General features: G+C 62.7%; 55 protein-coding genes and 1 tRNA gene (1 of these 56 cut by a window edge). 28 read left to right on the plus strand and 28 right to left on the minus strand.

Features of this window, described 5'->3' with window-relative positions; translation table 11 throughout:
- Positions 1-168: 168 nt before the first annotated feature.
- Both BCY88_RS19170 and dprA read right to left on the minus strand, forming a co-directional pair.
- Positions 169-546 carry a thioredoxin family protein gene (locus tag BCY88_RS19170; RefSeq protein ID WP_028197703.1) on the minus strand — a complete coding sequence of 126 codons (378 nt, stop codon included), beginning with the start codon at positions 544-546 and terminating at the stop codon, positions 169-171.
- A gap of 89 nt (positions 547-635) precedes the next feature.
- Entirely contained in the window at positions 636-1,895 is a 1,260-nt protein-coding gene (dprA, locus tag BCY88_RS19175; RefSeq protein ID WP_120345831.1) for a DNA-processing protein DprA, read from the minus strand.
- A gap of 244 nt (positions 1,896-2,139) precedes the next feature.
- Between dprA and def the strand changes: the two genes are divergently transcribed.
- From def to BCY88_RS19245, 14 genes are all read left to right on the plus strand, one after another.
- On the plus strand, positions 2,140-2,643 hold the full coding sequence (def, locus tag BCY88_RS19180) for a peptide deformylase (protein WP_120345785.1): 504 nt from the start codon (positions 2,140-2,142) through the stop codon (positions 2,641-2,643).
- Between the two features lie 31 nt (positions 2,644-2,674).
- Positions 2,675-3,661 carry a methionyl-tRNA formyltransferase gene (fmt, locus tag BCY88_RS19185; protein WP_120345786.1) on the plus strand — a complete coding sequence of 329 codons (987 nt, stop codon included), beginning with the start codon at positions 2,675-2,677 and terminating at the stop codon, positions 3,659-3,661.
- A gap of 112 nt (positions 3,662-3,773) precedes the next feature.
- Positions 3,774-4,415 (plus strand): LysE family translocator, encoded by a 642-nt coding sequence (locus BCY88_RS19190; RefSeq protein ID WP_120345787.1) that lies wholly within the window; start codon positions 3,774-3,776, stop codon positions 4,413-4,415.
- A 103-nt stretch (positions 4,416-4,518) separates the two neighbouring features.
- Positions 4,519-5,376 carry a zinc metalloprotease HtpX gene (gene htpX / locus BCY88_RS19195; RefSeq protein WP_074285754.1) on the plus strand — a complete coding sequence of 286 codons (858 nt, stop codon included), beginning with the start codon at positions 4,519-4,521 and terminating at the stop codon, positions 5,374-5,376.
- 159 nt (positions 5,377-5,535) lie between these two features.
- Positions 5,536-6,975, plus strand: coding sequence for a 16S rRNA (cytosine(967)-C(5))-methyltransferase RsmB (gene rsmB, locus BCY88_RS19200; RefSeq protein WP_120345788.1), 1,440 nt, complete (start codon positions 5,536-5,538; stop codon positions 6,973-6,975).
- Complete coding sequence (locus tag BCY88_RS19205) at positions 6,972-7,571, plus strand: DUF4390 domain-containing protein (protein WP_120345832.1); 600 nt, start codon at positions 6,972-6,974, stop codon at positions 7,569-7,571. The genes rsmB and BCY88_RS19205 overlap by 4 nt, the downstream gene beginning before the upstream one ends.
- Complete coding sequence (locus BCY88_RS19210; RefSeq protein ID WP_120345789.1) at positions 7,561-9,975, plus strand: sensor histidine kinase; 2,415 nt, start codon at positions 7,561-7,563, stop codon at positions 9,973-9,975. Before BCY88_RS19205 ends, BCY88_RS19210 begins: the two co-directional genes overlap by 11 nt.
- Entirely contained in the window at positions 9,976-10,665 is a 690-nt protein-coding gene (gene esaR, locus BCY88_RS19215) for a response regulator transcription factor EsaR (RefSeq protein ID WP_120345790.1), read from the plus strand.
- A 116-nt stretch (positions 10,666-10,781) separates the two neighbouring features.
- A tRNA-Phe gene (locus BCY88_RS19220) sits at positions 10,782-10,857 on the plus strand.
- Positions 10,858-11,304: 447 nt separating this feature from the next.
- A complete protein-coding gene (queC, locus tag BCY88_RS19225; protein ID WP_120345791.1) occupies positions 11,305-12,036 on the plus strand; it encodes a 7-cyano-7-deazaguanine synthase QueC in 732 nt (243 codons plus the stop codon).
- A gap of 91 nt (positions 12,037-12,127) precedes the next feature.
- Positions 12,128-12,760, plus strand: a complete 633-nt coding sequence (gene queE, locus BCY88_RS19230) for a 7-carboxy-7-deazaguanine synthase (RefSeq protein ID WP_120345833.1) — start codon at positions 12,128-12,130, stop codon at positions 12,758-12,760.
- A 9-nt stretch (positions 12,761-12,769) separates the two neighbouring features.
- The gene (gene queD / locus BCY88_RS19235; RefSeq protein ID WP_093634683.1) at positions 12,770-13,213 is read left to right on the plus strand and encodes a 6-carboxytetrahydropterin synthase QueD; all 444 of its coding nucleotides are present in this window, start codon (positions 12,770-12,772) and stop codon (positions 13,211-13,213) included.
- A gap of 215 nt (positions 13,214-13,428) precedes the next feature.
- Positions 13,429-14,211, plus strand: coding sequence for an HpcH/HpaI aldolase family protein (locus BCY88_RS19240; protein ID WP_120345792.1), 783 nt, complete (start codon positions 13,429-13,431; stop codon positions 14,209-14,211).
- Positions 14,208-14,912 carry a tetratricopeptide repeat protein gene (locus BCY88_RS19245; RefSeq protein ID WP_120345793.1) on the plus strand — a complete coding sequence of 235 codons (705 nt, stop codon included), beginning with the start codon at positions 14,208-14,210 and terminating at the stop codon, positions 14,910-14,912. Before BCY88_RS19240 ends, BCY88_RS19245 begins: the two co-directional genes overlap by 4 nt.
- A gap of 122 nt (positions 14,913-15,034) precedes the next feature.
- On the opposite strand, the gene rodA is transcribed toward BCY88_RS19245, so the two are convergent.
- The 5 genes from rodA to BCY88_RS19270 form a co-directional block, all read right to left on the minus strand.
- Positions 15,035-16,183: a rod shape-determining protein RodA gene (gene rodA / locus BCY88_RS19250; protein WP_120345794.1), complete on the minus strand. Its 1,149-nt coding sequence runs from the start codon at positions 16,181-16,183 to the stop codon at positions 15,035-15,037.
- Between the two features lie 10 nt (positions 16,184-16,193).
- Entirely contained in the window at positions 16,194-18,509 is a 2,316-nt protein-coding gene (gene mrdA, locus BCY88_RS19255; protein ID WP_120345795.1) for a penicillin-binding protein 2, read from the minus strand.
- 141 nt (positions 18,510-18,650) lie between these two features.
- Positions 18,651-19,163 (minus strand): rod shape-determining protein MreD, encoded by a 513-nt coding sequence (gene mreD, locus BCY88_RS19260; RefSeq protein WP_097390898.1) that lies wholly within the window; start codon positions 19,161-19,163, stop codon positions 18,651-18,653.
- Entirely contained in the window at positions 19,160-20,260 is a 1,101-nt protein-coding gene (gene mreC / locus BCY88_RS19265) for a rod shape-determining protein MreC (protein WP_120345796.1), read from the minus strand. The genes mreD and mreC overlap by 4 nt, the downstream gene beginning before the upstream one ends.
- Positions 20,261-20,413: 153 nt before the next feature.
- Positions 20,414-21,457, minus strand: coding sequence for a rod shape-determining protein (locus BCY88_RS19270; protein WP_004189550.1), 1,044 nt, complete (start codon positions 21,455-21,457; stop codon positions 20,414-20,416).
- 380 nt (positions 21,458-21,837) lie between these two features.
- On the opposite strand from BCY88_RS19270, the gene gatC reads away from it, so the two are divergent.
- From gatC to BCY88_RS19295, 5 genes are all read left to right on the plus strand, one after another.
- Entirely contained in the window at positions 21,838-22,137 is a 300-nt protein-coding gene (gene gatC, locus BCY88_RS19275; protein WP_120345797.1) for an Asp-tRNA(Asn)/Glu-tRNA(Gln) amidotransferase subunit GatC, read from the plus strand.
- A gap of 43 nt (positions 22,138-22,180) precedes the next feature.
- Positions 22,181-23,668 carry an Asp-tRNA(Asn)/Glu-tRNA(Gln) amidotransferase subunit GatA gene (gene gatA, locus BCY88_RS19280; RefSeq protein WP_120345798.1) on the plus strand — a complete coding sequence of 496 codons (1,488 nt, stop codon included), beginning with the start codon at positions 22,181-22,183 and terminating at the stop codon, positions 23,666-23,668.
- Positions 23,669-23,673: 5 nt separating this feature from the next.
- Positions 23,674-25,149, plus strand: a complete 1,476-nt coding sequence (gene gatB, locus BCY88_RS19285; RefSeq protein ID WP_120345799.1) for an Asp-tRNA(Asn)/Glu-tRNA(Gln) amidotransferase subunit GatB — start codon at positions 23,674-23,676, stop codon at positions 25,147-25,149.
- A gap of 123 nt (positions 25,150-25,272) precedes the next feature.
- Positions 25,273-26,112 carry a PPK2 family polyphosphate kinase gene (locus tag BCY88_RS19290; protein ID WP_120345800.1) on the plus strand — a complete coding sequence of 280 codons (840 nt, stop codon included), beginning with the start codon at positions 25,273-25,275 and terminating at the stop codon, positions 26,110-26,112.
- A 64-nt stretch (positions 26,113-26,176) separates the two neighbouring features.
- Positions 26,177-26,956 carry an exodeoxyribonuclease III gene (locus BCY88_RS19295; RefSeq protein ID WP_120345801.1) on the plus strand — a complete coding sequence of 260 codons (780 nt, stop codon included), beginning with the start codon at positions 26,177-26,179 and terminating at the stop codon, positions 26,954-26,956.
- Between the two features lie 3 nt (positions 26,957-26,959).
- On the opposite strand, the gene BCY88_RS19300 is transcribed toward BCY88_RS19295, so the two are convergent.
- The 7 genes from BCY88_RS19300 to argB all read right to left on the minus strand — a co-directional run bounded on the left by BCY88_RS19300 (position 26,960) and on the right by argB (position 34,294).
- A complete protein-coding gene (locus tag BCY88_RS19300) occupies positions 26,960-28,159 on the minus strand; it encodes a M48 family metallopeptidase (protein WP_259461452.1) in 1,200 nt (399 codons plus the stop codon).
- Positions 28,160-28,245: 86 nt separating this feature from the next.
- On the minus strand, positions 28,246-29,640 hold the full coding sequence (locus BCY88_RS19310) for an AmpG family muropeptide MFS transporter (protein ID WP_120345804.1): 1,395 nt from the start codon (positions 29,638-29,640) through the stop codon (positions 28,246-28,248).
- A 14-nt stretch (positions 29,641-29,654) separates the two neighbouring features.
- Positions 29,655-30,263 carry a methionine biosynthesis protein MetW gene (metW, locus tag BCY88_RS19315; protein WP_028197728.1) on the minus strand — a complete coding sequence of 203 codons (609 nt, stop codon included), beginning with the start codon at positions 30,261-30,263 and terminating at the stop codon, positions 29,655-29,657.
- A complete protein-coding gene (metX, locus tag BCY88_RS19320) occupies positions 30,260-31,405 on the minus strand; it encodes a homoserine O-succinyltransferase MetX (RefSeq protein WP_120345805.1) in 1,146 nt (381 codons plus the stop codon). The genes metW and metX overlap by 4 nt, the downstream gene beginning before the upstream one ends.
- A 308-nt stretch (positions 31,406-31,713) precedes the next feature.
- Positions 31,714-32,412, minus strand: coding sequence for a nucleoid occlusion factor SlmA (gene slmA, locus BCY88_RS19325; protein WP_120345806.1), 699 nt, complete (start codon positions 32,410-32,412; stop codon positions 31,714-31,716).
- Positions 32,379-33,182, minus strand: coding sequence for a pyrimidine 5'-nucleotidase (locus BCY88_RS19330; RefSeq protein WP_120345834.1), 804 nt, complete (start codon positions 33,180-33,182; stop codon positions 32,379-32,381). Before BCY88_RS19330 ends, slmA begins: the two co-directional genes overlap by 34 nt.
- 212 nt (positions 33,183-33,394) lie before the next feature.
- On the minus strand, positions 33,395-34,294 hold the full coding sequence (argB, locus tag BCY88_RS19335) for an acetylglutamate kinase (RefSeq protein ID WP_028197732.1): 900 nt from the start codon (positions 34,292-34,294) through the stop codon (positions 33,395-33,397).
- 263 nt (positions 34,295-34,557) lie between these two features.
- Between argB and BCY88_RS19340 the strand changes: the two genes are divergently transcribed.
- Entirely contained in the window at positions 34,558-34,782 is a 225-nt protein-coding gene (locus tag BCY88_RS19340) for a cysteine-rich CWC family protein (RefSeq protein ID WP_120345807.1), read from the plus strand.
- A 38-nt stretch (positions 34,783-34,820) separates the two neighbouring features.
- Here BCY88_RS19340 and BCY88_RS19345 read toward each other — a convergent pair whose 3' ends face one another.
- Positions 34,821-36,458, minus strand: coding sequence for a tetratricopeptide repeat protein (locus BCY88_RS19345; RefSeq protein WP_120345808.1), 1,638 nt, complete (start codon positions 36,456-36,458; stop codon positions 34,821-34,823).
- A gap of 129 nt (positions 36,459-36,587) precedes the next feature.
- On the opposite strand from BCY88_RS19345, the gene BCY88_RS19350 reads away from it, so the two are divergent.
- On the plus strand, positions 36,588-37,898 hold the full coding sequence (locus BCY88_RS19350; RefSeq protein WP_120345809.1) for an ATP-binding protein: 1,311 nt from the start codon (positions 36,588-36,590) through the stop codon (positions 37,896-37,898).
- Positions 37,895-38,437 (plus strand): response regulator transcription factor, encoded by a 543-nt coding sequence (locus BCY88_RS19355; RefSeq protein ID WP_028197735.1) that lies wholly within the window; start codon positions 37,895-37,897, stop codon positions 38,435-38,437. Before BCY88_RS19350 ends, BCY88_RS19355 begins: the two co-directional genes overlap by 4 nt.
- 158 nt (positions 38,438-38,595) lie before the next feature.
- On the opposite strand, the gene hslU is transcribed toward BCY88_RS19355, so the two are convergent.
- From hslU to BCY88_RS19400, 9 genes are all read right to left on the minus strand, one after another.
- Positions 38,596-39,942 (minus strand): ATP-dependent protease ATPase subunit HslU, encoded by a 1,347-nt coding sequence (gene hslU / locus BCY88_RS19360; protein ID WP_120345810.1) that lies wholly within the window; start codon positions 39,940-39,942, stop codon positions 38,596-38,598.
- A gap of 11 nt (positions 39,943-39,953) precedes the next feature.
- On the minus strand, positions 39,954-40,490 hold the full coding sequence (gene hslV / locus BCY88_RS19365; protein ID WP_028197737.1) for an ATP-dependent protease subunit HslV: 537 nt from the start codon (positions 40,488-40,490) through the stop codon (positions 39,954-39,956).
- Between the two features lie 316 nt (positions 40,491-40,806).
- Positions 40,807-41,226 carry an RNA polymerase-binding protein DksA gene (dksA, locus tag BCY88_RS19370; RefSeq protein WP_054037155.1) on the minus strand — a complete coding sequence of 140 codons (420 nt, stop codon included), beginning with the start codon at positions 41,224-41,226 and terminating at the stop codon, positions 40,807-40,809.
- A gap of 655 nt (positions 41,227-41,881) precedes the next feature.
- The gene (locus BCY88_RS19375; RefSeq protein ID WP_120345811.1) at positions 41,882-42,985 is read right to left on the minus strand and encodes a CobW family GTP-binding protein; all 1,104 of its coding nucleotides are present in this window, start codon (positions 42,983-42,985) and stop codon (positions 41,882-41,884) included.
- Positions 42,986-43,255: 270 nt separating this feature from the next.
- Positions 43,256-44,458, minus strand: coding sequence for a class I SAM-dependent rRNA methyltransferase (locus tag BCY88_RS19380; RefSeq protein WP_120345812.1), 1,203 nt, complete (start codon positions 44,456-44,458; stop codon positions 43,256-43,258).
- 98 nt (positions 44,459-44,556) lie between these two features.
- Positions 44,557-45,480 carry a tyrosine recombinase XerC gene (xerC, locus tag BCY88_RS19385; RefSeq protein WP_120345813.1) on the minus strand — a complete coding sequence of 308 codons (924 nt, stop codon included), beginning with the start codon at positions 45,478-45,480 and terminating at the stop codon, positions 44,557-44,559.
- Between the two features lie 25 nt (positions 45,481-45,505).
- The gene (locus tag BCY88_RS19390) at positions 45,506-46,231 is read right to left on the minus strand and encodes a DUF484 family protein (protein ID WP_120345814.1); all 726 of its coding nucleotides are present in this window, start codon (positions 46,229-46,231) and stop codon (positions 45,506-45,508) included.
- Positions 46,232-46,430: 199 nt separating this feature from the next.
- Positions 46,431-47,294 (minus strand): diaminopimelate epimerase, encoded by an 864-nt coding sequence (gene dapF / locus BCY88_RS19395; RefSeq protein WP_120345815.1) that lies wholly within the window; start codon positions 47,292-47,294, stop codon positions 46,431-46,433.
- Positions 47,295-47,419: 125 nt separating this feature from the next.
- Complete coding sequence (locus BCY88_RS19400) at positions 47,420-48,304, minus strand: lipid A biosynthesis lauroyl acyltransferase (protein ID WP_120345816.1); 885 nt, start codon at positions 48,302-48,304, stop codon at positions 47,420-47,422.
- A 277-nt stretch (positions 48,305-48,581) separates the two neighbouring features.
- Between BCY88_RS19400 and metK the strand changes: the two genes are divergently transcribed.
- Positions 48,582-49,769: a methionine adenosyltransferase gene (gene metK / locus BCY88_RS19405; RefSeq protein WP_120345817.1), complete on the plus strand. Its 1,188-nt coding sequence runs from the start codon at positions 48,582-48,584 to the stop codon at positions 49,767-49,769.
- Between the two features lie 122 nt (positions 49,770-49,891).
- Here the strand turns inward: metK and BCY88_RS19410 are convergent, their stop codons facing one another.
- Complete coding sequence (locus BCY88_RS19410) at positions 49,892-50,260, minus strand: hypothetical protein (RefSeq protein WP_120345835.1); 369 nt, start codon at positions 50,258-50,260, stop codon at positions 49,892-49,894.
- Positions 50,261-50,755: 495 nt separating this feature from the next.
- Here BCY88_RS19410 and BCY88_RS19415 point away from each other — a divergent pair, with 495 nt between their 5' ends.
- Entirely contained in the window at positions 50,756-51,517 is a 762-nt protein-coding gene (locus tag BCY88_RS19415) for a phytanoyl-CoA dioxygenase family protein (RefSeq protein ID WP_120345818.1), read from the plus strand.
- Positions 51,518-51,577: 60 nt separating this feature from the next.
- On the opposite strand, the gene BCY88_RS19420 is transcribed toward BCY88_RS19415, so the two are convergent.
- The gene (locus BCY88_RS19420; RefSeq protein WP_120345819.1) at positions 51,578-51,784 is read right to left on the minus strand and encodes a DUF3185 family protein; all 207 of its coding nucleotides are present in this window, start codon (positions 51,782-51,784) and stop codon (positions 51,578-51,580) included.
- Between the two features lie 223 nt (positions 51,785-52,007).
- Between BCY88_RS19420 and mgrA the strand changes: the two genes are divergently transcribed.
- Positions 52,008-53,051: an L-glyceraldehyde 3-phosphate reductase gene (gene mgrA / locus BCY88_RS19425; RefSeq protein ID WP_120345820.1), complete on the plus strand. Its 1,044-nt coding sequence runs from the start codon at positions 52,008-52,010 to the stop codon at positions 53,049-53,051.
- Between the two features lie 160 nt (positions 53,052-53,211).
- Here the strand turns inward: mgrA and BCY88_RS19430 are convergent, their stop codons facing one another.
- Positions 53,212-53,397 (minus strand): hypothetical protein, encoded by a 186-nt coding sequence (locus BCY88_RS19430; RefSeq protein ID WP_006050504.1) that lies wholly within the window; start codon positions 53,395-53,397, stop codon positions 53,212-53,214.
- A gap of 360 nt (positions 53,398-53,757) precedes the next feature.
- The gene (locus tag BCY88_RS19435; protein WP_259461449.1) at positions 53,758-54,969 is read right to left on the minus strand and encodes an MFS transporter; all 1,212 of its coding nucleotides are present in this window, start codon (positions 54,967-54,969) and stop codon (positions 53,758-53,760) included.
- A 20-nt stretch (positions 54,970-54,989) separates the two neighbouring features.
- Between BCY88_RS19435 and BCY88_RS39870 the strand changes: the two genes are divergently transcribed.
- The 3 genes from BCY88_RS39870 to BCY88_RS19445 form a co-directional block, all read left to right on the plus strand.
- Entirely contained in the window at positions 54,990-55,187 is a 198-nt protein-coding gene (locus tag BCY88_RS39870) for a hypothetical protein (protein WP_183081402.1), read from the plus strand.
- A gap of 290 nt (positions 55,188-55,477) precedes the next feature.
- Positions 55,478-55,690 (plus strand): hypothetical protein, encoded by a 213-nt coding sequence (locus BCY88_RS19440; protein ID WP_063494501.1) that lies wholly within the window; start codon positions 55,478-55,480, stop codon positions 55,688-55,690.
- A 110-nt stretch (positions 55,691-55,800) separates the two neighbouring features.
- On the plus strand, positions 55,801-55,935 hold the beginning of the coding sequence (locus BCY88_RS19445; protein WP_120345822.1) for a serine/threonine protein kinase. Its footprint extends 894 nt past the window's final position; the window shows 135 of its 1,029 coding nt (coding positions 1-135); its start codon is at positions 55,801-55,803; its stop codon lies beyond the right edge, outside the window.

Here is a 55,935-nt window from a genome sequence, read left to right on the forward strand (position 1 = left end):
GACCCAATAACGACCGCTTTATAGCACACGGCGCGAGAGCGGCGTGTCAAGTGCCATAAAAAGCGCGCCATGATAATTGCGCGCTCAGTAGCTGGGCACGCGGCGCAAAACGCGCCGTGTGCTGCTCGCAACGCCCGTGCCGCAAGGTTTAGCGGCCGGTAGCCACATTCACGCGACGGTCAGCGCGGGCCGCAGTTTGGGCGCGCCGCTGATGCCAGGCACCGCCGTCAGGTCAGACAACATCCGTTCCACAATCGCTGCTTGCGGCAAAACCGTGCCAAAGAAACGTGTCGTTACTGAGTCTTCGATCAGGATGGTCGGGAAATTCTCTACATCCAGATCGTCGAAGCGGTCCGCATGGGTTTCGATGTCGATCCATGCGAAACAGATATCCGGATGTTTATCCGCCAGGCGGTTGAAGGCCTCCCGGTAGTCACGGCAGGTCCCGCACCACTCCGCGCACAGGCAGGCTACGAACAGCGTGTCGGGTTCGTTGACGCGCTCGGCAATCCGGTCTTGGTCGGTGTCGAGATTCAGCGCGGGCATGGTGGTTCCTTGCGTACTTTTATCAGGTGCTTTGGCGCGAATGTAGCATGGCCGATCCCAAATCGCGGTCAACCCTGGTCAATGCGGGGTCAGCCACGGGTCGCCCGTGTGAAGCGGCCGCCGGGCAGCGCGGTAACCTGGCCGGCGAGTTCGAGTTGCAGCAGCGTGTTTTGCAATGCCGCGTCCCCCATCTCGGTGCGGCTGGCAAGAATTTCAAGCGTAGCGGGCGCGTGACCGAGCGCGTCGAGGAGCTGCAGCGCTTCGGGACTCGTGGCCGGTTGCGGCTCCGCTGATAACGTGGATGCCGTGCCTGAGTCCCGCTGGACCGCCGCGGCGTGCATCGTCGGCAGTTCCTGCCGAACGTTTTCCGACGCAGGAGTTTCAGGCGATTCCGGCGTACCCGCGCTATCCGGAAAAATCGTCTGCTGGCCGGCGGCCTTCGCGGCGACAGGCTTGCCGAAGCCCAGTTCTTCCAGCACTTCATCGGGCGTTTCAACCAGTTTGGCGCCCTGCTTGATGATTCGATGGCAGCCGCGCGACAAGGGTGCGTGGATCGAGCCGGGCAAGGCGAAGATATCGCGCCCCATTTCATTGGCGAGCCGAGCCGTGATCAACGAACCCGAGCGCATGGCGGCTTCGACGATCACAACCCCGCTGACGAGGCCGGCGATCAGGCGGTTACGCTGCGGGAAATTGGCGGCGCGCGCCGGCGTGCCCAGAGGCCATTCCGAAAGGATTGCACCTTGCGCTGCGATCTGCCGTGCCAGCGCGTGATGCGCGGCCGGGTAGACGAGGTCGGCGCCGGTGCCGATCACCGCCACCGTGCCGCCGACACCTTCCAGGCCGCCGCGATGAGCGGCGCCGTCGATGCCCAGCGCCAGCCCCGACACGACGGTGACGCCCGCTTGCGAAAGCTCGCGTGCGAAACGCTCGGCATCTTCAGCGCCTTGTGGCGTCGCGCTGCGGCTGCCCACCAGCGCCACCGCTCTCGTGTGCAGCAGATTCAGCCGACCCTTTATATAGAGTAGCGGCGGCGGATCGGTCATGGTGAGTAACGCGGGCGGATAGGCGGGATCGTCGAGGGTTACCACATGGTTGCCAGGTAGCTCGCGCCATGCGATGACTGCGTCGAGTTGCGCATCAAAGTTTGCGATGGGCGGTGCCAGTACAGCGCGCGCTGCAGTTTCGCCCGCAATCCCGGCAAGTGCCTCGAGCGATTGATTGAAAATCGCTTCCGGCAGTCCGAAAGCGCTCAGCAGTAAACGCAGCGCGGCGGGTTTCAGCCCCGGCGCGAGCGCAAGCCGCAGCCAGGCGGCGAGTTCAATATGGGTTGCGGGCAAGGTACGCATTGAGAGTCGATCCTCCTGCAGGGCCAGCGGGCAGGCGGGCGCCATGCTAAAATTTTCATCATCCGAAATAACTGCAGCGCCGCGCCCACCCGCGCGGGCCCTTCGCTTAGCGCACATGGCGCGTTGAATCGAACCGGTTCGACACCGTCTATCGTCTGCGTAACGCGATGCGCCCACAACCTGGCCGAATGGCCAACGCTAGCCCTACACCGGTCAGCGGCGCCTATAAAACACACTCAAGATCATGGCTTTACTGAACATCCTCAATTACCCGGACAAGCGGCTGCACAAGATTGCGAAGCCGGTCGAAGTGGTCAACGACCGTATTCGCCGGCTGGTCGCCGACATGGCCGAAACGATGTACGCCGCACCCGGCGTCGGCCTCGCGGCGACCCAGGTGGACGTGCATGAACGCGTGGTTGTGATCGACGTGTCGGAAACGCACGACGAACTGCTCGCTTTCATCAACCCGGAAATCGTCTGGTCGAGCGACGAAAAGAAGCTCTCTGAAGAGGGCTGCCTCTCGGTGCCGGGCATTTACGACAACGTCGAGCGCGCCGAGAAGGTGCGCGTGCGGGCGCTGAACGAGAAGGGCGAAACCTTCGAGATGGATTGCGAAGGGCTGCTGGCCGTGTGCATCCAGCACGAGATGGATCATCTGATGGGCCGCGTGTTCGTCGAGTACCTGTCGTCGCTGAAACAGACGCGCATCAAGAGCAAGATGAAGAAGCTCGCCCACGCGATGTAATGCGCGCCCACCTCGTCTACCGCACCCGTTCATGAGTCATTCGTTGCGCGTCATCTTTGCCGGTACGCCGGAGTTCGCCGCGGCCGCGCTGGCCGCGATCCACAGCGCCGGTTTTCCGGTGCCGCTCGTGCTGACCCGGCAAGATCAACCCGCCGGGCGCGGAATGAAATTGCAGGCGAGCCCGGTCAAGCGCTACGCGCAGGAACACGGCATTGCCGTCGCGCAGCCGCCTTCGCTGCGCCGCGCCGGCAAATACCCGGCTGAAGCCGCCGCCGCGATCGATCAATTGCATGCCACACCGCACGACGTGATGGTGGTGGCCGCCTATGGTCTGATCCTGCCGCAGGAAGTGCTCGATATTCCGCCGCTGGGTTGCATCAACATTCACGCATCCTTGTTACCGCGCTGGCGCGGCGCCGCGCCGATCCACCGCTCGATCGAGGCGGGCGACGCTGAAACCGGCATCACGCTCATGCAAATGGACGCGGGCCTCGACACGGGCGCGATGATCTCGGTCGCGCGCACGCCCATTTCCGGCGACGACACCACGGCGATCCTCCACGACCGTCTCGCGCAAGACGGCGCGAAGCTGATCGTCGAAGCCCTGATCGAGCTCGAGCGCAGCGGCAAGCTGGCTGCAACGCCGCAACCGGCGGACGGCGTGACATATGCGGAAAAAATCGGCAAGCACGAGGCTGCGCTCGACTGGCGTAAGCCGGCCGTGGTTCTGGCGCGTCAGGTGCGTGCATTCGACCCGTTCCCCGGTGGCGTAGGCACGCTGGAAGACGGCACGTCGATCAAGATCTGGGCGGCGGTTCCGGTCGAGGTGCAAGGCAGCAGCGCGCCCGGAACGATCGTTGACATCTCTTCCGAAGGTGTTGTGATTGCCTGTGGTGAAGGCGCCCTGCGTCTCACGCAACTGCAAAAACCCGGCGGCAAGCGTTTGCCGGTGCGCGAATTCCTGGCCGGCGCGACGCTAACGGCCGGTCAGCGTTTCCAGCTCCCCGAAGCAAAATAAACGGCTTGCACTACCTTGAACATCGTCCATTCGGCCGATGTTCAGGAGCGCCGCCACGAGCCCGCAGCGCGTTAGAATCCTCTATGCAGCAGCCCGTGTTTAGAGGATCCCCATGTTTGGCATCACCCATTTCGAGTTTTTCGTCGCCGCGGTCTTTCTGCTGAACGTGACGCCCGGTCCCGATACGGCTTACATCGTCGGGCGCAGTGTCGCCCAGGGCCGTGGCGCAGGCCTGATGTCCGCGCTTGGCATCTCCGCCGGTTGTTGCGTTCATTCGCTTGCCTGTGCGTTCGGCTTGACGGCGCTGCTTGCCGCGTCGGCCACCGCGTTCACGGTCATCAAGTTCGTCGGCGCTATTTATCTGATCTATCTCGGCGTGCGCCTGATTTTCGCCAAGCCGGCGGCTGACGAGGCGGCGGGCGAAGCGCGTGCGGCCGGCGCGCCGAAATCGCTGCGTCAATTGTTCCTGCAGGGTTTCTGGACCAATGTGCTGAATCCCAAGGTCGTACTGTTCTTCGTGTCGTTTTTTCCGCAATTCGTCACAACGGGCAGCGACCATAAGGCACTGGCGTTTCTCACGCTTGGCGTGGTCTTCGTCATGATGAGCATGGTCTGGAACAGCTTTGTCGCGTGGATTGCCGGTAGTGTGACCCGCCGCTTCTCCGGCAAGCCGTCGGTGAAGAGGTGGCTGGACCGGGGCGTCGGCAGCGCGTTCGTCGGCTTGGGCCTCAAGCTCGCCACCGCATCAAGATGATTGAATTTTCCTCGCGCGCCCATATCTAACATTTAGCTTACAATCAGTCGCTGCGATCATGCGGCGCAGATATGAAACCGCGTTAGGGCAAGGAGTTGCAGACATGTTCAATTGGGTCAAAACCGCGATGTTGATGGCCGCGATCACGGCCCTTTTCATCGTGATCGGCGGGATGATCGGCGGGTCGCGCGGCATGATGATCGCGCTCGTGATCGCCCTTGGGATGAATTTCTTTTCTTACTGGTTCTCGGACAAGATGGTTCTGCGCATGTACAACGCGCAGGAAGTCGACGAAAACAGTGCGCCGCAGTTTTACCGCATGGTGCGTGAGCTCGCCACCCGCGCGAATTTGCCCATGCCGCGCGTCTATCTGATCAATGAAGACGCGCCGAACGCATTCGCCACCGGCCGCAATCCGGAGCATGCGGCCGTTGCCGCCACCACCGGCATTTTGCGCGTGCTGTCCGAGCGCGAAATGCGCGGCGTGATGGCGCACGAACTGGCGCACGTGAAGCACCGCGACATTCTGATCTCCACGGTTTCGGCAACCATGGCGGGTGCCATTTCCGCGCTGGCGAACTTTGCGATGTTCTTTGGCAGCCGCGACGAAAACGGCCGTCCGACGAACCCGATCGCCGGCATCGCCGTTGCGTTGCTCGCGCCGATCGCTGGCGCGTTGATTCAGATGGCGATTTCGCGTGCACGCGAATTCGAGGCGGACCGCGGCGGCGCGCAGATTTCCGGCGATCCGCAGGCGCTCGCCTCGGCGCTCGACAAGATCCATCGCTACGCGAGCGGTATTCCGTTCCCCACGGCCGAGCAGCATCCGGCCACCGCGCAGATGATGATCATGAATCCGCTGGCGGGCGGGGGCATTGCGAATCTGTTCTCCACGCACCCGGCCACGGAGGAGCGCATCGCGCGTTTGATGGAGATGGCGCGTACGGGGCGCTTCGAGTAACGGGCTCACTGACCGGGTGTAACGAAAGGCGAGTCTGCGGGCTCGCCTTTTCTGTTCGGGCATCGCCCCGGTCCGCGCCCGGCGGTCCTCTTCCCGCACCACGCTACAATGTATGTTGTTTGCGTTGCGCGCACCGCGCGGCCTGCCTTTGCCTCTTTCATGACTCCAAAGCCTTCTTCGCGTTCCGCTACTCCATCGGCGCGTCCGCGCGAATCCCGTCTGTCGATGCTGCACCTCGCGCCTGAATCGCTTGGCTTTGCGCTCGACTGCGCGGGCCAGGCTGTCGGCGCCGTGCGCTCCGGTGCGGCTTTGCCCGCCGCGCTGCAGTCCGTATTCGTCGGCGCGCCTGAAGGCAGTGCCGCCGCTGCGCGCGGGGCCGTGCAGGATATCGCGTACCGCACCATGCGCCGCCTCGCGATTGCCGAGTGGCTGATCGCGAAGCTGGTGAAGAAGGCGCCGCCGCCGCACGTCGGCCATGTGCTTGCCTGCGCGCTCGCCTTGCTGGTTGACGATGAAGCAGACGCCGCCTATGCGCCGTTCACGGTGGTCGATCAGGCGGTCAGCGCAATCGCCGCGCGCCGTGAGTTCTCGTTCGCAAAGGGTCTCGTCAATGCCGTGCTGCGCAATTTCCTGCGTGAGCGCGAGGCGCTGCTGAGCGCGGCGCAAGCCGACGAAGTCGCGCGCTGGAACTACCCGGCGTGGTGGATCGATGCGGTGAGGGCCGCGTGGCCCGAGGCGTGGCAAGCGGTGCTTGCGTCTGGCAATACACACGGTCCGCTGACCTTGCGCGTGAACGCACGCCGTTCGACAGTCGACGCTTATCTGCAGATGCTGCACGACCATCACATCGCGGCGAGCAGAGCCGGCGAGTACGCCGTCAAGCTCGCGACGCCGATGCCGGTCGACCGCATCCCCGGCTTTAACGACGGCGTGGTGTCCGTGCAGGACGCCGGCGCGCAGCTCGCCGCGCAACTGCTGGGCGTGCGTGACGGTATGCGTGTGCTCGACGCGTGCGCGGCGCCTGGTGGCAAAACCGGTCATTTGCTCGAACTCGCCAACCTGCAGCTTGTGGCGCTCGAAAGCGATGCGTCGCGCGCGCGCCGTATCGGTGAAAACTTGCTGCGGCTCAAGCTCGAAGCGGAAGTGCGTATCGGCGACGCGGGCACGCCCGCAAAATGGCACGACGACATCGACCAGCCGTTCGACCGCATTCTGGCGGACGTCCCGTGTTCGGCTTCGGGCATCGTGCGGCGCCACCCGGATATTCGCTGGCTGCGCCGCGCGTCGGATATTCCCGCGCTGGTCGCCGAGCAGCGCCGCATCCTCGACGCACTCTGGCCGCTCGTTAAACCAGGCGGCGAGTTGCTCTACGTTACGTGTTCGATCTTCCCCGAAGAAGGCGAGTTGCAGGCACAGTGGTTTGGAAACAAGCATCAGGATGCGGTACGATTGGACGCGCCGGGGCAACTTTTACCTTCAGTTGCCCGCGCGCCCGCCGGCACATCGGCCGGGTCCCCTGCCGGAGATGCCGCTGAAGATAGCACCGGCTCGAACTCAGACCACGACGGATTTTTCTACGCGCGCTTTCAGAAACGGTGACCATCAAACGCTTCTTCCCGCTTCGGCTCGCTGCCGTGCTCTGGATCGCGCTGGCCGTATGGCTCGCCGCACCGGGCGCGGCGTATGCCGATTCGATTGCGGTCCAGCGCGCCTCGCTGCAATCGGACAACACCGGCTGGAACCTCGACGCGCGTTTCGACTTCGACCTGAACAGCAATCTCGAAGACGCCGTCAACAAAGGGATTCCGCTCTATTTCACGACCGACTTCGAGCTGAGCCGGCCACGCTGGTACTGGTTCGACGAGCAGCCGGTCAGCGTGTCGCAGAGCATTCGCCTGTCGTTCCAGCCGCTCACGCGTGAGTATCGGGTGTCGAGCGTGTCGTCGGGCGGATTGCAGCTCGGTTTCACCACGCTCAAGGACGCGCTCGCCGTGATCAAGCACGTCACGTCGTGGCACGTGATCGATCGCACGCAGGTGCGTACCGGGGAGACGTACAACGCGTCGGTACGCATGCAACTCGACATCGCGTTGATGCCCAAGCCGTTCCAGATCGACGCGGTGAACAACCGCGACTGGAGCCTTTCGTCGGATTGGAAGCGCTTTACCTTCACGGTGACCGAACGTGCTAAATAAAGTGCGCCGCGCCACCAGTGTCAGCAGCATCGTCGTACGCGTGCTGGTGACCACGGTCGCCGTAACGGCCGTGCTGCTGCTCGTGCTGCTTGCAGCCGCGAGCGCGAATACCGAATTTTTCGACCGCTATTACCAGTGGCTGTACGCGGCGAACCTCGTGGTCGCGATGATCTTTTTGCTGGTGGTGGCGACGCTCGTCATCATCATCATTGCGCGGCTCAAAAAAGGTAAGTTCGGCACGCGGCTGTTAGCGAAACTCGCGTTCTTCATGGCGCTGGTCGGCGTGGTGCCGGGCGGCATCATTTACGTCGTGTCGTACCAGTTCGTGTCGCGCAGTATCGAGTCATGGTTCGACGTGAACGTCGAAACCGCATTGACCTCTGGCCTGAATCTCGGCCGCGGCATGCTCGACGCGTCGCTGTCCGATCTGCAGACCAAGGGCCGCCTGATGTCCGAGCAGCTGGCGAGTGCGGACGCCGCCGGCACCACGCTGACGCTGCTGCGCTTGCGCGACCAGTTCGGCGTGCAGGACGCGACGATCGTCGAACCCACGCGCAGCATGTCGGGCGCGACACCGGACATGCACGTGGTCGCGCAGGCGTCCGGCAATTACGCAACGCTCGTGTCGAATGATTTGCCCACACCCTTGATGATCGATCAGGCGCGTGGCCGCGGCTACGCGGCGATCGAAGGTGAAGTGGACGGCGATCCGAACGCGCATGGCGGCAAGGGCGCGTTGCGGCTGCGTGTCGTGCAGCGTATTCCCGATTCGAACGCGTCGCTGCTGCAGCCTACCGAGCGCTTCCTGCAACTCACGCAGCCGGTGTCGCCCACGCTCGCGCGCAATGCCGATGCGGTGCAGCGCGCGTATCGCGAGTATCAGGAAAAGGCGCTGGGCCGCACCGGCTTGCGCAAGATGTACATCGGCACGCTGACGCTCGCGCTGTTCCTCGCCACGTTCATCGCGATGATGCTGGCGCTTGCGCTCGGCAATCAGCTGGCGCGGCCGTTGTTCCTGCTCGCGCAGGGCACCAAGGAAGTGACCGAGGGCGACTACACGCCGAAGCGCGAAATCAAATCGCGCGACGAACTGGGCTTTCTCACGCAGTCGTTCAACGCGATGACGCGGCAACTGTCCGAGGCGCGCGCAGCGGTCGAGAACAACCGCATCGCGCTCGAGCATTCCAAGGCCTATCTGGAAAGCATTCTCGCGAATCTGACCGCAGGCGTGTTCGTGTTCGACCGGCAGTTCCGTCTCACCACGGCGAACCGCGGCGCCGAGCGGATTTTCCGTCAGCAGTTCCAGGAAGTGCTGGGTTCGGCGCTCGAGCAAATCGGCGTGTTGAGCGAATTCGGCGGAATGGTGCGCAAGGCGTTTGCCGATCGCGAAGCGGCAAGCGGCGACGGTCACGACGACCGTGGCCACTGGCAGCAGCAATTTTCGGTGCAGGTGCCGGGCGAAACCGAGCCGCTCACCTTGCTGGTGCGCGGCGCGCGTCTTGTGTCCGCCACGGATCGTGACGCGGAAGACATGCAGACGTCCGGCTACGTAGTCGTGTTCGACGATATTTCGGACGTGATCTCCGCGCAGCGTTCGATTGCCTGGGGCGAAGTGGCGCGGCGTCTCGCGCATGAGATCAAGAATCCGCTCACGCCGATCCAGCTTTCCGCCGAGCGTTTGCAGATGAAGCTCGCCGACAAGCTCTCGCCATCCGATGCCGATGTGCTCAAGCGCGGCGCAACCACCATCGTCAACCAGGTCGCGGCGATGAAGCAGATGGTCGACAATTTCCGCGACTATGCGCGCACGCCGCCGGCGGTGCTTGCGCATCTGCAACTGAACGAACTGGTCAGCGAGGTGCTGACGCTGTACGGTATCGAAGAAGGCAAGGGCGCGATTCAGGTGGAGCTCGCGGAGTTGCCGGCGATTCGCGGCGACGCGACGCAATTGCGTCAGGTGATTCACAACCTGCTGCAGAATGCGCAGGATGCCGTGGCCGACGTCGCGCAGTCGCATGTGTTGCTCGAGACGAGGACAGTAGAATACGGAGACCCCGACGCGGAAGGCAAGGTACGTGTCGCGGTGCGTCTGACAGTATCGGACAACGGACCGGGCTTCCCGGCGCGTATCCTCACACGTGCATTCGAACCTTACGTGACAACCAAGGCCAAAGGTACAGGCCTCGGTCTTGCGATGGTCAAGAAGATCGTCGACGAACACGGCGCGCGCATCGATATCCGCAACCGCATGAAAGCGGGCGATGTGATCGAAGGCGCGCAGATATCGATCCTCTTCCTTCAACTGGCGGACGATGCCGCGGCACCTGGAGCAGGGCTGCGGCCGGCGCATGGCAATGCGTCGCAGGGAATGACAAAAGCAACAGTGCAGACAAGGGCAGCGTAAATGGCAACCATCCTGGTGGTAGATGATGAAATGGGCATCCGGGAATTGCTCTCGGAGATCCTGAGCGACGAGGGGCATGTCGTGGAAGCAGCGGAAAACGCGCAGGAAGCGCGCGAGTTCCGTTTGCGCCAGGCGCCGGACCTGGTGCTGCTCGACATCTGGATGCCCGATACCGACGGTGTGACCTTGCTCAAAGAATGGGCCGCGCAAGGGCAACTGACCATGCCGGTGATCATGATGTCCGGTCATGCAACCATCGATACGGCAGTTGAAGCGACCAAGATCGGCGCGCTCAACTTCCTCGAGAAGCCGATTGCGTTGCAGAAGCTGCTGAAGGCGGTCGAGCAAGGCCTCGCGCGCGGCAATGCGGCAAGTGCACCGGGCGGCGCGGTCGCCAAGCAGGTGTTGCCGGTCAGTGCGTCGGCTGTGGCATCCGCGGCCGCGTTGCCGATGCTGTCGTCGGATGGCATGGGCAGCGGCGCGTTGGCTGCGCAAACGGCGTCGATTTCGTTCGACATCCCGTTGCGCGACGCGCGTGATGCGTTCGAGCGCGCTTACTTCGAATATCACCTCGCGCGCGAGAATGGCAGCATGACGCGCGTCGCGGAGAAGACCGGCCTTGAGCGTACGCACCTGTATCGCAAGCTCAAGCAACTCGGCGTCGATCTCGGCAAGAACAAAGGAGAGTGAGGGGCACCGCGACCCGCGTGCCCCGCCGCGCATGCGCGCAGGTTCGGCCGCAGCGGATTTTTTCGACAAGGGGCTTGCCGTGCTGCTGACCCTTTGATATCATTTCGTTCTTCGTTGGCCCGGTAGCTCAGTTGGTAGAGCAGCGGATTGAAAATCCGCGTGTCGATGGTTCGATTCCGTCCCAGGCCACCAGGATTCAGCCCCAGGAAATCGCAAGATTCCTGGGGCTTTTCCTTTTGTGTGCGTTCGCAGGCGCTCCCTGGCGTTTTCGCAGCGGCATTGCTTGTTTGCTGCCGCACCAGAGCGTGCTCGGCGGCATTGGGCGTCGCGTGATAAAATCGCGCCAGTTCAAGGACTTGCATGCGGGCGCGCGATGGGTGCGGCACCGCATCAGACAGGTCTTTTCGTATCCCGAAGCTGGGCCTTTTGCGCACTCTGCCGCAACACGGCGAGGCCGCAACAGGTGCCAGATTCTTCGCCCGACGATTAACGGTATAAGCGCCCAGCGACTCTGCATGCGGAAGGCGCGGCCTATACTGCTTTGGGCCGGCAGCAGTGCCGGCACGCGTCGCGCCGCGTTGCTTGCATGGCGCACCTCGTGTAGCGCGACGTGGCACTCATCATTCACGGAGTTTCACGGTGATCCGCAAAGACGCTAAACGTAGCGCTCTGGTGCTGTTTTCCGGCGGCCAGGATTCCGCCACGTGCCTCGCCTGGGCGCTTGAACGTTATGAAACGGTTGAGACGCTAGGCTTCGATTATGGCCAGCGGCACCGAGTCGAACTCGAATGCCGCGAGGGGTTCCGCAACGGTGTGGTGCGTGCCTTTCCGGCGTGGGCCGACCGCCTCGGCGAAGATCACATGATCGACCTGTCGGTGCTCGGTTCGATCAGCGATACCGCGATGACGCGCGAGATCGAGATTCACGCCACGGCCAACGGTTTGCCGAATACGTTCGTGCCGGGCCGCAATCTGATGTTCATGACGATTGCAGGCGCCATTGCTTATCGGCGTGGTTTGCAGGTGCTGGTTGGCGGCATGTGCGAGACGGACTTCTCGGGCTACCCCGATTGCCGCGACGACACGATGAAGGCCTTGCAGGTCGCGCTGAACCTCGGCATGGACACGCGCTTCCTGCTCGAAACGCCGCTGATGTGGCTCGACAAGGCTGACACGTGGCGTCTCGCGCACGAGCTGGGCGGCGAAGAACTGGTCGAACTGGTACGTGTCGAGACGCACACCTGTTATGTCGGCGAGCGCGCCGAACTGCACGAGTGGGGTTTCGGCTGCGGCGAATGCCCGGCGTGCCGCTTGCGCAAGCGCGGTTATGAAGCGTACCTGGCCGGCGAGAAGGTGGCTGAGCCGGTCTGACGCTTTCACGCCTGTTTTACGCTCGCGTGCCGTGCGAACGAACGGGCGCAGCGCACGCAACTATTTTCAGGAACACAAGGCAGGCAGCAGCATGACTTACGCGGTCAAGGAAATCTTCTACACGTTGCAGGGCGAGGGCGCGAATGCCGGGCGTCCGGCTGTGTTCTGCCGGTTCGCCGGCTGCAATCTGTGGTCGGGCCGCGAAGAAGATCGTGCGGATGCGGTGTGCCGCTTCTGCGATACGGACTTTGTCGGCACTGATGGCGAGAACGGCGGCAAGTACCGCACCGCCGAAGAGCTGGTGCGGATGATCGCGTCGCAATGGCCGCAAGGCGAGGGCGAGCGCTTCGTGGTCTGCACGGGCGGTGAGCCGATGTTGCAGATCGATCAGCCGTTGGTCGATGCGTTGCATGCCGCCGGCTTCGAAATCGCCATCGAAACCAACGGCTCACTGCCGGTGCTCGAGACGATCGACTGGATCTGCGTGAGCCCGAAGGCCGATGCGCCGCTCGTCGTCACGAAGGGCAACGAATTGAAGGTCGTGATTCCGCAGGACAACCAGCGCTTGTCCGAGTATGCGAAGCTCGACTTCGAGTATTTCCTCGTCCAGCCGATGGACGGCCCGTCGCGCGACCTCAACACGAAGCTCGCGATCGACTGGTGCAAACGCCATCCGCAATGGCGCCTGTCGATGCAGACCCACAAGTATCTGAACATTCCCTGATTTGCCGTGCTGACGATTACACGAAAACTCGAATTCGACGCGGGTCACCGCATCCCCGATCACCGCAGCCAGTGCCGTAATCTGCATGGCCATCGCTATGTGCTCGAAATCACGCTGCAAGGCGACCTGGTCGACACCGAAGGCGCGCCGGATCGCGGCATGGTGATGGACTTCGCCGACGTGAAGTCGCTCGCGGTCGAGCATCTGGTCGACAAGTGGGACCATGCGTTCCTCGTCTACGAAGGCGATACGCAGGTACGCGGTTTTCTCGAAACCATGGCGGGGCACAAAACCGTTGTGCTCGATCGCATTCCTACCGTCGAAAATCTTGCCGCCGTCGCGTTCGACATCCTCGCGAACGTCTACGACGCGCATTACGGCGTGAATCTGCGTTTGCATAAGGTGCGTCTGTTCGAGACGCCGAATTGTTGGGCCGACGTGGTCCGCGATTGATCCCGGGGCCGCGCGAGTCGACTTCGCGGCCCAACCTCCGCGTTATTGTCACGGTATGATCGCTCCGATAACCACACGGAGCGAGACATGCCGGTCACCGCATTGCGTCGCAGCAGGCACTCAGGCCGCCCAGGATCAGGCCTTGGCCGGTTCCGCCACGCCAGCATCCTCAACCGCGCTTCAGGCGACGTGCCCCGTCGCCAGGGAGCGCGGCAATGAGCACCTTCACAAACCCCCTCAAACAACGGTTGAAAGAAGCCGATCCGCTGTTCGGCCTGTGGCTTTCGCTCGGCAGCGATACCGCGGCTGAGGCGCTCGCGCACGCCGGTTTCGACTGGCTGCTGATCGACATGGAGCATGCGCCAAACGATAGTGGCGACGTGACGTCGCAACTGCGCGCGATCGCCGCCGCGCATCTGCCGAGCGAGCCCGTCGTGCGCGTGCCGGCCAGCGAGGCGTGGCTCGTCAAGCGCGTCCTGGATGCGGGCGCGCGCACGCTGATGTTCCCGAATATCGAATCCGCGGAAGAGGCGGCACACGCCGTGCGCCTGACGCAATATCCCACCGCCGATGCGCTCGACGGCCAGCGCGGCGTCGCCGGCGTGGTGCGAGCCGCTTCGTACGGCATGCGGCGCGACTACGTGCAAACCGCCAACGCACAGATCGCGACCATCGTGCAGATCGAGTCAGCGCGCGGCTTGCAGGAGGTCGAAAAGATCGCGGCGACGCCGGGTGTCGATTGCCTGTTCGTCGGGCCGGCCGATCTCGCTGCGAGCCTCGGTCACCTGGGCGATTCGAAGCATGCCGACGTGCAGGCGGCCATGGCGCGCATCGTCAGCGCCGCCGACAAGGCTGGCATTGCCAGCGGAATTTTTGCCATGGACGCCGCGGGCGCAAAGCAGCATCGCGATGCCGGTTTTCGTTTTATTGCCCTGGCCGCCGACGTCATGTGGATGTTGCGCGCGACCCGCCAGGCGTTGCAGGAGGTGAGGACATGAAGGGGATGGTGCAGTGCGTCGCGGTGCGTCTGGCGGTAGCGGCGGCGTTGACAGCGAGCGTGACGGCGTATGCGCAGGACAACCGTGTCGCGAAGTCCAACGATCCGGAGACGCAAACCGCGGTCGCCGATTACAACGCCGGCAATCTGGGTGCGGCGCTGACAGAGTTCCGTAAAGCAGCGGAGCGCGGCAGCCGGCTTGCCGAGTTCAACTACGCGATGATGCTGCTCAACGGAGAAGGCACCGCGGCCAATGTCGAAGAAGGCAAGAAGTGGCTGCGCAAAGCTGCCGACGCCAACATGTCGCACGCGCAGTACGTGTACGGCAAGATGTATGACGACGGTGAGTTCGTTGGCCGTGATCCGGTCGAGGCGCACCGTTGGTTCCTGAAGGCCGCGCAGCAGGGGCACGTGCAGGCGGAGCTCGCGCTGGCCAATCAGTTCCTCGATGGCCGCGGTACGGGGCGCGACAACCGGCAGGCGTTCGTCTGGTACAAGAAGGCCGCGCAAGGCGGCGACATGACCGCGCAGTACGTGACCGGCTCGTTCTACGAGCGCGGTGGCGACGGCGTGGACAAGAATCTGAATGTAGCGCGTGCCTATTACGCGGCAGCGGCGGCACAGGGCGATCCGGCGGCGAAGCTCAAGTATCAGCAACTGAGCGCGCAGTTGCGGGATCAGCGCGAAGTGAAACCGCAGTAAACACGACCGCATTGAATGAAAAAGGGGCGCTTCTCACGGGGCGCCCCTTTTGTTTATTCAGGCTTCGTTCTGCGTTATGCCACGTCGTGTGGCAACGCTAGCAGCCGAGGCGCTGCCTCGTGCTAACTCTGCATCAACCGCTTTTGCCGCGCGATGCTCATGATGAGGCCGATCGCGACCCCCAGCGTCGTCAGCGCGGTGCCGCCGTAACTCATGAACGGCAACGGCACGCCCACCACCGGCAAGATCCCGCTCACCATGCCGATGTTGACGAACGCATAGGTGAAGAACGCCATTGTCAGTGAGCCGGCCAGCAGCCGTCCAAACAGCGTCGCGCCATTGGCCGCGATATACAGCCCGCGCGCGATCAGCAACATGTAAAGCGTGAGCAGCACGATCCCGCCCGCCAGCCCGAATTCCTCGGAAAACACGGCGAAAATGAAGTCGGTATGCTTCTCTGGAATGAACTCCAGATGCGCCTGGGTACCCTTCAACCAGCCCTTGCCGAGCGGGCCGCCCGAGCCGATTGCAATCACCGCCTGAATGGTATGGAAGCCCTTGCCAAGCGGATCGGACGTCGGATCGAGCAGCGTACAGATACGGTGCTTCTGATAGTCGTGCATCAGCGGCCACTGCACTTCCGGCTGACAGATCTTGTCCTGGAATATCGCGATCGAGCCGACGGCGATCACACCGGCAATCAGCACCGGCACGATCAGCTTGAAACTGAGCCCCGCGAAGTAAATCACGAAGAAGCCGGCCGCAAACACCAGCACGGCGGTGCCAAGGTCCGGCTGCTTGGCGATCAGGCCGACCGGAACGATCAGGATCAGGAAGCCGACCAGAAAGTCGTACCAGCGCATTACGCCTTCGCGGCGCTGGTAGTACCACGCGAGCATCAGCGGTGTGGCGATCTTCAGAATCTCCGACGGCTGGATCACCACGCCGACGTTGATCCAGCGCTTGGCGCCTTTGCGCGTGAGACCGAACAGCGCCACCGCCACCAGTAACGCGATCCCGAACGTATAGAGCGGGACCGCGAAGCGCATCAGCGTGGTGGGCGGTACATTGGCCAGCGCCCACATGAGCACGAACGTCAACAGGATGTTGCGCAGTTGGTCTTCCACCCGGCCGGGCATGTCCAGCGTCGCGCTGTAGAGCGTGACGATGCCGACACACAGCAGCAGAAACACGATCAGCGCGAGCGGCCGGTCGAAGCCCACGAACATCCGCTTGATGCGGTCGAGCCAGGCGCGCTTGTCGAATTGCATGCCTTTCTCCTTACTCGTCGATGCCGCCGGAAACCGGCTGGCCTGGCGACGTAGGCTGAATACTGTTGTCCCGCGACGGCGCCGCGGCGGTCGGTGCCGGTTCGCTGGCTGCGCGGGGTTTGTGCGGGACGCCGGATTTACGCGGCGCCGGGCTCCTTGCCGCGGCAGGCGCGGAAGCTGCGGCGGCTGCCGATGCGGCTGGTGCGGAAGCAGCCGCTGCGGTAGCCGGCGCTGCGGCCGTTGCCGATGCAGCCGCCGCAGCGGAAGCCGCCGCCGCGGCCGAAGCGGCGCCGGGCATCGGCAGCGGCGTGAAGCCCGCCGCGACCTTGACCGGCTGCGCCGCGTCCTGCGGCGTCGGTGCGCCGCCCACTTCAGGCGCTGACGCATCCTGGGTTGCCGAGGCCGCCGCCGCGACAGCCGCTGCTTCAGCACCGGGCTTGTTCTTGCCGACCAGGTAGTAATCGAGCACGCGGCGTGCGATCGGACCGGCGGCCTCAGCACCCCAGCCGCCGTTCTCGACGATCAGCGCGACCGCGATTTTCGGTTGTTCGACAGGCGCAAAGGCGATGAACAGCGCGTGGTCGCGCAAATGTTCCGCGATCGCGTGACCCTTGTAGTTCGCGCCTTGCAGCGAGTAGACCTGGGCCGTGCCGGTCTTGCCGGCTGCCTGATACGGCGCGCCGATGAACAGCTTCGAAGCCGTCCCGTTGGTCACGACGCCTTCCATTGCGTGCTTGATGAAGTCGATGTCCGATTGCTTCACGGCGATCCGGTCGCTCGGATCGCGCACGACCGCGCGCGTCTCTTTCGTGATCGGATTTTCGATGTCGCGCACGAGGTGGGGCTTCATCACGATACCGTTATTCGCGAGCGTGGCCGTGGCGTGGGCGAGTTGCAGAATGGTGAACGAGTTATAGCCCTGGCCGATGCCGAGACTGATCGTTTCACCTTCATACCAGCGCTGCTGCTCGGGTTTGCGGTACGCCTTGCGCTTCCATTCCGTCGATGGCAGGATGCCGCGCGCTTCGCCCGAAATGTCGATGCCGGTGATCTGGCCGAAGCCCCAGGGCTTCATGAAATTGGCGATGTTGTTGACGCCCAGATCGTGCGCGAGCATGTAGAAATACGTATCGTTCGACACGACGATCGCGCGGTTCATGTCGACCCAGCCCTGGCCTGAGCGCACGTCGTTGCGGAACGTATGGCCGCCGAACGTGTACGAGCCCGGATCCTGGAAGCCCCAGCTCGTGGTGCGCTTATGCAGCGTTAGCGCCGCGAGCGCCATGAACGGCTTGTAGGTCGAGCCAGGCGGATAGGTGCCGTGCAGCGGACGGTTCAGGAGCGGGTGGTCGGGCGAGTTGTTGAGCTCGTCCCAGGTCTGCTGATCGATGCCGTCGACGAACGAATTCGGATCGAAGCTCGGCGCCGACACGAACGCCAGCACGTCGCCGGTTGCCGGCTCGATCGCGACCAGCGCCCCGCGGCGGCCAGCGAAGGCCTGCTCGGCGACCTGCTGCAGGCCGATATCGAGCGACAGTTCGAGGTTGTTGCCCGGCGTTGCCTGGGTGCGCGACAGTGTGCGTACAGGCCGGCCACCGGCGGTTACTTCGACTTCCTCAAAACCGGTCTGGCCGTGCAGTTCCGTCTCGTAGCTCTGCTCGACGCCGATCTTGCCGATGTAGTCGGTGCCCTTGTAGTTGTTCGCGTCGAGGCGCGGATCGTAGTGGTCTGGATCGCTGTCGTTCTGATCGCTGGCGTCGTCGATACGGTCCTGATCGCGCTGCGAAATCCGGCCGATGTAACCGATCACGTGTGCCGCGGTGGGCCCAAGCGGGTATTGACGGAACAGGCGCGCGCGCACTTCCACGCCCGGAAAGCGGAAGCGTTGCGCGGTGAAGCGCGCGACTTCGTCGTCGGTGAGGCGGGTGCGGATCGGCAGGCTTTCGAAGTTCTTCGAGTCTTCCTGCAGCTTCTTGAAGCGACGCCGGTCGCGTGCGTCGATCGAGACCACGGTGGCCAGGTTGTCGATCACGTTTTCGAGCGTGTCGTTCAGCTTCGACGGGGTGATTTCGAGCGTATAAGCCGAGTAGTTCTTGGCCAGCACCACCCCGTTACGGTCGGTGATGATGCCCCGGTTTGGCACGATCGGCGCGACCGAGATGCGGTTTTCGTCGGCTTGCAGCGAGTACTTGCTGTAGTGCCAGACCTGCAGGACAAGGAAACGGAAGCCGATCAACCCGAAGCAGACGAACACGAACACGCCCGCCGCCGCGACGCGCAGGCGGAACTTCGAGAGCTGTTGCTGAGTGTCCTTGAATTCGGTCATGCGATTCTGCAAAAGGCCGTGTGACGGCCATCATGAGTGTGCGCCCAAACCGGCCGGAACCGGGAGGCATGAACAGCGATGCGCGTCGAGCGGGCCGGGTAAGCGGGTTCCATCGGAACGGCCGGCGTGCTCGATGCGTAGTTAAATTGGCCGCGTATCGTCCGGATCAGCCGGGCGGCGTTGCGGCATTAGCAGCAACATACTGGCGACCGGCCACAGCGCCGCTTCGACGAAGCCGTCGATCAGATAACTCCAGCCTGGAAACGCCGCGCCTGTCAGCAGACGGATCACGAACGGCACCAGTTGCGCGACGACCAGCAGCGGCATGACCGCGAAGGTCTGCACGCCGAGCGACATCCACAGCACCCGGCGATGGATCGTAATCGCGCCATACGACAACAACGTATACGCCAGCGCGTGCTCGCCGAGCAGGCTGGCGTTGTGTACGTCCATCAGCAAGCCGAGAAAGAACGCGATGCCCATGCCGACTTTGCGCGGCTGGTGCACGTTCCAGAACAGCAGCACGAGCGCGACGAAGTCCGGTACGCCGGCAAGGCGCCCCCACGGCATCAGATTCAGCAGGAACGCGGCGGCGAGGCTGAAGGCGATGAAGTACGGATTGACCGGCTGCAGGATGTATTGCGGACGGTTCATGGCTGGGCCCCCGGCGTGGCTTGCGGCTTCGTGCCCTTGTCAGCCTTGTCGGCCTTTTCAGCGGCCGGTTTCTTTTCAGTAGCGGCTTTCTTCTCCGTGCCGGTGGCTTTGGCAGGCGGCTTCTCAGCGGGCTTGGCAGGGGCGGCCGGTTTTTCGGCAGGCTTCGCAGCGGATTTGTCCGCCGTGGCCTTGCTGCCCTTCTTCGCTTTCACGTCTTTGGCGGTCGTGGCCGCGTCGGGTTCTTCCGCAGGACGAGGCGGCACATTGTTCAGATAGTGCAGCACCAGCAACTGACGCGCACCGCGCACCGGCGCAACCGGCAAGCAGATCACGCGCGCGAACGCCGTATCGGCCTGCTTGTCGACCCGCACGACCTTGGCGACCGGCAGCCCCGGCGGATAAACGCCGTCGAGTCCGCTGGTGACGAGTTCGTCGCCGGTTTGCACGTCGGCGCTGATCGGCACGAAGCGCAGATCGAGCGTATCGCCCTTCGGCGTGCCGTAAATCACGCTGCGCAGGCCGGTGCGCACGATCTGCACGGGCACCGCCTGATCTTTGTCCGTGAGCAGCGTCACTTCGGCTTGCAGCGGGAACACCCGGGTGACTTGCCCGATCACGCCGTCTTCGTTGACGACCGGCGAGCCGTCCTGGACGCCTTGCTGAGCGCCGCGGCCGATCACGACCTTCTGCGTGAACGGATCGCGCGTGTCGTACTGGATTTCAGCGGGCAGCGATTGCGTGGTCGAGCGCTGCGAGAGTTGCAGCAGCGCGCGCAGATGGGTGTTTTCGGCGGCCAGTTCGGCGGCCGTATTGGCTTGCTGCGAGAGTTGCAGATCTTTGGCGCGCAGTTTGTCGTTTTCGCTGCGCAATGTGGCGCTGGTCACAGCCAGGTCGGCCGCGCCCATGAAAATGTCGCGCGGCACGAGGGCTGCGCGTTGCAACGGATAAAGACCCGCGCCGAGCACGCCGCGAACGATTTCGAGCGTTTTGAAGCGTGCATCGGAGATCAGCAGGGCGAGCGCCAGCACGACGAAAAACACCAGCCGTGCGAGGGCGGAAGGGCCTTGCTTGAACAGGGGCGGCGGACTGTATTCCATGGTCGGCGCCGGGGGCGTGAGCGGTTGGGTGAGACGGCGGCGCGCGAGGGACGCGCGTTCAGCGCGCGGAGGCTGGCAGGCCCAGCCAACGGCAAACCGGCCCGCAAGGGGCCGTTTGCCTGATCCGCGCTACTGACATGGAGACGGGCTCGCTTACTCGTACGAGAAGATGCTGCCCAGCTTGTCCATGCGTTCGAGCGCCATGCCCGAGCCGCGCACAACGCAGGTCAGCGGGTCTTCGGCGACGAGCACCGGCAGGCCGGTTTCTTCGGCAAGCAGGCGGTCCAGGTCGCGCAGCAGTGCGCCACCGCCCGTGAGCATCATGCCGCGCTCGGCGATGTCGGCGCCCAGTTCCGGCGGCGTTTGTTCGAGCGCGATCTTCACCGACGACACGATCTGGTTCAGCGGATCGGTGAGGGCTTCGAGAATTTCGTTGCTGGAGATCGTGAAGCTGCGCGGAATGCCTTCCGACAGGTTGCGGCCCTTCACTTCCATTTCCTTGACTTCGGAACCCGGGAACGCAGAGCCGATTTCCTTCTTGATCGCTTCAGCGGTCTGCTCGCCGATCAGCATGCCGTAGTTGCGGCGGATGTAGTTGACGATGGCTTCGTCGAACTTGTCGCCGCCGACGCGGACCGAACCCTTGTACACGATGCCGCCAAGCGAGATCACGCCGACTTCGGTCGTGCCGCCGCCGATATCGACGACCATCGAGCCGGTTGCTTCCGACACCGGCAGGCCGGCGCCGATTGCGGCAGCCATGGGTTCTTCGATGAGGTAGACCTGCGAAGCGCCCGCACCGTGCGCGGCTTCTTTAATGGCGCGACGCTCGACCTGGGTCGAACCGCACGGCACGCAGATGATGATGCGCGGCGACGGCGAGAACATGCGTGATTCGTGAGCAGTTTTGATGAACTGCTTGATCATCTGTTCGGTAACGGTGAAGTCGGCGATCACGCCGTCTTTCATCGGGCGGATCGCCTCGATGTTGCCGGGCACCTTGCCAAGCATCTGCTTGGCTTCCTTGCCGACGGCCTGAATGGTCTTTTTACCATTGGGACCGCCTTCCTGGCGGATCGAAACCACCGACGGTTCGTCAAGAACGATACCCTTGCCACGCATGTAGATCAGCGTGTTGGCAGTGCCAAGGTCAATCGCCAGGTCGTTGGAGAAGTAGCTGCGCAAAAAACCGAACATTCAAAATCCTGTCTCGCTTGGGGCCAGCCCTCACAACGTATGCGCAGGGCGGCAGCGGAAAAAATAACAGCTTCAACCGGGCGGAAGCGGCGCCACAGGAACTTGAAGCTGCGAGGGAGTCTACCGGAGGCCGGTGCAAGGCCAAGACAGAAAAATCCGAACGATCTTTGGGAATTGTTCAGAAAGGCCTTGGTAAGTCGGTCCGGGTTTGGGTCGAACGCGTAATGATACCTTATAATTTTGGATGTTTTGAAGGAAACGGACGGCACTTTTTGCCGCCGCTGGCCCCTTTTTCGAGGTCTTCCTCCAGTGTCGTAACCCGCTGTCGCAGCATCGTTTTTCCCGCGCTGCGGCGGTCCACCACATTTTCCGGTGACTGCATGGCTCTGACCCTGACCGATGTTAAACGCATCGCGCACCTCGCGCGGCTCGAACTGGCTGAAGCCGACGCCGAGCACACGCTCGCCCAGCTCAATGATTTCTTCGGCCTCGTCGAGCAAATGCAGGCGGTCGATACCACCGGTATCGCCCCGCTCGCCCATCCGATCGAGCAGATCGAGGACGTGGCGCTGCGTCTGCGTAACGACGCCGTGACCGAAACGGTCGACCGCGAAGCTTTCCAGCGCCCGGCGCCGGCCGTGCAGGACGGTCTGTACCTCGTGCCGAAAGTGATCGAGTAAGTGATCGACCAAGACTCGCGAATCAAGCCCAGGATAAAACGCAATGCATGAAAAAAGCTTGACCGAACTGCGTGCCGCCCTAGCGGCCAAGGAATGCTCCGCAGTCGAACTGGCACAGCTCTATCTGAAGCGGATCGACGCGGCCAATAGCCTCAACGCCTTCATCCAGGTCGACGCCGACCTGACGCTCGCGCAGGCGAAAGCGGCCGACGCACTGCTTCACACCGGCCACGCCGGCCCGCTGGTCGGCCTGCCGATCGCGCACAAAGACGTGTTCGTCACCAAAGGCTGGCGCTCCACGGCCGGCTCGAAGATGCTGTCGAACTACGAAAGCCCGTTCGACGCGACGGTGGTCGCGCGTCTGCAGAGCGCCGGCATGGTGTGCGTGGGCAAAACCAATATGGACGAGTTCGCGATGGGCTCGTCCAACGAGAATTCGTACTTTGGCCCCGTGCAGAATCCGTGGGATCGTCAGGCTGTGCCGGGCGGTTCGTCGGGCGGCTCGGCGGCGGCTGTGGCGGCGCGGCTCGCGCCGGCTGCCACCGGCACCGATACGGGCGGCTCGATCCGTCAGCCGGCGTCGTTCTCCGGCATCACCGGCATCAAGCCGACGTACGGCCGCGTGTCGCGCTACGGCATGATCGCGTTCGCGTCGTCGCTGGATCAGGGCGGCCCGATGGCTCAAACAGCCGCTGATTGCGCCACGCTGCTCAATGCCATGGCCGGTTTCGACGAGCGCGATTCGACCAGCCTCACGCGCGAAGACGAAGATTTCACGCGCTACATCGGCAAGACGTGGAAAGAAGACGGTGCGGACAAGCCGCTCGCCGGTCTGCGCATCGGCTTGCCGAAAGAATATTTCGGCGAAGGCCTCGCCAGCGACGTGCGCGCCTCGATCGACGCTGCATTGAAGCAATACGAAGCGTTGGGCGCCACGCTGGTGGAAGTCTCGTTGCCGAAAACCGAGCTGTCGATCCCGGTGTACTACGTGATCGCGCCGGCGGAAGCCTCGTCGAACCTGTCGCGTTTCGACGGCGTGCGCTTCGGCCATCGCGCGGCGGAATACGGCGATCTGCTCGACATGTACAAGAAGTCGCGTGCCGAAGGCTTTGGTCCGGAAGTGAAGCGCCGCATTCTGGTGGGCGCCTACGTGCTGTCGCACGGCTATTACGACGCGTACTACCTGCAAGCGCAGAAGATCCGCCGCATCATTGCGCAGGACTTCCAGGAAGCGTTCAAGCAGTGCGACGTGATCATGGGGCCGGTGGCGCCGTCGGTGGCGTGGGACCTGGGCGCGAAGGGCGACGACCCGGTGCAGATGTATCTGGCCGACATCTACACGTTGTCGGTGAGCCTCGCCGGTTTGCCGGGCATGAGCGTGCCGTGCGGCTTCGGCGCCGGCGCGAACGCGCAGCGTCCGGTGGGTCTGCAGATCATCGGCAACTATTTCAATGAAGCCCGGATGCTGCAAGTGGCCGACGCGTTCCAGCGCGCGACCGATTGGCACCGCAAAGCGCCGGCAGGAGTGTGAGCACCATGACCAAGCAATGGGAAGTCGTGATCGGTCTGGAGACCCACGCGCAACTGTCGACCGAGTCGAAGATTTTCTCGGGCACCGCCACGCAATTCGGCGCTGCGCCGAACACGCAGGCCAGCCCCGTCGATCTGGCATTGCCGGGTACGCTGCCGGTGATGAACCGCGGCGCCGTGGAGCGCGCGATCCAGTTGGGTCTCGCGATCGGCTCGACGATTGCGCCGCGCAGCATTTTCGCGCGCAAGAACTACTTCTACCCTGATCTGCCGAAGGGTTATCAGATCAGCCAGTACGAAATCCCCGTCGTGCAGGGTGGCCAGGTGACGATTCAGGTCCCGGCTAACGAAAAGGCGGGTAAGGAAGCGTACGAGAAAGTCATCAACCTGACGCGCGCCCACCTCGAAGAAGACGCGGGCAAGTCGCTGCACGAAGACTTCGCGGGCATGACCGGCATCGACCTGAATCGCGCCGGCACGCCGCTGCTCGAAATCGTTACCGAGCCGGAAATGCGCAGCGCGGCCGAAGCGGTCGCGTATGCCAAGACGCTGCACACGCTGGTCACGTGGCTCGGTATCTGCGACGGCAACATGCAGGAAGGCTCGTTCCGTTGCGATGCGAACGTGTCGGTGCGCCCGGTCGGTCAGGCGGAATTCGGCACGCGTGCCGAGATCAAGAACCTGAACTCGTTCCGCTTTCTTGAAGAAGCGATCCAGTACGAAGTGCGCCGTCAGATCGAACTGATTGAAGACGGCGGCACGGTGGTGCAGGAAACGCGTCTGTACGATCCGGACAAGCGCGAAACGCGCTCGATGCGCAGCAAGGAAGATGCGCACGACTACCGCTATTTCCCCGATCCCGATCTGATGCCGCTCGTGATCGACGCGGCGTGGGTCGAGCGCGTGAAGAGCGAAATGCCGGAACTGCCGGTGGCGATCCAACAGCGCTTCGTCACGCAATATGGCCTGACGCCGTACGACGCCAATGTGCTGACGTCGAGCAAGGCCATGGCCGCGTACTACGAAGCGGTCGTCCTCAAGGTCGGCCCGGCGAATGCCAAGGTCGCGGCTAACTGGCTGATGGGTGAAGTGTCGTCGCAACTGAATCGCGAAGACCTGGATATTGCTGCAAGCCCGGTTTCGTCGGCGCAACTCGCGCTGCTGCTGCAACGTATTGCCGACGGCACGATCTCGAACAAGATCGCCAAGGAAATTTTCGTCGCGATATGGGAAGAGAAGGCCACCGACGAAGCCGCTGCCGATCGCATCATCGAAGCGAAGGGTTTGAAGCAGATTTCGGACACCGGCGCGCTGGAAGCGATTCTCGACGAAGTGCTCGCCGCGAACCCGAAGTCGGTTGAGGAATTCCGCGCCGGCAAGGAAAAGGCGTTCAACGCGCTGATCGGTCAGGCGATGAAAGCCACCAAGGGCAAGGCCAATCCGGCGCAGGTCAACGAACTGCTGAAGAAAAAGCTGTCCTGAGTTGAAGCAATGTGGCCGGCGCGAGTGCGCCGGCCATCACGGGCTGTTGCCGGAAACGAAAGTGGGGCAACGGCCCGTTTCATTTTGCGGGCGACGTTTTAACGCAGATCACGGAGAGTGTGAATGGCGAAGCAACCCGAACTCGACGATTTCCGTGTGCCGTATTTCGACGACGGCAAGAAGAGCAGCAAATTCTCGCTCGACGCTTTCGACCCTGCCGCGAAGCCTTTTTCGAGTGGTTCGAAAGATGCGGACCGGGCGCGTTTGTCGGAGATCGGTGCGATTCTCGACACGCAGCAGGAGTGCCTGCACGCGCAGCAGAAACGCCGGGTATTGCTGGTGTTGCAAGGCATGGACACGAGCGGCAAAGATGGCACGATCCGCGCGGTGTTTCACGAAGTCGATCCGCTTGGTTTGCGTATCGTGGCGTTCAAGGCGCCGACACCTGTGGAACTGGCGCACGATTTTCTCTGGCGCGTGCATGCGCAGGCGCCCGCGGCCGGTGAGTTGACCATCTTCAACCGCAGCCACTACGAAGATTTGCTGGTACCGACCGTACTCGGCAATCTGGATGCCGAAGCATTCGAGCAGCGCTGTGGTCATATTCGCCAATTCGAAAAACTGCTGGCCGACAGCGGCACGGCCATCGTCAAATGCATGCTGCACATTTCGAAAGACGAGCAGCGCGCGCGTTTGCAGGCCCGTATCGACGATCCGAACAAGCACTGGAAATTCGACGTCTCCGATCTCGAAGCGCGCAAACAGTGGGACCAGTATCAGGCGGCGTACCGCGACATGCTGGCCGTGACGTCGACCGAATACGCGCCGTGGTACGTGGTGCCCGCCGATTCGAAGACCCATCGCAATGTGATGGTCGCCGAGCTGTTGCTGCGTACGTTCGAAGCGTTAAAGCTCGAATATCCACCCGCCAAAGAATCGCTGAAGGGCGTCAAGGTCGAATGATCTTGCGCCTTCGGCCTCGTGCTCCAGAAACGTCCAGAAACGAATTGAACATAAAGGAAACGACATGTTGCGTGTGATTACCGCCAACCTGAACGGCATCCGCTCAGCGGCCAAGAAGGGATTTTTCGACTGGTTCGGCGAACAGAAAGCGGACGTGCTGTGCGTGCAGGAAATCAAATGCTCGCAAGACGATCTGACGCCGGAGTTCATGTCGCCACACGGTTTCACCGGCTATTTTCAGCATGCGGTGAAGAAGGGTTATAGCGGCGCGGGCGTCTACACGCGGCATGAGCCGGATGAAGTGGTGATCGGGTTCGGCAGCGAGGAATTCGATCCGGAAGGGCGCTATGTTGAATTGCGCTTTGGCAAACTCTCGGTGATCTCGGTGTATGTGCCGTCGGGATCGAGCGGCGACGAACGCCAGCAGGCCAAGTTCCGCTTCATGGACGAGTTCATGCCGCATCTCGCGGAACTGGCTCAGGAGCGCGAGGTGATCGTGTGTGGCGACGTGAACATCGTCCACAAAGAGATCGACATCAAGAACTGGAAGAGCAATCAGAAGAATTCAGGCTGCCTGCCGGAAGAGCGCGAGTGGCTCACCAAACTGTTCGACGAGGTCGGTTATGTCGACGTGTTCCGCACGCTCGATCAGCGGCCGGAACAGTACACGTGGTGGAGCAACCGCGGTCAGGCGTATGCGAAGAACGTGGGGTGGCGGATCGATTATCAGATCGCCACGTCGGGTATCGCGGGCAAGGCGAAACGCACCGACGTGTTCCGCGATATCAAGTTCAGCGACCATGCGCCGCTGACGGTCGATTACGACCACAAGCTCAAGAAGTAAGCATCAATCCGTGAGCGGTTTGCGGCGCGGGCGGCCCATGCCGGCGTAGTCCGGCAGCGCATCCACGCTCTTGCCGATTGCCTTTGCATAGAGCGGCAGCATATCCGGCAGGCGCTTGATGATGTCCTGGCGCCGCGCCGGCGTGTACGGATGCACGTAGATAAAGCCCTGATCGCGGTTGCTGCGTGTCGCCGTAGCCAGTTTGTCCCATAGCGTGACCGCGGCGCGCGGATCGAAACCGGCGCGCGAGGCAATATCGCTGCCGATCACGTCGGCCTCGGTTTCGTCGGTGGGCTCGTACTTCATCTCCAGCAGGCGCGAGCCGATGCCGAGCGGCGCCGCGCCCAGATCGGCAAGCCCGAACAGCTGCGGGATCGTGCCGGATGAATCGAGCTGGCTCGCCTGCAGTTCGCCGAGCCGCTCGCGCGCATGCTCGCGCAGCGCGTGCGCGATCTCGTGACCAATCAGCATGCCGAGTTCGTTGTCGTTCAGACGCACGCGATCGAGCAGGCCGCTGTACACGACGATCTTGCCGCCCGGCAGGCAGTACATGCGGATATCGGGCGAACGCACCACCGCCAGATCCCACTTCCAGCCCTTCGCCCGCTCGTTCCACTTCAACGAGTAGGGAATCAGCTTGTCGACGATCGAACGCACCCGCGTGACGTGAGCGTCGTTGTCGCCATAGAGACTGTTCGCGTGCTGGGCGCCATACACGATCTCGTTGAATTCCTGAGCGGCTTGCGCCTCGAGCATGGGCGACGGGATCAGGTTGCGAAACACGAGGTAGCCGCCGTAGCGCAACTGTGTGTTCGGCGCACTGTAAGTTGGGGGCGTGGGGACGTTGGAGTTTGCGGCGGGCGTGGACGTGGCCGTAGGCGCTTTCGCTGCGGTAGCCGGTGCCGGCGTCGCCGCGGGCGTTTTTGCCGTAACCGGCGCGGGGGGCGACGGCTGCGTGGAAGCCGGCGGCGTGGCGGCTGCGGGCGCGCTGCCGGCGGTCGTGGCGTTGTTCGCGCCCGGTGCCGTCGATGTGGCGCTTTCGGGACTCGCCGCGCCGACTGCCGATTTTGCGGCAGGGACCGCTGCGGGTGCGGGCGTTGGCGTTGATGACGGCGCGCTGGCGCCGGCCGCCGGCAGGGTCGTGGCGTACGCGCTCAGCGGCGCACCGAACATGAGGTTCGCGCAACCGAGCGCCAGGGCCATACGCCGCACCGCGAGGCTAGCCTTGGGCGAAGTCACCCCGGTGGTATCCGAATTCCTGCGCACCACGCGCTTCAGCAGGAGCGCTGTCACGACCGGGTTCTCCAGGGCGCGATGCGCAGCAGAAGCAGCATGCCGGGTAGCGCCAGTGCGGTACACACGATGAAGTAGTCGAACCAGCCGATCCGCGCGACTACATAGCCGCTTGCCGCCGAGGCCAACGTGCGCGGCACCGAGGCCAGGCTCGTGAAGAGCGCGAACTGCGTGGCGGTGTAGCGCGGGTCGGTGGTGCTGGCAATGTAAGCGGTGAAGGCCGCCATCGTCAGACCGGTCGCGAAGGTTTCCAGCCCGTAGACCAGCGCCAGCGCGACGGAGCGCGGATCGAGCTGCACAGTCCAGTCGACGCCGACTAGCGCGAGCAGCTTTGAAGTGCCCTGGCTCAGCCAGACGGCGATGTCATAAATCGCGGTAAGACCAGGCGAGGCCGGGCCAAGATGCGCAAGCCAGGCGAAGCCGAGTGTCGACACCATCTGCAGGATGCCGAAGATCCACAGTCCACGGCCAATGCCGATTTTCATCAGCCAGATCCCGCCGACGATCCCGCCCGCGAGACTTGCACCGAACGCGGTGGTCTTGGCGATCACGCCGATCTGCGTGCGCGAATAGCCGATGTCGAGAAAGAACGACGTGGACAGCGTGGTCGCCATCGTGTCGCCGAGTTTGTAAAGAAAGATGAAGCCGAGCACGAACAGCGCACCGCGCCAGCCGTCGCGTTGAATGAACTCGTGGAATGGCTCGATGATCGCGTCGCGCAGATTCTTCGGGGGTGTACCGTGCACTTCGGGCTCGCGCACCACCAGTGTCATGATCATGCCAGGCACCATGAATGCCGCCGTGACGATAAAAACGGTGGTCCACGGCAGGTGGTCGGACAGGATCAGCGCCAGCGAACCCGGCACCAGCGCGGCAATCTTGTACGCGTTCACGTGTACCGCATTGCCGAGGCCTTGCTGGGTGTCGCTCAGCAGCTCGCGCCGGTAGGCGTCGATCGAGATGTCCTGGCTCGCGCCGAAGAACGCGACCAGCGCGGTCAACGCGGCCACCGTCCAGATCGAATCGCGCGGCGACACGAAACCCAAAGTCGCAATCGCGCCCGCGACCAGAATCTGCGTGACCAGCATCCAGCCGCGCCGTCTGCCCGGACGCCAGCCCGGCAAACGCGGCACGTAGCGGTCCATCAGCGGCGCCCAGACGAATTTCCAGGTGTAGGGGAACTGGATCAGCGCAAAAAGGCCGATTTCCTTCAGATTGACGCCTTCGGAGCGTAACCACGCCTGCACCAGATAGACGAGCGTGAACAGCGGCAGTCCCGACGTAAAGCCGAGAAAGACGCAGATCAGCATGCGCGTATTCAGGAACGCGCGCCAGCCGGGATGTTCTTCGTGAGCGGTAAGTGCAGGCGCCTCGTGCGGCGGGTTCGACATGTGAATAAGTGGTGTTAGCTTTTCTTGACGCGATAGACCGCAAGACTACCACGCCAGTTCACCCCCCATCGCACCACCTGGCCGTCGTGGAGCACCACGCGGTCGAGAATTTCGATGCCGACTTCCGGCGCCAGCGCCTCGAAATCCTTGATGGTCAGCACCCGCACGTTCGGCGTGTTGTGCCACTGGTAAGGCAGTGACTTCGAAACCGGCATGCGGCCTTTCAGTACGGACAGCCGGTGCGCCCAGTAACCGAAGTTCGGGAACGAGACGATGCATTCCTTGCCCACCCGCACCGTCTCGCGCAGGATCGCGGCCGTTTGATGGATGGTCTGCAGCGTCTGCGACAAAACCGCGAAATCGAAGCTGCGATCTTCGAACAGACGCAGGCCGTCTTCCAGATTCTGCTGGATCACGTTGACGCCGTTCTGCGTCGACGCCAATACGCCGGCGTCGTTGATTTCGATGCCGTAGCCCTGCACGTCCAGTTCTTCGGTCAGGAGCGACAGCAACGAGCCGTCGCCGCAGCCCAGATCGAGCACGGTGGCGCGCGGTTCAACCCAGCGGGCGATCGCGCGGAAGTCCGGGCGCAGCGCCAGATAATCGAGTGCTCGCTGGTTCATGCGTTCACCTCGTTCGCAATACGTTCGTAATAGGCGCGCATCAGGTTGTGATAGCGCGCGTCGTCGAGCAGGAAGGCGTCGTGGCCGTGCGGTGCGTCGATTTCCGCGTAGGTCACGGTGCGTTTGTGGTCGAGCAGCGCCTTCACCAGTTCGCGCGAGCGGGCCGGCGCGAACCGCCAGTCGGTCGAGAAACTGGCGATCAGGTATTTCGCCGTGGTGTGCGCGACGGCGGCGGTCAGATCGCCGTCGAAGGCCTTGGCCGGATCGAAATAGTCGAGCGCGCGGGTAATCAGCAGGTAGGTGTTCGCGTCGAAGTAATCGGCGAATTTGTCGCCTTGGTAGCGCAGATACGATTCCACTTCGAATTCGACGTCGAAGTTGAAGTTGTACGCGTCCACGGCGCCTTCCGCGCGGCGCAGGGAGCGGCCGAATTTCTCGGCCATGTCATCGTCCGAGAGATATGTGATGTGGCCGATCATGCGCGCGACGCGCAAGCCGCGCTTCGGCTTCACGTTGTGCGCGTAGTAATTGCCGCCGTGGAAGTCGGGGTCCGACAGGATCGCCGAGCGCGCCACTTCGTTGAACGCGATGTTCTGCGCGGACAGCTTCGGGGTGGACGCAACAACGATGCAATGGCCCACGCGCTCCGGGTACATCATGCTCCACGCGAGCGCCTGCATGCCGCCGAGGCTGCCGCCCATCACCGCCGCGAAGCGCGTGATGCCGAACTCATCGGCGACGCGCGCCTGGGCGTTCACCCAGTCTTCCACCGTGACGACAGGAAAGCTCGCGCCGTACGGATTGCCGGTGGCCGGATCGATACTCATCGGTCCGGTCGAGCCGAAGCACGAACCCAGGTTGTTCACGCCGATCACGAAGAACCTGTTGGTGTCGAGCGGCTTGCCCGGCCCGACCATGTTGTCCCACCAGCCGATGTCCTTCGGATTGTCCGCGTACACGCCCGCCACGTGATGAGAGGCGTTGAGCGCGTGGCACACCAGCACGGCATTGCTGCGCGCGGCGTTGAGTGTGCCGTAGGTCTCGACCATCAGGTCGTAACCGGCCAGCGAGCTGCCGTTCTGCATGAGCAGCGGCTCGGTGAAATGCATTTTTTGGGGAGCGACGATACCGATCGATTCCATTCATTCCGCCGTTTAGCAAATACAGGGCGGCTAGATTGGCGTCGGCGAGGCACGGAGGAGAAGCGGTGTGCACGGCTGACGACCTCTTTAGCCGCATTTATAGTGAGCCCCGGGACATGTTCCCGGCAGCTCGCGCGCCCGCAATCGAGTCAGCAAATCGGCGCGTGATACTACGTGTACAGCGTGTTCAAAGTGCTCTGGACAGCGGTCTCTGGTGTTTCGGCGAGCCGCGGTCAGGCGCAAAGTATAGCGGAAAATTTCATGCGGCAGCGTCGCGGGCGCCGCTGCGAGTTCGCGCACCGCGCGGACTACTGAAGAATCAGGAGCAGTTGGGCGTCCGCATGTTCGGCGGGGGGACGTGCAAAGCCGCTGCGCACATAGCGATGCCAGCGGCCGATGATGTAGCTCAGCAGCAAGCTTGCGCGGATCGCGGGATCGTAGCCGGCGGGCAGCGCAGCTGTATGCGCTTTGGTGCTCGGGCTGGCGTTTTCGCCGGTACTTGCGTTTGCTTCCAGTTGAGCCACGCGCAAACACTGCTTCAACGATGCCTCGACCCGCTCCAGCATCTGATTGACCCGCTCGGTCAGCCGTTCGTGCTCGCCGACGAGCGCCTCGCAGGTCAGCACGCGCGTCATGCCGGGATTCTTCGCGGGGAAGTTGAGCAGCATCAGCGCAATTGCGCGGGCTTGCAGCACGCCGTTGCTTTCCTTGTCGGCGATCTGGTTGATCAGGCCGAAGATGGTCTGCTCGATGAACTCGATGAGCCCCTCGAACATTTGCGCCTTGCTGGCGAAATGGCGATACAGCGCGGCTTCCGAGACGCCGAGCCGCGCGGCCAGCGCCGCTGTGGTGATTTTTTCGCTTTTCGGTGCCTCCAGCATCGCGGCAAGCGTCTGCAGGATGTGCACGCGGCGCTCGCCCGGCTTCAGGCGCGGCGCGCGCGCGGCGGCCGGCTGCGCGGGTTCGTCTTCGGCTACGGCTTCGTCAGGCTTGTCGATCGGCTGCATGGCTGTCGTCCCGTCTGCTGTCCCTTCAATCGAACCGAGCGGGTGCCCAGTCGTAGCGATTTTAACGAACGAATGCAGCGATCGACATAGTGCGGTCGGCCGGTGCCCGGCAAACGCGTCGGGATGCCGTCCGCGTGCGGTTTGCGCGGCAGATGGCCAGTGATCCACACGGTGCGGATGCCGAGCTGCCGGTAGTTCTTCAGATGCGAGCGCGTGTCTTCCACGAGGATCACGTCCTTGAGCGAAACGCGCGCGTCGCGCATTGCCTTACGCAGCATTGCGTGGTCGGGTTTGGCGCGCCAGTTGTGGCGATCGCGCATATGTTCGATGGCGATGACCTGTTCGAACAGACGCTCGATGCGCAACTCCGCCAGGACCGCGCGCGCATAGGCCTCGGGTGCATTGGTCAGCACGATTTTGCGGCCGGGCAGCGCGGCGACGAGCCGCGCGACACCGCGCTCGTGACGGATCATCGAGCCGAGATCGGGGAACGTGTGAACGACCTTCAGAAAGTCGTGCGGGTCGAGCGGATGATGGCGGGCGAGGCCAAGCAGCGTCGCGCCGTAGCGTTGCGTGTAGCCGGTGCGCAGACGGTTGGCTTCGTCGATGTCGACCTGCAGCGCGTCGATGATGTATTGCGTCATGCCCTGGTTGATCGCGGGAAAGATCGCGTGCGAGGCATGATGCAGCGTGTTGTCGAGATCGAATAGCCAGACCGGACTGCCGCCGGCGATGTGTGGGCGACGGCGTCGGGAAGTGGGGGTGCGCATGATAAGGACGCCGTTCAGGCGTAGGCAGTCGCTTCCGGCCGCGAGCGCCGACGACGGTCGGTCAGCGATGCGCAAGGCGATGGAAGCGGGGAGCGTGTTCTTGCGCCAGGGGGCGGCGAATGGTGCGCCGCCCATGGGCGCGGCGGCGCAATTGCACGGCCCACGTGGCACACCTGACTGGCGTACCGTGTGGGCCGGGTTTGAGGCAGGAATCAATGCGAGCGGATCATCGTGCCGAACGGCTGTTCGGTGAGAATTTCCAGCAGCACCGAGTGCTCGATGCGCCCGTCGATGATGTGTACCGAACGCACGCCGCTCTTCGCTGCATCCAGCGCCGACGAGATTTTCGGCAGCATGCCGCCGGAGATCGTGCCGTCCGCGAACAGGCCGTCGATTTCACGCGCCGACAGATCGGTCAGCAGATTGCCTTCCTTATCCATCACGCCCGGGATGTTGGTCATGATCACGAGCTTTTCGGCGTTCAGCACGACCGCCAGTTTGCCCGCGACCAGATCCGCATTAATGTTGTATGACAGGCCGTCTTCGCCGAAGCCGATCGGCGAGATCACCGGAATGAATGCGTCGTCCTGCAGCGCTTTCACGACCGCGGGATTGATCGCCTCGACTTCGCCCACCTGGCCGATGTCGACGTACTGGCCCGGATTATCGCGATCCGGCATCTGCATCTTGCGTGCGTGGATCAGGCCGCCGTCCTTGCCGGTCAGGCCGACCGCGTGGCCGCCGAAATGATTGATCAGCGTGACGATGTCCTGCTGCACTTCGCCGCCGAGCACCCATTCGACGACTTCCATCGTCTCTTCGTCGGTGACGCGCATGCCCTGAATGAAGGTGCCCTGCTTGCCGATTTTCTTCAGCGCCTGGTCGATTTGCGGACCGCCGCCGTGCACGATGACCGGATTGATACCGACCAGCTTCAGCAGAATCACGTCGCGCGCGAAGCCTTGCTTCAGGCGCTCTTCCGTCATGGCGTTGCCGCCGTATTTGATGACCACGGTCTTACCGTGATACTGGCGAATGTAGGGCAGCGCCTCGGCCAGGATTTCAGCCTTCAGGGTGGGCGCGATCTGCGAAAGGTCAGGAAGCTCGGACATGGCGGCAGGCTCTGGCACGGAACAGTTAAAACAGGGCGAATTGTACAGGACTGGCGCGCTGCAACAGGGTTTTCGATACGCTCGCCGGTGACGGGCGGCGCGGGCTTTGCGCACTGCGCAACGGACGGGCCGAAGCGGCGGCGGACAATCAAGCTTAGCGTCGTTCAGATGGGCCGTGAATTGGCCGAACGGCCGACTGACGGCCGCGCGTGGGTCGTGGCATTATTTACACATCCAGGCCGAAGCGAGATCATCTGGCCCTTATGAAATCGTCAGCTTCCCGCACTGAAAGCAGCGCGCTTTGTCCGCGCTGCGGTCACGCGTTCGATTGCGCCATGCACGCGGTGCCGTTCAATTGCTGGTGCCGCGAGATGCCGGCCTTGCCGGCAGACCGGCTCGATCCGTCCGGCCGCTGCCTGTGTCCCGAATGCCTTGCCGCGGAGCTTGCACGGGCCGTTCACCCGGCGTCAGGAGCCGGTTCGCCCTGAGCGCGGCGCCTTGCGGCTGTGGTGGGCGGGTTGTCGGCCTATGCTGCGCGGTGCCGGGCCGCAAGCACGCCCAGATCACGTGCAACGGCCCCTAATGCCGGATCCCATTGGCCGAACTGCGCTTGCCGATACAGCGTGGCGCCTGGATACCATGGGCTGTCGGACCGGTCGAGCAGCCAGACCCAATGCGGATTGACGTCAAGCAGCACCCATGTGCGCTGGCCGAGCGCACCGCTTAGATGCGCGACGGACGTGCAAACCGTGATGACGAGATCGAGTGCGCTGACAAACGCCGCCGTGTCGTCGAAGCTGGCGAATTCTGAGGTGTAGTCCGACATCGGCAGACCTGCAGTTCGGGCGGCCGCGACATCCGCCTCGGCACCCGGTTGCAGTGAATAGAACGCCACGTTCTGCATGCCGCCGAAATGTTCCGCATAGCGTTCCCAGCCCACCCGCCGGAATGGATTGCGCTGATGGCCGGCACTACCTGTCCACGTCAGTCCGACCTTGAGCCTTGTTTCGCCGCTAAGCCTCTTTTGCCATGACCTGGTGGCTGTGATGTCCGCATGCAAATACGGAATCTTCGCGGGGATGGTCTCTTCGCGCGTGCCGAATATCAAAGGCAGGCTGAGCAACGGAATTTCGTAGTCGAAAGGCGGTAGGGTGTCGACGCCACCGCCAGCCGAATAACCGTCCACCTGATCACCGAGGCTGCGAGCGAGTAGCGCACCCATTTGCGGAAATGAATTCCAGACAAGACGGCCACCCTCGCGATGAACACGCGCGGCCAGCAGAGGGATATAGCGGCTGAATTGCAAGACGTCGCCCATGCCTTGCTCGCCCCACACCAGTAGCGTTTTGCCAGCGAGCGATTCGCCCTGCCAGGTCGGTGCGGGCATTGCAGGACGGTTGCCGCCCAATTCAAGCGAGCCGTCCCAGCGTGCTTCGTGGGTGTGCCAGCCGTTCGCGTAATCGCCGCGCATGAGTTGCAGCATGCCGAGATTGGAGCGCATGGTCGCGTCGCCAGGCGTCAATGCGCAGGCAGTTCTGGCGGCTTGCTCGGCTTCCTCCCAGCGTTGCGCTTCACGCAGCGCCAGCGCATAGTTGTTGTGCGCCAGCGGGTTATGCGGTGCGCATTGCACGGCTGTTGCGCCAGCATGGAGTGCGCGCGGCAGATCGAGCCTGGCCCGGCTTGCCTGAGCGAGATTGATCCATGCGTCGCCATTGCCGGGATCGTTACGAATTGCACTTTCCAGCAAGGCGAGTTGTTCGTTGAGGTCACCGCCGGTGAGCGCGAGGGCGCCGGCGAGATTGTTGCGCAAGTGGGGCAATGCCGGATCGATCGCGAGTGCGCGACGGTAAGGGGCGATTGCCTCACCATGCCGGCCTCCTATTTGCAGCGTATAGCCGGCGCGGAAGTGTGCGAGAGCGTGATGGGGGGCGAGTTGGGCAATAATGGCGGCGAGTTCGATCGCATCGTTGTGACGGTGTTGCTCAATCAGCGTAGCAACGAGTGAGGCGATCGACGCGTCGTCGAGCGAATGAAGTTGCGCGGCGCAATCGAGCCACGTGGCTTCCGCTTGTGCAGTGCCGTTTTGTCGGGCTGCGGCAGCATGTCGCAGAAAAGTCAGGAAAGCTGACGAGGTAGGCGTCTCGCTGTCAGAGGTGGGTAGCATGGAAGGGTTGGGGCGGCGCAATAACCGGTGATGACTGATCGGCCTGTGCAACGCTATCGCAAAAATTCCATGTTACCGGCGTGAGTTCGCGAGGTCAGTCGGACTAGTCCGAACAGTTAAACTAAAGTCATGCATCGTATAACCAACACCGGCCGCGTTAATCTCGGCCATCTGTTCTGGCTGCGCAGCCTCGCCATCATCGGCCAGCTGGTGACGATCGCGGTTGTGCAGATATTCTTCGGTGTGCATCTGCCGCTGCCCGCCATGTTGCTCGTGATCGCCCTTGAGGTGATCTTCAACGGACTCACGTGGTGGCGTGTCTCGCAGCAGCGCCCCGAGTCCAATCTCGAATTGTTCGGCCAGATCTGGGTCGATCTCGGCGCGTTATCCGCGCTGCTGTTCCTCTCCGGCGGCACCACCAATCCATTTGTTTCGCTGTACCTGCCATCGCTCGCGATTGCGGCGGCCGTGCTGCCGTGGCAACTGATGGCGTGGCTCGCCGCGTTCGCCGTGGCCTGCTACGCGGTGCTCGGCTTCGATTCCGTGCCGCTCAATCTCGACAACCCGGCAAACCTGTTTGACTACTATCGCGCCGGCATGTGGGTGAACTTCATGGTCAGCGTCGGCCTGATTGCGTGGTTCGTCGCGCGTATGTCACGCGCTCTGCGACTACGTGACGCAGCGCTCGGAGACGCGCAGCAGCGCTTGCTTCACGACGAACGCGCTGTCGCGCTCGGCGTGCAGGCCGCCACGGTCGCTCACGAAATCGGCACGCCGTTGTCTACAATTGCGATGCTGTCCGAAGAATTGCGCGACGCTGCAAGAACCGACAAGGGGCTCGCCCCATACAGCGCCGATCTGGAGTTGCTCGAACAGCAAATGACACTGTGTACGTCGGCGCTTGCGCGGCTGCGCAGCCGTGCATCGACAACGACCAACCGGCAGGCGGTCAGTGAATGGCTCGAGTCGTTTGGCGAGCAATGGCGCTTGCGTCATCCGCATGTGAAGTTCGAGCGGATCGGTGTGCCACCTGCGGGTGTCAGTCTTGACGACACGGTTGCCGTCAGCCAGATTCTCACGATTCTGCTCGACAACGCCGCGCGTGCGAGCCGCGATCACGTCACGCTAACGTGCACGCTCGCAGAGCGCGGCGACCAGATCGTATTCGAGGTTTGCGACGCGGGTCCCGGCATTCCCGCCGCCTTGCGCGGATCGCTCGGCACGATGCCGGTCGACAGCACACAGGGTGGACATGGCGTGGGCCTGTATCTGGCGTTTTCAGCGGCGGCGCGTCTGAAGGGATCGATTGAGCTGGCCGACGTCAGCGAGATCAAGCCGCGTGGCACGCGTGCAGTATTGCGATTGCCGCTTGCCGCGCGCAAGTTATCAGGGGTGGGCCGTCAAGGCACTACGCCATCCAACACGGAGAAACAGGCATGAGCGATATGAATTTTCTGGTGATCGACGACGATGAAGTGTTCTCCGGCATCCTCGCCCGTGGTTTGACGCGGCGCGGTTACACGGTGGCCGAAGCACATAACGCGGATGAAGCGATCAAGTTGGCGAACCAGCAGAAGTTCAGCCAGATCACGGTAGACCTGCATCTCGGCAACGATTCCGGCCTGACGCTCGTCGCGCCCTTGCGCGACTTGCAACCGGACGCGCGCATGCTGGTGCTGACCGGTTATGCGAGTATCGCCACAGCGGTACAGGCTGTGAAAGATGGCGCCGATAACTATCTTGCGAAGCCCGCGAACGTCGAGACGATCTTGTCGGCGCTGCAAAGCGAGGCGAGCGCGCTGCAAGCTGAAGAAGCGATCGAGCATCCCACGCCGTTGTCAGTCGCTCGCCTGGAGTGGGAGCATATTCAACGCGTGCTCGCGGAACACGGCGGCAATATTTCGGCCACGGCGCGTGCGTTGAACATGCATCGTCGAACGCTGCAACGCAAACTGGCGAAGCGGCCGGTCAAGCAGTAAGCGCTGGGGCGTGCCCACGCTTGCGGGCCGTCAAGCATCAAGCATCAAGCATCAAGCAAAACGGGCCGTCTTTCACAAGACGGCCCGTTTTTTTACGCTTCATATCCGATCAGCTCGCGCGCGCGGCGCGCGGCTTTAGCGCGGCGTCGGCATCAAAATCACAGCACGTAGCGCGACAGATCTTCGTCTTCTGCCACTTCATTCAGCGCACGGTCGACATAGGCCGCGTCGATCTGCACCGTCTTGCCGGAGTGATTGCCGGCCGAGAACGACACTTCCTCGAGCAGCTTTTCGATCACCGTGTATAGGCGGCGTGCACCGATGTTTTCGGTCTTCTCGTTCACCGCGTACGCAATCTCGGCAAGGCGCCGAATACCGTCGTCGGCGAATTCCAGGTGCACGTCTTCCGTAGCCAGCAGTGCCTGGTATTGCTTGACGAGGCTCGCGTCCGTCGAAACCAGAATCGATTCGAAATCTTTCACCGACAGCGAGTCCAGTTCGACCCGAATCGGGAAGCGGCCCTGCAGTTCCGGAATCAGATCGCTCGGCTTGGCCAGATGAAACGCGCCGCTCGCGATAAACAGAATGTGGTCGGTCTTCACCATGCCGTACTTGGTGTTGATCGTGGTGCCTTCGACGAGCGGCAGCAGATCGCGCTGCACGCCCTGACGCGACACTTCACCACCGCCTGCTTCATTACGCGACGCGATCTTGTCGATTTCGTCCAGGAACACGATGCCGTTCTGCTCGACGTTTTGTACCGCTTTGGTTTTCACCTCTTCGTCGTTGAGCATCTTGCCGGCTTCTTCGTCGGTGAGGACCTTGAGCGCTTCCTTCACCTTCAGCTTGCGGCGCGTTTTCTTGCCGCCGCCGATGTTCGCGAACATCGAACGGATCTGCTCGGTCATGTCTTCCATGCCCGGCGGCCCCATGATGTCCATGCCCACTTGCGGCTGTTCGACGTCGAGTTCGATTTCCTTGTCGTCGAGCAGGCCTTCGCGCAGACGCTTGCGGAAGGTCTGGCGCGTGGTGCTGCCTTCGTCGGCGGTATCCGTCGCGCTCGAACTCGCGCCGAAACCCACCGGCCGGGCGCTGGGAAGAAGGATGTCGAGGATGCGGTCTTCGGCCTGATCTTCTGCCTTGGTCCGCACTTTGCGCATTTCTGTTTCGCGCGTCTGCTTAACCGAGATTTCGATCAGATCGCGCACGATGCTGTCGACATCGCGGCCCACGTAGCCGACTTCGGTGAATTTGGTGGCTTCGATCTTGATGAACGGTGCGTCGGCCAGTCTCGCGAGACGCCGTGCGATTTCGGTTTTGCCGACGCCGGTCGGTCCGATCATCAAAATGTTCTTCGGCGTGATTTCCTGGCGCAGCGGGTCTGCAACCTGCTGACGGCGCCAGCGGTTGCGCAGCGCCACGGCAACCGCTTTCTTCGCGCGGCCTTGGCCGATGATGTGCTTGTCGAGTTCCGAGACGATCTCGGCAGGGGTCATGGTGCTCATCGTGGGTCCTCTTACTCGATCGTCTCGATGACGCGGTTATGGTTCGTATAGATGCACATGTCGCCGGCGATTTCCAGCGACTTCTCCACGATCTCGCGCGGCGACAGTTCGGTGTTGTCGACAAGCGCCTTCGCGGCGGCTTGCGCGTAAGCACCGCCCGAACCGATCGCGCAAATGCCGCCTTCCGGATCGAGGACGTCGCCGTTACCGGTGATGACGAGGGTGGTGGTGGCATCCGCCGCGATCAGCATTGCTTCGAGGCGGCGCAGCATGCGGTCGGTGCGCCAGTCTTTGGCGAGCTCGACGGCGGCGCGGGTGAGATTGCCCTGATGTTTTTCCAGCTTCGCTTCGAAGCGGTCGAGCAGCGAGAAGGCGTCGGCCGTGCCGCCGGCGAAGCCAACCATCACCTTGCCGTTATAGATGCGCCGGACTTTTTTCGCACCGCCTTTCATGACGATGTTGCCGAGCGTGACCTGGCCGTCGCCGCCAAGCGCGACTTTGTCGCCGCGGCGCACGGAGACGATTGTCGTGCCGTGAAATTGCTCCATATGCGTTCCTCTTTGCAAAACGGGTAGGACGCGGTGGCGTATCACCACCGCATGAATCCTGTGAATCCTGGAAGCGGACGGCGCGCAACGCTGAAACGATTAACCGGTTGGCGCGCGCTCATGCAACGCATGTTCGACCTATTTTAGGGCGTGCGCGGTCATATCAAGAGCCGGCAAATGGCATAAGACAAAAACACGGGGCAAGGCGGGGGAGCGTGCGCGAGGTCACACAAAAGAAAAAAGGCGCACAGATCACCGTGCGCCTCTCGACGAAGCAGCTTAAAAGGGCGCGGAGCCGAAGCCGCGCCGCAGGCGTTCAGTCGCCGAACAGCTTCTGGCGCAGTTCGCGGCGCTCCTGCGCTTCGAGCGACAGGGTAGCCGTGGGCCGTGCGAGCAGGCGCGGAACGCCGATCGGCTCGCCGGTTTCTTCGCACCAGCCATAATCGCCCGAGTCGATACGCGCGATCGACTGCTGCACCTTCTTCAGCAGCTTGCGTTCGCGGTCGCGCGTGCGCAGTTCGAGCGCATGCTCTTCCTCGATCGTTGCGCGGTCGGCCGGATCCGGCACGATTACTGTTTCGCGCAGGTTCTCGGTCGTCTGGCCGGCATTGCGGAGAATGTCCGCCTGCAGCTGTTCGAGCTTGTTCTTGAAGAAAGCGAGCTGATCCTCATTCATGTAATCCTTGTCGCTCATCTTCAGGATTTCGGCTTCAGTCAAGAGTCGTTTCGTCGTCATCTGGCTTGCTTCTTCAATGTGAGGCAAAACTCTTACATAGTGCCCGCACTTTCGTATTGCCCGCAAAGGCGCCACGAGGACGCTGAGCGCTGGGTGCGCACGGACGATGGGCTGTCGGTGACGCCGAAGCGCCTTGCGCCCACGCGCCGGGCGCGTTACGCCTATGCGGGGCCGAACTCCTCTGGAAACCGTTTCTCAATTGCTCCTGAGGCATTGCTTGCCGGCAGCGCGCCTTATCAGCTGTGCCAGCCGGCATTGTCGGCGTAATGTCCGGACAAGGTTTTCCGGCGCCGTTTCAGGCCCGGCGTGGACCACGCGCAGACCGGGCAATTCGTTGTCATTCTCCAGTGGGCACGTATTGTAACTGAATCACAATCCAGCGCCGTAACTGGTGAAAATCCCCCGGCGGCGCATCGATATCCCGAAAATATAACGCGCGAACGCTCAAAAAGCGATGGTCGTGCACGGTTTAATACAGCAGGGTTTTCACGTGCTTTTCACATAAACGACATTTCAGCAGGCTTTCGGCCGCTTTTTGCACGTATTCCGCAGACGATTGTCCTGCTGCCCGCAAGTTGCCCGATTCGTTGCCGGCGCGCGTCGGCGTGCACTTGCCGTGCCATGCCACCTGCGCACGGCACAGCAGGCATGACGTTTATGCCAGACAGGCGTCCAGACCGTCGGTGATCAGGTCCTGCGGCAGTTCGATGCCGATGAACACCATCTTGTTGGTCTTTTTCTCGATCGGCTGCCATTTCGCGGCCAGGTCGCTGCCCATCATCTGGTGCACGCCCTGGAACACCACTTTGCGGTCGACGCCCTTCATATACAGCACGCCCTTGTAGCGCAGCAGGCGTTCGCCGTAGATCTGCAGAATGCCGCCGAGGAAGTCCTCGAGTTTGTTCGGATCGAACGGACGATCGCTGCGGTAGACGAACGATTTGATCTTGTCGTCATGGTGCGCGTGGTGGTGATGCGCGTGGTCGTGGCCTTCGTGGTCGCACTTGCCGTGGTCGTGATCGCAGTTTTCGTGATCGTGGCCGTCGTGATCGGCATGGGTGTGGCCGTGCTCGTCGTGCGCGTGAGCGTGGCTGTGCGCGTGTTCGTCTTCTGCGAGGAAGTCCGGGTCGATTTCGAGCTTCGAATTCAGATTGAAACCGCGCAGGTCGAAGATTTCCTTGATGTCCGCTTCGCCGAAATTGACCATCTTGATCGCCGCGCGCGGATTCATGTGCAGCAGGCGGTGGCGCAGATCGTCCACGTGCTTTTCATCGACCAGATCGGCCTTGGTGATGAACAGGCGATCGGCGAAGCCGACCTGGCGCTGCACCACTTCATGCTCGTCCAGTTGGTGGTTCGCGTGCTTCGCGTCGACCAGCGTGATGATCGCGTCGAGCAGGAATTCGTTGGCGATCTGGTCGTCCATGAAGAAGGTCTGCGCGACCGGCCCCGGGTTGGCAAGACCGGTGGTCTCGATCACGACGCGGTCGAAATCCAGTTCGCCGGATTGCTTTTTCGCCGCCAGATCGCCCAGCACGCGCGACAGGTCGCCGCGGATCGTGCAGCAGATACAGCCGTTGCTCATCTGGATGATCTGTTCGCTCGTATCCTGCACGAGGATTTCGTTGTCGATGTTCTCTTCGCCGAACTCGTTCTCGATCACGGCAATCTTCATGCCGTGCTTTTCGTTCAGGATGCGCTTGAGCAGGGTGGTTTTGCCGCTGCCGAGAAAGCCGGTGAGGATGGTGACTGGGATCATTTTGGTCGCCTGTATGTATGTGAGTCTGTGCGTAATCGAATCTGCCGCGCGAATTTGCCACGCGAATCAACCGGGCAAATTAACCGCCCGAACCCTGCCGCGCGGGATTTGCCGCGAATGCGTCTGCGAATCCGGTTTGCCGGGTGCGGCAGCCTGATGGCGCGCGACCCGATCTAGCCGGATATTGAAACATATCTGTCAAGCCGGCGCTGGCGGCAGGGGTGAATCCCTTTCACGGCACGCGGGAAATAACCCTCAAGCTATGGGCGATCAGGCAATTTGCAACAGCAGGCCCTTCAGGTATTCGCCTTCAGGAAAAGCGGTGAGCAAGGGGTGGTCGACCCCGGCGCCGAGGCGTTTGAGAATCCGCGCATCGACGCGCGCATCGGCCGCCGCGCCCGAGACGATCTTCTGGAACAGTTCCGAGTCGATCGCGCCGGAGCAGGAGTAGGTGAACAGCAGGCCGCCCGGACGCAGCAGCTTCAGGCCGGTCAGGTTGATGTCCTTATAGGCGCGCGCGGCGCGGTCCACGTGTTCACGCGAGGGCGCGAATTTTGGTGGATCAAGCACGACCAGGTCGAAGCGCTCGCCTTCGTCGTAAAGGCGGCGCAAGGTTTTGAACGCGTCGGCGTCAAGCCAGGTGGCGCGTTCGGCATCGAAACCGTTGGCGGCCACATTCTGTTGCGCGATCGCCAGTGCGTCGCCCGACGAATCGATCGACACCACGCGCTTCGCTCCACCTTTGAGCGCCGCCAGCGAAAAGCCGCCGGTGTAGCAGAAGCAGTTCAACACGTCGCGGTCTTGCGCCAGTTGCTGCACCAGCAGGCGGTTGTCGCGCTGGTCGACGTAGAAGCCGGTTTTGTGGCCGTTGCGCACGTCGACGTGATAACGCACGCCGTTTTCGCTCGCGATCAGCGCTTCTGACGGCGCCTCACCCGCCAGCACGCCGGTGATCTGTTCGAGCCCTTCCTTCTGGCGGATCGACACGTCCGAGCGCTCGTAGACGTTCGGGCAGCCGGTCGCGTCGGTCAGCGCGGCGACGATCGCCTCCTTCCATGCTTCGACGCCCGTCGCCATGAACTGGCACACCAGCTGGCTGCGCTGGCCTTCGTCCTCGGCGACGTAGTGATCGACGATCAGGCCCGGCAAGCCGTCCGCTTCGCCGAAAATCAGCCGTACGGCGCCGGTGTTGTGCACCATCGTTTGACGATGCGCGAGCGCGCGCTGCACGCGGCGCTTGAAGAATGCGTGATCGATCGGCTCGGCTTCGTCGAAACTCCACACACGCGCGCGAATCTGCGAATGCGGGCTATAGGCCGCGCGCGCGAGGAACCGGCCGTCGTGCGCGCGCACCAGCACGGTCGCGCCCGGAGCGGGATTGCCGTCGACGCGATCGATCACGTTGGCATAGACCCACGGATGGCGGCGCAGCAGCGATTTTTCTTTCGACGGTTTGAGCGTAACGGTATTCATCAGGATTCAGCAGGACCAGTTGGCCGCGTAGACAGAGAGGCACACGGCAGGTGAGGCAAAGAGGGAGACCGCAAGCCGCCAAAAAGCAAGGAGCGGAATCAGTCGCGTTTTTTGGCGCGCGGATGCGCCTGATCGTAGACGTGCGCGAGATGCTGGAAATCGAGCGCGGTGTAGACCTGCGTGGCGGTGATGCTGGCGTGCCCGAGCAGTTCTTGCACGGCCCGCAGGTCGCCGCTCGACTGCAGCACGTGGGTGGCGAACGAATGCCGCAGCACGTGCGGATGCACGTTGGCCGGAATGCCGGCGACCAGCGCCGCGCGCTTCACGCGATCACGCACGACATTCGGCGACAGCCGGTTGCCGCGCGCCGAGAGAAACAGCGGGTGCGGATCGTGTTTAACCATCTGCTCGCGCACCGCGAGCCACACGTTCAAGGCCTCGAGCGCCTTGCTGCCGACCGGCACGATGCGGCGCCGGTTGCCCTTGCCAAGCACTTCGACTTCCGCGGAATCGAGCTTGAGCCAGCCCGCCGAGCGGTAACCGCCGGCATCGGCAAAACGGGCGTCGAGGCCGACCAGTTCGGACAGACGCAGGCCCGACGAGTAGAACAGTTCGAGCATCGCGTGGTCGCGCAAGCCTTCGGGCGTCGCGGCCGGCGGGCTTTCCATCAGGCGCGTGGCGTCGTCGACGGAGAGCGCTTTGGGGAGCGCCTTGGCCTGCTTTGGTGCCCGCACGGTCGCGACCGGGTTGGCGGGCAGATCGACGCGGCCCGCCAACCAGCGGTAAAACGCGCGCCAGCACGAGAGCCGATGACTGATCGACCGCGCCGTCAGGCCGCCCGCATGCGCCCGCGAAACCGCGCCGCGAATATCGACCGCGGTGAGGCTTTCGAGCGGCCGGCCTTTGGCCAGCAGCTTGAGCTCCTCGAGTTCGTGGGTGTAGCCGCGCAGCGTATGCGCCGACAGCCGCCGCTCATGTTCGAGATTCGACAGATAGGCGGCGATCGGGTCGGCGTCGGTCACGATGGCCCTTTGCGGCTTTGGCGGCTCAGCGCGGCAGCAGGCGGCTTAACGCCGCGCTCGCCAACGCGCCGATCTGCGTCAGGAAATCGGTGGCCATGCCGTCGTGGAAGCGGCGTGCGTCGGCCGAACCCATGACCAGCAGGCCGAAGGTGGGCGCTTCTTCCTTGCCTTCGGAGTCGCGCAGCGCAAGCAATGCAATCGACTCGGTCAGGTGCGCCGACTCGCCTGACCCCGTGCCGCCTGCGGACGCGTCCTCGCTTACCGCCGAGACCGCCGGCGTCAGCCATTGCGCGGCTTCGAAGCCGGTGTTCGCGCCACAGTACGGCGTGGTGAGGCTATTTGCGAAGATGCGCACTTCCTCGCCGACATGGCGCGCGAACTCGGCCTGCGCATACGGTTCGGAGACGTCCCAGACGCGTAGCGCGGTTTGCGGCACGTCGAAAATTTCCCGCAAGCCCGTGGCGATCGTGCGCGGCAGTGCGTACGGATCACGCTCGGCCATCACGCGGATCGTCCAGCGATTGAACTTCGAGGCAATGCTGTCGTTCTCGTGACCGTAGCGCAGCAGCTCGGCCAGACGCCGTTCCAGATGCTTGTTCTTGTCGCGCAGCATTTCCATCTGCCGTTCCTGCAGCGACACCGCGGCTTTGCCGTGCGGGTTCGCGAGCCGGATCGTCGCGAGCATTTCCGCGTGGTCGGCGAAGAATTCGGGGTTGGCGAGCAGATATTCGGCGACTTCGCGATCGTTCATGGTTTCGGCTAAAGGACTACGGGACGACGCCTTCGGGCGGCGCATCGGTCATGAGTTCGGTCGCCGGTGAAAGAGCCGCCTGGTCCGGCTCTTCATCGGCCTGTTCTGCGGCCCGTTCGAGGCCGCGTGTCGGGTACTGCCTCGACCGATCGCTCGGCCGTTGAATCGATTAATGCGTTGGGCGCTGCACTGGCGCGGCTCAGTCGGCCAGCTCGATCTCGCCTTCGAAAACGGTTGCCGCGGGGCCGGCCATGAGAAGCGGCGCGCCGTGTTGCGTGCTGTCCCACGTGATGGTCAGCTTGCCGCCGTGCGTGTGCACCAGCACGGGCGCATCCAGCAGCCCGCGGCGAATGCCGGCAGCGACTGCCGCGCATGCGCCGGTGCCGCACGCCAGCGTTTCGCCGGCACCGCGTTCGTAGACCCGCAGCTTGACCTCGCTACGGCCGACGATCTGCATGAAACCCGCGTTCACCCGTTGCGGAAAGCGTGCATGCCGCTCGATCACCGGGCCTTCGACGAGCACCGGAAAATCTTCGACGTCGTCGACCACTTGCACGGCATGCGGATTGCCCATGGACACCACCGAAATCCAGCGCGTTGCGCCGTTGACCTCGAGCGGCCAGAGCGTATCAGCGCCCTCGCGGCGGCCCTCGATGCCCTTGGTGGCGAACGGTACGCGCTCCGGTTCGAACACGGGCGCGCCCATGTCGACCAGCACTTCGCCGTTTTCCTGCATGGTCAGCAGGATGGTGCCGTTCTGCACTTGCACGCGCACGCTGCGCTTGTCGGTCAGGCCGCGGTCGCGCACGAACTTGACGAAGCAGCGCGCGCCGTTGCCGCAGTGCTCGACCTCGCCGCCGTCGCAATTGAAGATGCGATATCTGAAATCGACGCCTTCCATGGTGGGCTTTTCGACCAGCAGCAACTGGTCGGCGCCGACGCCAAAATGCCGGTCCGCGAGCGCGCGCGCCTGCACCGGCGTCAGGTTGACCGGTTGGGTGTAGCCGTCGAGCACGACGAAGTCGTTACCCGCGCCGTGCATTTTGGTGAATTTCAGTTTCATCACGCTATTGTAAGTGACACGCCTGCAGATGCGCCGAACGCCGTTTTATTTGCCACTCATTTGCCGCTCATGTGCCACTTTGTTGGCCGCTGATTTCCGCGTTCAGGCGCTTTTTTGAAGAATCGTCAGTAGACGCCCGGCTCACCCGGCGGCCGCGTCTTGAAGCGCTTGTGAACCCAGTAGTACTGCTCGGGGATCAGCGGAATCTGCTCTTCGAGGAAGGCGTTCATACGGCGCGCGTCGGCTTCGTCGTTGCCGCTCGGGTAGTTGTCCCACGGCTTGAATACCTTCAGGCGGTAGCCCTGGTAGTTCGGCAGCACTTCGCCGATGAACGGCACCACCTGCGCATGGCCGACCCCGGCGAGCCGCCCGACGGCCGTCAACGTGCAAGCCGGGACGCCGAAGAACGGCACGAACGTCGAGTTGCGCATGCCGTAGTCCATGTCGGCGCCCAGCATGACGGGTTTGCGGTCGCGCAACCAGCGCAGCACGATGCGCGCGCTGTCGGCCCGGCTCGCCATGTCCGCGCCGAAGCGGCCGCGAGCGGCTTTGGCCACGTCGTCCAGCACCTTGTTGGACATTGGCTGATAGAGCGCGCCGCACTGCCGGCGCAGCGCGTGATTGATGAACACCGAACCTGCCTCGATACCGACGAAATGCGCGCCAAGCAACAGGGTGGGCGGCATGTCGGGATCCAGCAAGTCGATCTCGCTATCCACCTGCACGAGTTTCTCCAGCTTTTCCGCGGACCCGAACCACTGGACGCTGCGTTCCACATAACTGCGAATCGCGTGGCGGAAGTGTTTCTGCGCGATCTCTTCGCGATGCTCCGCGCTCCACTCCGGGAAACACAAGCTCAGATTGATGTGGACGATGCGCTTGCGGTTGCTGGGGACCTGATAGAGCAGCCAGCCCAGCCCGTCGCCCAGTCGTGCGACGAAGCCATACGGCAATAACGCCAGAAATTTAAGCAGTCCAATGGCCAGGTGGGCGCCAAGACGACTCAGCATGCCGTCCCTCCGTGTAGGGCGTCGAGCGACGCTTTGCTCAAGAAACCTGAAGACGGGTTGAAATACAGCACGGGTGATCACTCTGTGACAATCAAAGGAAGTCGCTATAATAAGGGCTTCGCCGAGTTAATAGACAACTTGCGGGGCGAAGCTGGCAGGTGCGATCCATGGGATATGCGCCGGCCGGTAAGGTAATCCGCTAAAGCGTCGCCGCTTCAAGGCTCCCGAAGCTGGCTACGTGAAACTCAACCGTAACCACACAACAGGAGTCTGCAACGTGGCAAACGACTATCTCTTCACTTCCGAATCCGTTTCCGAAGGCCATCCCGACAAAGTCGCGGACCAAATCTCGGACGCCATTCTCGACGCCATCCTGGCGCAGGACAAATACTCGCGTGTTGCCGCTGAAACGCTGTGCAACACGGGTCTCGTCGTGCTGGCCGGTGAAATCACCACCACCGCGAACGTCGATTACATCCAGGTCGCGCGCAACACGATCAAGCGCATCGGCTACGACAACACCGATTACGGTATCGACTACCGCGGCTGTGCCGTGCTGGTGGCGTACGACAAGCAATCGCCGGACATCGCTCAAGGCGTGGACCGCGCGCACGACAACAACCTCGATCAAGGCGCCGGCGACCAGGGCCTGATGTTCGGTTACGCATGCGAAGAAACGCCGGAATTGATGCCGCTGCCGATCCATCTGTCGCACCGTCTGGTGGAGCGTCAGGCGAATCTGCGCCGCGACGGCCGTCTGCCGTGGCTGCGTCCGGATGCGAAGTCGCAGGTCACCGTGCGCTATGTCGACGGCAAGCCGCATGCGATCGACACCGTGGTGCTGTCCACGCAGCACTCGCCGGACATCGATCTGGCCACGCTGCGCGAAGCCGTGATCGAAGAAGTCATCAAGCCGACGCTGCCGGCTGATCTGATCAAGGGCGACATCAAGTTTCTGGTGAACCCGACTGGCCGGTTCGTGATCGGCGGCCCGCAAGGCGATTGCGGCCTGACGGGGCGCAAGATCATCGTCGATACGTACGGCGGTGCTGCGCCGCATGGCGGCGGCGCGTTCTCGGGCAAGGATCCGTCGAAGGTCGACCGTTCAGCGGCGTATGCCGGCCGTTATGTCGCGAAGAACATCGTGGCTGCCGGCCTCGCGTCGCGCTGCCTGATTCAGGTGTCGTACGCGATCGGCGTCGCTCAGCCGACCTCGGTGATGGTCAACACGTTCGGCACGGGCCGCGTGTCGGATGCAACGATCACGCGTCTGGTGCAGGAACATTTCGACCTGCGTCCGAAGGGCATCATCCAGATGCTCGACCTGCTGCGCCCGATCTACGAGAAGAGCGCAGCCTACGGCCACTTCGGCCGCGAAGAGCCGGAATTCACGTGGGAAGCCACGGACAAGGCGCTGTCGCTCGCCGAAGCCGCCGGCACCGAACCGGTCGCCGCGCTCGCCTGATAAGCAGGCGAGCCGTCCGCTTCAGCAAAAAACCCCGCCGGCGCGAGCCGTGCGGGGTTTTTTTATTGCCTTCGAAGTTGCCGCGCTTAAGGGCCTGCGCAGCGGCTCACTGAGCGATCCACTCAGCGGCTCGAAAACGCGAATGCAAACCAGCCGGTGCTGCCGTTCGTCGACATACGGCGCGGCCGGCGGCTTGTGCTTTGCGGCGCAGCGACGGGCGCACGGCGCGTAGTGGTGAGGCGCAGCGGCGTCGGTTTGCGCAGCAGCGTGCGCAGCGAAAAGCGGCGCGAACCGCCTTGCAGGCGCAACGCCGAGAAGAACGTGTGGAACCACGTGCGAATGCCGTCGACAGCTTTGGCTTCGCGCCATTGTTCGCCCAATGCGCGCGTGCGGGTGGCATGGTGACGCAGCGCTCGCACGACGTGACGGCGCGCCGGACGCGCCGCTTTCAGTGCGGCGCGGGTAAGACGGGTGCTCAGAAGAGTATGCATGGCTTCACAAGTAGGCAACGCGTCGCGCGAAGGAGTGTGCGCCAGAATGAGCACCAAATGTGCCAATGGCGGTGTCGCGATGGACGGCGCGAAAGCCTGGAATTCGAGGGAAAAGGGCACGAATGACGGCGGAGCCGGTCACGGCGGCGCTTGCGCGCCGCAAAAGTGCGGGAGTAGCGATCAACATAGGTGCAGGCTACACGGGATTCATGACGTCAGAAAGTCGGTTTTTACCCTGCGAATCCGGGTTTTTACGGGGTAAGAGCGATGTGCATGTTGACGGGGTCGCGCCCTTTGGGGGCGATTTTCGTGCGTGCTTGCCCCGACGATGTGCCATGCCAGGCGCCATTTCGCGTGAAAGTAGTGCGCAAATGGTACGTAAAGAGCGCGTAAGGCGTGCGCGCGGCGCTGGTTTTTCGAAAGGCGAAACAGCGCACAGTTCGATCGCGCCCGTTTTACAATCGAGCATCAGTCAGTCGAAAGTAACGGAACACCATGTCACTTCATTCGAAGAAAGAGCAGATTCAAACGTTGCGGGAGCAAGGATTTGTGGTTGTGCCTGGATTGGTGTCGCCGGAGCGTTGCGGCGAACTGAAGCAGGTCGCGGAGCGGCAGTTGCAGGAAGCGGCGGCGCCGATCGAGTTCGAGGCGGATCTTCGCTACCCGGGCGCGCCGGAATCGAAGTATGCGCCGGGCGGCCACACGGTTCGCAGGCTGCTGGACGCGTACGGGCGCCATCCGCAATTTGCGCAATGGGCAACCGCGCCGGAAATTCGCGGCTGGATGGAGTTGTACTTCGGCGAGGAGCCGCGCTTATCGCGGGCGCATCACAATTGCATGATGACCAAGCACCCGGCTTACGGCAGCTTGACCGGCTGGCATCGTGACGTGAGGTACTGGTCGTTCGAGCGCGACGATCTGGTCTCGGTATGGCTCGCGGTCGGCTCGGAGACGGTGGATAACGGTGCATTGTGGCTGGTGCCGAAGTCGCACAATGTCGCGTTTACGTCCGAGCGGTTCGACGAAGCCAAGTTTTTCCGCTCCGATCTCGACGAAAATCAGGCGCTGATTCGCACCGCGGTTTCGCCGGAGCTCAAGGCTGGCGACGTGGTGTTCTTCCATTGCAACACGCTGCATTCGGCCGGCAAGAATCTCAGCGACCAGGTGAAATTTTCTTTGGTGTTTACCTATCATGGGGCGAGCAATGTGCCCCTGCCGGGATCCCGCTCGGCGGCCAAGCCTGAAATTGCCTTTTAGTTTTTCGCCTTGCGCGGAGCGGATGTTCAGTCGTCCTGCGCCGCGCAGGCAAGCAGCGTTCTAGCGCTTGCGACCCGAAACAGCCACGCCGGTCAGTCCGGCGATGGTGGCGATAACGCCGCCCACGATCAACATGATCGCCTTATTGGTCGGAGATCCGGTGAACACGCGAGAGACCTCGCTGCTGACCGAGTTGAACGCCTGCCCGCCGAAATACAACAACACGATACCGCCGACTATCAGCGCGATTGAAATCGCCTTCACCATGAATCCGCCCCTTTCGATAAGCTTTGATCGGCCAAAGTGTAGGGGAGCCGCAAGCGGCCGTCCATCCCGCATAGTGGGCGTGTGCAGGCTGCACGGCGATTGGCTACCATAGCGCTCTGGTCTCATTCCTGGCTGGACATAAAACCTGCACGCCTCCCGCAGTACGTGATGATTCCCTCACGCCCGTGATCGCCGGGCGACTTCAACATCAAGGACACTAGCAATGGCTTACGAAGCAGCTTCAGAACGCTATTCGGACATGCAATACCGCGTCTGCGGCAAGTCGGGTCTCAAACTGCCGGCGCTGTCGCTGGGCCTGTGGCACAACTTCGGCGATACCACGCCGATCTCCACACAGCGCGATATCCTGCGCACGGCCTTCGACCTGGGCATCACGCACTTCGATCTCGCCAACAACTATGGGCCGCCGTACGGCAGCGCCGAAACCAATTTCGGCAGGCTCTTCAAAGACGACTTCAAGCCGTATCGCGACGAACTCCTGATTTCGTCGAAAGCGGGTTGGGACATGTGGCCGGGTCCGTACGGGCAGGGCGGCGGCTCGCGCAAATATGTACTCGCGAGCCTCGATCAGAGCCTGCAGCGCATGGGCCTCGACTACGTCGACATCTTCTATTCGCACCGTTTCGATGCCGATACGCCGCTCGAAGAAACCGCCGGTGCATTGGCGAGCGCCGTGCAGCAGGGCAAGGCGCTATACATCGGTATTTCGTCATACTCGGCCGCCAAGACGCTCGAAATGGCCAGGCTGCTTGCCGAGTACAAGGTGCCCCTCCTGATCCATCAACCCGCGTACAACATGCTTAACCGCTGGATGGAACGCGAACTGTTGGACACGCTCGAGAAAGTCGGCGCGGGCGCCATCGCGTTCACGCCGCTCGCGCAGGGTTTGCTCACCGGCAAGTATCTGAACGGCGTGCCCGAAGACGCGCGGGTCAACAAGCCGGGCGGCGGTTCGTTGAAGCAGGAGCATCTGAGCCCGGAAAATATCGAACACGTGCGCAAGCTCAACGACATCGCGCAGCGTCGCGGACAAAGCCTCGCGCAAATGGCGCTGGCCTGGGCGCTGCGCGACCCGCGCGTGACGTCGGTGCTGATCGGCGCAAGCCGTGCGGAACAGGTGCGCGAGAACGTGGGGGCGCTGAAGAATCTCGCGTTCTCGAAGGAAGAGCTGGCGGAGATCGACCACTACGCGACGGAAGGTGGCATTAACCTGTGGGAAAAACCGTCGACGGATCAGGCGATCTGATCGCACTGCGCTTGATGCCGTAGCAGCAGAAAAGCCGCCCGTGAGCGGCTTTTTTTTCGATGCGTTCAAGCACACACGTTCCCCGCGCAGCGGCCGAAGCGACTGCGTTCAGTCGAACGAACCATCGGCGAAGCGTGGAGGCCGTCTTCGCCGGACCGCGCTAAACCAGCGCAGGCAAGCCCTCGACCAGCACGACCGCGAATACCACGCCGAGCAGCGCGCCGAGTACCCGCAGCGCGTTGTGACGCAACTCCGTCTTGCAGGGAAGCGCACCGACAAACAACGCGCCAGCCAGCGCCATCGGAATGACCAGGATGAAATCGCCAATCGTGAAGTAGGTCGTCATACCCGTCTCCTTATTTAGTACTGGCGCGGGCAGTGGCTCTATTTCTGGAGTCATGCACTGCCAACGCTCGATTCGAGTATAGGCGACGGTTAGATTAACATAACAACGCTTTGCGGCGCTGCAGCGCCGTCTTCGCAGGCTGCTGAACCCGTTGCCGCAAGGGTTCGCAGGATTGGCGCGGCGCAGCAAAAACACTGCGAAAAATGAAGTGTTTGCTTACACGGTCCTTACTTTTCAGGCCGGTTCGATGCGCCGCGGATGGTTCTCGCGTGACTGGGATCTGCTCCACGCAAGCCCTTCACGCATGATCTCCCTGCCGTGCCCAGGCCTGCTTTCCCGACGCGGACCAGCAGCCCTGCCTCACGCGGCGGCGCGCTCGCGTTGACGCAAAAACGTGGCGGCGACGATACCGATGACGAGCAACGCGCCCACCAGTCCAGCAACGCCGTTCCAGCCATAACCGGCCCATACATGGCCGCCATAAGAGCCGACCACGCTCGAGCCGATGTAATACGCGAGCAGATACAGCGCGGCCGCTTGCCCCTTCGCTTCTTTCGCGAGGCGTCCGACCCAGCCGCTCGCCACCGAATGTCCGGCGAAGAAACCGAAGGTCACGCAGGCGATCCCGATTGCAATTGCCGTGATCGGATGGAGCATCGTGAGCGCGAGTCCGAGCGCCATCAGCAGCAGGCTGCCGGTCAGCACGCGAGCCCGGCCGAACATGTCGGCCATGCGGCCCGACCACGGCGAGGCAACCACGCCCGTCAGATAGACGACGAAAATCGCGCCGATCTCCGTCTGGCTCAGCAGGTAAGGCGGGGCGAGCAGCCGATAGCCGATGTAGTTGTACAGCGTAACGAAACTGCCCATCAACACGAAGCCGAGCAGAAACAGCAGCGGCAAACCGGGTCGCGTGAATTGCTTCAGCAGGGCGGCGCGGTGATGGGTAAAGCCGAGCCCACGACGCGGCACAAAATGGCGTGATGGCGGCAGCAGCGCGCGAAACGCGAGCATGGAGAGAATGCCGAGCACGCCGATCGTGCCGATTGCCACGCGCCACGAAAACAGATCCGCGACCACGCCCGTAATCACGCGCCCCGCCATCCCGCCGATCGCCGTGCCGCCGACATACAGCCCCATCGCGAGACCGAGTCCATCGGGGTGAACTTCTTCCGCGAGGTAGGCCATCGCAACTGCGGGAACACCGCCGAGCGCGAGTCCTTCGAGCGTGCGCAGCACGAGCAGTTGATGCCAATGCGGCGCGATCGACACGCCTATCGTCAATAACGCGGACAGCGTGAGTGATGTGGTCATCAGCTTGTGACGGCTCCAGCCTTCCGAGACGAAGCCGGCCACGAATATGGCGAGCGCGAGCGCTGCTGTCGTTAGCGAGAGCGACAGGCTGCTCTGTGCCGGTGTCACGCTGAATGCTGTCGAGAAAGCAGGCAGCAGGGGCTGTACGCAATACAACAACGAGAAAGTGGCGTAACCGGCGAACAGCAACGCGATGCTGGCGCGCCAATAAGCACGTGTGCCGCGTTCGAGATAAGGCGTGTAGGAGGCGTCAGGCACGGCAGTGGAGGCAGAGGCAGATGGAACAGATGAAGCAGACGAAGCAGGAACAGCCGAAGCAGCAGTCCGGTGACATTCCGGCGATGCGGTCACGAAACAATCTCCCCGGGGAACACAACGTATTCAAAGGAGTTAAGGATACGCTGAAAAAGCCGTGCGAGTGCGCGACGAACGAGGGCTGCCGGCGTGAGTATTCGCTTTTTGCGCTGACGGCATGATTTTGAAATATCGCCCCGGCAGGGTTTATGATGACCTCATTGCGACGCGTTACGCCCAGATCATCGGTTCGGCGCGTGGTAATCGGACTGCGTGAAATGACGGGCAAACAGCCTCGAGTTCACGCTTTCCATGGCCCCGCAAAACGGGAACAATGACTCGAACCTCTCACGCGTGTTACGCGCAGCAGATTGGGTGCGTACGCAACGTTATTGGCGAAGCGGCGCTTTTATCATCACCTTGACCGGCGCGGAAACCATAAAGCCGGCTATAGGAGAAACGGGGAAACATCATGCAAATCGGTTCCATTGTCCGCTCGGTGCATATCGCTGTACCGAAAGACGCACGTGGGATTGTCATGCGCATTCTCGGCGACATGGCGATGGTGGCCTGGTATGCCGGCGAGCCTGGCACGTCAGAGCATCTGAACACTGAACCCTTTTTCCTCGAAGATTTGATCGACACGGGCGAGCAGGTTCGCCCGGCAAGCGCGCAGGTGCACTGATACGGGTTTGAGTCCGATTCATCGCGTTGTCATCACGTTGCAGCAGACAGTCAACCGCAACGTGAGCTGACGCCCTCGTCTTTGACGGCGGCGCGGCGCACAATGCGCACATGAACGACGACAATCTCGACTCATCGGACGGCGCCAACAGCGCCGTCCCTTTCGCCCGGCTCAAGCCGGAAATCGTGCTCGACGCGCTCGACAGCGTGCTCAGCAGCGTTGGTGTGTACACCGACGGTCGCATG

The sequence above is a fragment of the Paraburkholderia fungorum genome (genome assembly GCF_003610895.1).
GTDB lineage: Bacteria > Pseudomonadota > Gammaproteobacteria > Burkholderiales > Burkholderiaceae > Paraburkholderia > Paraburkholderia fungorum_B.

What these genes read in the sequence shown, in the direction of transcription:
- BCY88_RS19170 (WP_028197703.1), bottom strand. Translation starts at nt 546, where the DNA reads ATGCCCGCGCTGAATCTCGACACCGACCAAGACCGGATTGCCGAGCGC.
- dprA (WP_120345831.1), bottom strand. Translation starts at nt 1,895, where the DNA reads ATGCGTACCTTGCCCGCAACCCATATTGAACTCGCCGCCTGGCTGCGG.
- def (WP_120345785.1), top strand. Translation starts at nt 2,140, where the DNA reads ATGGCTTTACTGAACATCCTCAATTACCCGGACAAGCGGCTGCACAAG.
- fmt (WP_120345786.1), top strand. Translation starts at nt 2,675, where the DNA reads ATGAGTCATTCGTTGCGCGTCATCTTTGCCGGTACGCCGGAGTTCGCC.
- BCY88_RS19190 (WP_120345787.1), top strand. Translation starts at nt 3,774, where the DNA reads ATGTTTGGCATCACCCATTTCGAGTTTTTCGTCGCCGCGGTCTTTCTG.
- htpX (WP_074285754.1), top strand. Translation starts at nt 4,519, where the DNA reads ATGTTCAATTGGGTCAAAACCGCGATGTTGATGGCCGCGATCACGGCC.
- rsmB (WP_120345788.1), top strand. Translation starts at nt 5,536, where the DNA reads ATGACTCCAAAGCCTTCTTCGCGTTCCGCTACTCCATCGGCGCGTCCG.
- esaR (WP_120345790.1), top strand. Translation starts at nt 9,976, where the DNA reads ATGGCAACCATCCTGGTGGTAGATGATGAAATGGGCATCCGGGAATTG.
- queE (WP_120345833.1), top strand. Translation starts at nt 12,128, where the DNA reads ATGACTTACGCGGTCAAGGAAATCTTCTACACGTTGCAGGGCGAGGGC.
- BCY88_RS19240 (WP_120345792.1), top strand. Translation starts at nt 13,429, where the DNA reads ATGAGCACCTTCACAAACCCCCTCAAACAACGGTTGAAAGAAGCCGAT.
- BCY88_RS19245 (WP_120345793.1), top strand. Translation starts at nt 14,208, where the DNA reads ATGAAGGGGATGGTGCAGTGCGTCGCGGTGCGTCTGGCGGTAGCGGCG.
- rodA (WP_120345794.1), bottom strand. Translation starts at nt 16,183, where the DNA reads ATGCAATTCGACAAGCGCGCCTGGCTCGACCGCATCAAGCGGATGTTC.
- mrdA (WP_120345795.1), bottom strand. Translation starts at nt 18,509, where the DNA reads ATGACCGAATTCAAGGACACTCAGCAACAGCTCTCGAAGTTCCGCCTG.
- mreD (WP_097390898.1), bottom strand. Translation starts at nt 19,163, where the DNA reads ATGAACCGTCCGCAATACATCCTGCAGCCGGTCAATCCGTACTTCATC.
- mreC (WP_120345796.1), bottom strand. Translation starts at nt 20,260, where the DNA reads ATGGAATACAGTCCGCCGCCCCTGTTCAAGCAAGGCCCTTCCGCCCTC.
- BCY88_RS19270 (WP_004189550.1), bottom strand. Translation starts at nt 21,457, where the DNA reads ATGTTCGGTTTTTTGCGCAGCTACTTCTCCAACGACCTGGCGATTGAC.
- gatC (WP_120345797.1), top strand. Translation starts at nt 21,838, where the DNA reads ATGGCTCTGACCCTGACCGATGTTAAACGCATCGCGCACCTCGCGCGG.
- gatA (WP_120345798.1), top strand. Translation starts at nt 22,181, where the DNA reads ATGCATGAAAAAAGCTTGACCGAACTGCGTGCCGCCCTAGCGGCCAAG.
- gatB (WP_120345799.1), top strand. Translation starts at nt 23,674, where the DNA reads ATGACCAAGCAATGGGAAGTCGTGATCGGTCTGGAGACCCACGCGCAA.
- BCY88_RS19290 (WP_120345800.1), top strand. Translation starts at nt 25,273, where the DNA reads ATGGCGAAGCAACCCGAACTCGACGATTTCCGTGTGCCGTATTTCGAC.
- BCY88_RS19295 (WP_120345801.1), top strand. Translation starts at nt 26,177, where the DNA reads ATGTTGCGTGTGATTACCGCCAACCTGAACGGCATCCGCTCAGCGGCC.
- BCY88_RS19300 (WP_259461452.1), bottom strand. Translation starts at nt 28,159, where the DNA reads ATGGCCCTGGCGCTCGGTTGCGCGAACCTCATGTTCGGTGCGCCGCTG.
- BCY88_RS19310 (WP_120345804.1), bottom strand. Translation starts at nt 29,640, where the DNA reads ATGTCGAACCCGCCGCACGAGGCGCCTGCACTTACCGCTCACGAAGAA.
- metW (WP_028197728.1), bottom strand. Translation starts at nt 30,263, where the DNA reads ATGAACCAGCGAGCACTCGATTATCTGGCGCTGCGCCCGGACTTCCGC.
- metX (WP_120345805.1), bottom strand. Translation starts at nt 31,405, where the DNA reads ATGGAATCGATCGGTATCGTCGCTCCCCAAAAAATGCATTTCACCGAG.
- slmA (WP_120345806.1), bottom strand. Translation starts at nt 32,412, where the DNA reads ATGCAGCCGATCGACAAGCCTGACGAAGCCGTAGCCGAAGACGAACCC.
- BCY88_RS19330 (WP_120345834.1), bottom strand. Translation starts at nt 33,182, where the DNA reads ATGCGCACCCCCACTTCCCGACGCCGTCGCCCACACATCGCCGGCGGC.
- argB (WP_028197732.1), bottom strand. Translation starts at nt 34,294, where the DNA reads ATGTCCGAGCTTCCTGACCTTTCGCAGATCGCGCCCACCCTGAAGGCT.
- BCY88_RS19340 (WP_120345807.1), top strand. Translation starts at nt 34,558, where the DNA reads ATGAAATCGTCAGCTTCCCGCACTGAAAGCAGCGCGCTTTGTCCGCGC.
- BCY88_RS19345 (WP_120345808.1), bottom strand. Translation starts at nt 36,458, where the DNA reads ATGCTACCCACCTCTGACAGCGAGACGCCTACCTCGTCAGCTTTCCTG.
- BCY88_RS19350 (WP_120345809.1), top strand. Translation starts at nt 36,588, where the DNA reads ATGCATCGTATAACCAACACCGGCCGCGTTAATCTCGGCCATCTGTTC.
- BCY88_RS19355 (WP_028197735.1), top strand. Translation starts at nt 37,895, where the DNA reads ATGAGCGATATGAATTTTCTGGTGATCGACGACGATGAAGTGTTCTCC.
- hslU (WP_120345810.1), bottom strand. Translation starts at nt 39,942, where the DNA reads ATGAGCACCATGACCCCTGCCGAGATCGTCTCGGAACTCGACAAGCAC.
- hslV (WP_028197737.1), bottom strand. Translation starts at nt 40,490, where the DNA reads ATGGAGCAATTTCACGGCACGACAATCGTCTCCGTGCGCCGCGGCGAC.
- dksA (WP_054037155.1), bottom strand. Translation starts at nt 41,226, where the DNA reads ATGACGACGAAACGACTCTTGACTGAAGCCGAAATCCTGAAGATGAGC.
- BCY88_RS19375 (WP_120345811.1), bottom strand. Translation starts at nt 42,985, where the DNA reads ATGATCCCAGTCACCATCCTCACCGGCTTTCTCGGCAGCGGCAAAACC.
- BCY88_RS19380 (WP_120345812.1), bottom strand. Translation starts at nt 44,458, where the DNA reads ATGAATACCGTTACGCTCAAACCGTCGAAAGAAAAATCGCTGCTGCGC.
- BCY88_RS19390 (WP_120345814.1), bottom strand. Translation starts at nt 46,231, where the DNA reads ATGAACGATCGCGAAGTCGCCGAATATCTGCTCGCCAACCCCGAATTC.
- dapF (WP_120345815.1), bottom strand. Translation starts at nt 47,294, where the DNA reads ATGAAACTGAAATTCACCAAAATGCACGGCGCGGGTAACGACTTCGTC.
- BCY88_RS19400 (WP_120345816.1), bottom strand. Translation starts at nt 48,304, where the DNA reads ATGCTGAGTCGTCTTGGCGCCCACCTGGCCATTGGACTGCTTAAATTT.
- BCY88_RS19410 (WP_120345835.1), bottom strand. Translation starts at nt 50,260, where the DNA reads ATGCATACTCTTCTGAGCACCCGTCTTACCCGCGCCGCACTGAAAGCG.
- BCY88_RS19415 (WP_120345818.1), top strand. Translation starts at nt 50,756, where the DNA reads ATGTCACTTCATTCGAAGAAAGAGCAGATTCAAACGTTGCGGGAGCAA.
- BCY88_RS19420 (WP_120345819.1), bottom strand. Translation starts at nt 51,784, where the DNA reads ATGGTGAAGGCGATTTCAATCGCGCTGATAGTCGGCGGTATCGTGTTG.
- mgrA (WP_120345820.1), top strand. Translation starts at nt 52,008, where the DNA reads ATGGCTTACGAAGCAGCTTCAGAACGCTATTCGGACATGCAATACCGC.
- BCY88_RS19430 (WP_006050504.1), bottom strand. Translation starts at nt 53,397, where the DNA reads ATGACGACCTACTTCACGATTGGCGATTTCATCCTGGTCATTCCGATG.
- BCY88_RS39870 (WP_183081402.1), top strand. Translation starts at nt 54,990, where the DNA reads ATGGAACAGATGAAGCAGACGAAGCAGGAACAGCCGAAGCAGCAGTCC.
- BCY88_RS19440 (WP_063494501.1), top strand. Translation starts at nt 55,478, where the DNA reads ATGCAAATCGGTTCCATTGTCCGCTCGGTGCATATCGCTGTACCGAAA.